This window comes from Geomonas sp. (assembly GCF_056994735.1).
The window spans coordinates 1-55,876 of sequence record NZ_JBXKJL010000518.1 but is presented as its reverse complement, the minus strand read 5'-3'; the positions used below and the strand labels follow the sequence as shown (position 1 = coordinate 55,876).

General features: G+C 64.0%; 64 protein-coding genes. 24 read left to right on the top strand and 40 right to left on the bottom strand.

Going from position 1 to position 55,876, the window contains the following annotated elements:
* Positions 1-98: 98 nt before the first annotated feature.
* The 11 genes from AC11W3_RS21980 to AC11W3_RS21930 all read right to left on the bottom strand — a co-directional run bounded on the left by AC11W3_RS21980 (position 99) and on the right by AC11W3_RS21930 (position 9,322).
* Positions 99-911 carry a site-specific integrase gene (locus tag AC11W3_RS21980; RefSeq protein WP_484093822.1) on the bottom strand — a complete coding sequence of 271 codons (813 nt, stop codon included), beginning with the start codon at positions 909-911 and terminating at the stop codon, positions 99-101.
* A gap of 557 nt (positions 912-1,468) precedes the next feature.
* The gene (locus AC11W3_RS21975; RefSeq protein ID WP_484093821.1) at positions 1,469-1,840 is read right to left on the bottom strand and encodes a hypothetical protein; all 372 of its coding nucleotides are present in this window, start codon (positions 1,838-1,840) and stop codon (positions 1,469-1,471) included.
* Complete coding sequence (locus AC11W3_RS21970; protein ID WP_484093820.1) at positions 1,837-2,910, bottom strand: PD-(D/E)XK nuclease family protein; 1,074 nt, start codon at positions 2,908-2,910, stop codon at positions 1,837-1,839. Before AC11W3_RS21970 ends, AC11W3_RS21975 begins: the two co-directional genes overlap by 4 nt.
* Positions 2,911-2,978: 68 nt before the next feature.
* Positions 2,979-3,380, bottom strand: a complete 402-nt coding sequence (locus AC11W3_RS21965) for a hypothetical protein (RefSeq protein ID WP_484093819.1) — start codon at positions 3,378-3,380, stop codon at positions 2,979-2,981.
* Between the two features lie 10 nt (positions 3,381-3,390).
* The gene (locus tag AC11W3_RS21960; protein ID WP_484093818.1) at positions 3,391-4,416 is read right to left on the bottom strand and encodes a hypothetical protein; all 1,026 of its coding nucleotides are present in this window, start codon (positions 4,414-4,416) and stop codon (positions 3,391-3,393) included.
* 66 nt (positions 4,417-4,482) lie between these two features.
* Positions 4,483-4,713, bottom strand: a complete 231-nt coding sequence (locus tag AC11W3_RS21955; protein WP_484093817.1) for a hypothetical protein — start codon at positions 4,711-4,713, stop codon at positions 4,483-4,485.
* Positions 4,714-4,997: 284 nt separating this feature from the next.
* A complete protein-coding gene (locus AC11W3_RS21950; protein ID WP_484093816.1) occupies positions 4,998-5,837 on the bottom strand; it encodes a hypothetical protein in 840 nt (279 codons plus the stop codon).
* 538 nt (positions 5,838-6,375) lie between these two features.
* On the bottom strand, positions 6,376-7,077 hold the full coding sequence (locus tag AC11W3_RS21945) for a hypothetical protein (RefSeq protein ID WP_484093815.1): 702 nt from the start codon (positions 7,075-7,077) through the stop codon (positions 6,376-6,378).
* A gap of 459 nt (positions 7,078-7,536) precedes the next feature.
* A complete protein-coding gene (locus AC11W3_RS21940; protein ID WP_484093814.1) occupies positions 7,537-7,944 on the bottom strand; it encodes a helix-turn-helix domain-containing protein in 408 nt (135 codons plus the stop codon).
* A gap of 508 nt (positions 7,945-8,452) precedes the next feature.
* On the bottom strand, positions 8,453-8,806 hold the full coding sequence (locus AC11W3_RS21935; protein WP_484093813.1) for a hypothetical protein: 354 nt from the start codon (positions 8,804-8,806) through the stop codon (positions 8,453-8,455).
* An 81-nt stretch (positions 8,807-8,887) separates the two neighbouring features.
* A complete protein-coding gene (locus AC11W3_RS21930) occupies positions 8,888-9,322 on the bottom strand; it encodes a hypothetical protein (RefSeq protein WP_484093812.1) in 435 nt (144 codons plus the stop codon).
* 105 nt (positions 9,323-9,427) lie between these two features.
* Here AC11W3_RS21930 and AC11W3_RS21925 point away from each other — a divergent pair, with 105 nt between their 5' ends.
* The 17 genes from AC11W3_RS21925 to AC11W3_RS21845 all read left to right on the top strand — a co-directional run bounded on the left by AC11W3_RS21925 (position 9,428) and on the right by AC11W3_RS21845 (position 22,942).
* Complete coding sequence (locus AC11W3_RS21925; RefSeq protein WP_484093811.1) at positions 9,428-10,024, top strand: GGDEF domain-containing protein; 597 nt, start codon at positions 9,428-9,430, stop codon at positions 10,022-10,024.
* A gap of 155 nt (positions 10,025-10,179) precedes the next feature.
* On the top strand, positions 10,180-11,466 hold the full coding sequence (locus tag AC11W3_RS21920; RefSeq protein WP_484093810.1) for a hypothetical protein: 1,287 nt from the start codon (positions 10,180-10,182) through the stop codon (positions 11,464-11,466).
* Between the two features lie 237 nt (positions 11,467-11,703).
* Positions 11,704-11,958 (top strand): hypothetical protein, encoded by a 255-nt coding sequence (locus AC11W3_RS21915; protein WP_484093809.1) that lies wholly within the window; start codon positions 11,704-11,706, stop codon positions 11,956-11,958.
* Between the two features lie 929 nt (positions 11,959-12,887).
* Positions 12,888-13,178, top strand: coding sequence for a hypothetical protein (locus AC11W3_RS21910; protein ID WP_484093808.1), 291 nt, complete (start codon positions 12,888-12,890; stop codon positions 13,176-13,178).
* Between the two features lie 72 nt (positions 13,179-13,250).
* A complete protein-coding gene (locus AC11W3_RS21905) occupies positions 13,251-13,769 on the top strand; it encodes a hypothetical protein (protein ID WP_484093807.1) in 519 nt (172 codons plus the stop codon).
* A gap of 14 nt (positions 13,770-13,783) precedes the next feature.
* Positions 13,784-14,233, top strand: coding sequence for a hypothetical protein (locus tag AC11W3_RS21900; protein WP_484093806.1), 450 nt, complete (start codon positions 13,784-13,786; stop codon positions 14,231-14,233).
* Positions 14,233-15,225 carry a hypothetical protein gene (locus tag AC11W3_RS21895; protein ID WP_484093805.1) on the top strand — a complete coding sequence of 331 codons (993 nt, stop codon included), beginning with the start codon at positions 14,233-14,235 and terminating at the stop codon, positions 15,223-15,225. The genes AC11W3_RS21900 and AC11W3_RS21895 overlap by 1 nt, the downstream gene beginning before the upstream one ends.
* A 337-nt stretch (positions 15,226-15,562) precedes the next feature.
* Complete coding sequence (locus AC11W3_RS21890) at positions 15,563-17,251, top strand: P-loop NTPase family protein (RefSeq protein ID WP_484093804.1); 1,689 nt, start codon at positions 15,563-15,565, stop codon at positions 17,249-17,251.
* A 145-nt stretch (positions 17,252-17,396) separates the two neighbouring features.
* The gene (locus tag AC11W3_RS21885) at positions 17,397-17,924 is read left to right on the top strand and encodes a hypothetical protein (RefSeq protein WP_484093803.1); all 528 of its coding nucleotides are present in this window, start codon (positions 17,397-17,399) and stop codon (positions 17,922-17,924) included.
* A 190-nt stretch (positions 17,925-18,114) separates the two neighbouring features.
* Entirely contained in the window at positions 18,115-18,873 is a 759-nt protein-coding gene (locus AC11W3_RS21880; RefSeq protein WP_484093802.1) for a hypothetical protein, read from the top strand.
* Positions 18,870-19,109, top strand: a complete 240-nt coding sequence (locus AC11W3_RS21875; RefSeq protein WP_484093801.1) for a hypothetical protein — start codon at positions 18,870-18,872, stop codon at positions 19,107-19,109. Before AC11W3_RS21880 ends, AC11W3_RS21875 begins: the two co-directional genes overlap by 4 nt.
* On the top strand, positions 19,106-19,636 hold the full coding sequence (locus tag AC11W3_RS21870; RefSeq protein WP_484093800.1) for a metal-dependent hydrolase: 531 nt from the start codon (positions 19,106-19,108) through the stop codon (positions 19,634-19,636). The genes AC11W3_RS21875 and AC11W3_RS21870 overlap by 4 nt, the downstream gene beginning before the upstream one ends.
* A 752-nt stretch (positions 19,637-20,388) precedes the next feature.
* The gene (locus tag AC11W3_RS21865) at positions 20,389-20,652 is read left to right on the top strand and encodes a hypothetical protein (protein WP_484093799.1); all 264 of its coding nucleotides are present in this window, start codon (positions 20,389-20,391) and stop codon (positions 20,650-20,652) included.
* A 234-nt stretch (positions 20,653-20,886) separates the two neighbouring features.
* On the top strand, positions 20,887-21,498 hold the full coding sequence (locus AC11W3_RS21860) for a ribbon-helix-helix domain-containing protein (protein WP_484093798.1): 612 nt from the start codon (positions 20,887-20,889) through the stop codon (positions 21,496-21,498).
* A 30-nt stretch (positions 21,499-21,528) separates the two neighbouring features.
* On the top strand, positions 21,529-21,768 hold the full coding sequence (locus AC11W3_RS21855) for a hypothetical protein (RefSeq protein ID WP_484093797.1): 240 nt from the start codon (positions 21,529-21,531) through the stop codon (positions 21,766-21,768).
* Between the two features lie 74 nt (positions 21,769-21,842).
* The gene (locus AC11W3_RS21850; protein ID WP_484093796.1) at positions 21,843-22,433 is read left to right on the top strand and encodes a hypothetical protein; all 591 of its coding nucleotides are present in this window, start codon (positions 21,843-21,845) and stop codon (positions 22,431-22,433) included.
* Positions 22,434-22,516: 83 nt separating this feature from the next.
* Positions 22,517-22,942, top strand: a complete 426-nt coding sequence (locus AC11W3_RS21845; protein ID WP_484093795.1) for a hypothetical protein — start codon at positions 22,517-22,519, stop codon at positions 22,940-22,942.
* A gap of 80 nt (positions 22,943-23,022) precedes the next feature.
* On the opposite strand, the gene AC11W3_RS21840 is transcribed toward AC11W3_RS21845, so the two are convergent.
* Together AC11W3_RS21840 and AC11W3_RS21835 are read right to left on the bottom strand one after the other, a co-directional pair.
* The gene (locus AC11W3_RS21840) at positions 23,023-23,748 is read right to left on the bottom strand and encodes a hypothetical protein (RefSeq protein ID WP_484093794.1); all 726 of its coding nucleotides are present in this window, start codon (positions 23,746-23,748) and stop codon (positions 23,023-23,025) included.
* A 27-nt stretch (positions 23,749-23,775) separates the two neighbouring features.
* Complete coding sequence (locus tag AC11W3_RS21835) at positions 23,776-24,555, bottom strand: GDSL-type esterase/lipase family protein (protein WP_484093793.1); 780 nt, start codon at positions 24,553-24,555, stop codon at positions 23,776-23,778.
* Positions 24,556-24,674: 119 nt separating this feature from the next.
* On the opposite strand from AC11W3_RS21835, the gene AC11W3_RS21830 reads away from it, so the two are divergent.
* Together AC11W3_RS21830 and AC11W3_RS21825 are read left to right on the top strand one after the other, a co-directional pair.
* Entirely contained in the window at positions 24,675-25,262 is a 588-nt protein-coding gene (locus tag AC11W3_RS21830) for a hypothetical protein (protein ID WP_484093792.1), read from the top strand.
* Positions 25,262-25,483 carry a helix-turn-helix transcriptional regulator gene (locus tag AC11W3_RS21825; protein ID WP_484093791.1) on the top strand — a complete coding sequence of 74 codons (222 nt, stop codon included), beginning with the start codon at positions 25,262-25,264 and terminating at the stop codon, positions 25,481-25,483. Before AC11W3_RS21830 ends, AC11W3_RS21825 begins: the two co-directional genes overlap by 1 nt.
* Before the next feature lie 52 nt (positions 25,484-25,535).
* Here the strand turns inward: AC11W3_RS21825 and AC11W3_RS21820 are convergent, their stop codons facing one another.
* The 19 genes from AC11W3_RS21820 to AC11W3_RS21730 form a co-directional block, all read right to left on the bottom strand.
* Positions 25,536-26,201: a hypothetical protein gene (locus AC11W3_RS21820; RefSeq protein ID WP_484093790.1), complete on the bottom strand. Its 666-nt coding sequence runs from the start codon at positions 26,199-26,201 to the stop codon at positions 25,536-25,538.
* The gene (locus tag AC11W3_RS21815; protein ID WP_484093789.1) at positions 26,201-26,521 is read right to left on the bottom strand and encodes a hypothetical protein; all 321 of its coding nucleotides are present in this window, start codon (positions 26,519-26,521) and stop codon (positions 26,201-26,203) included. Before AC11W3_RS21815 ends, AC11W3_RS21820 begins: the two co-directional genes overlap by 1 nt.
* A gap of 16 nt (positions 26,522-26,537) precedes the next feature.
* Positions 26,538-27,860, bottom strand: coding sequence for a hypothetical protein (locus tag AC11W3_RS21810; protein ID WP_484093788.1), 1,323 nt, complete (start codon positions 27,858-27,860; stop codon positions 26,538-26,540).
* Positions 27,857-31,726: a phage tail tape measure protein gene (locus AC11W3_RS21805; protein WP_484093787.1), complete on the bottom strand. Its 3,870-nt coding sequence runs from the start codon at positions 31,724-31,726 to the stop codon at positions 27,857-27,859. The genes AC11W3_RS21810 and AC11W3_RS21805 overlap by 4 nt, the downstream gene beginning before the upstream one ends.
* Before the next feature lie 538 nt (positions 31,727-32,264).
* Positions 32,265-32,489, bottom strand: coding sequence for a hypothetical protein (locus AC11W3_RS21800; protein WP_484093786.1), 225 nt, complete (start codon positions 32,487-32,489; stop codon positions 32,265-32,267).
* A gap of 327 nt (positions 32,490-32,816) precedes the next feature.
* Complete coding sequence (locus AC11W3_RS21795; protein WP_484093785.1) at positions 32,817-33,173, bottom strand: hypothetical protein; 357 nt, start codon at positions 33,171-33,173, stop codon at positions 32,817-32,819.
* 266 nt (positions 33,174-33,439) lie between these two features.
* Positions 33,440-33,874 (bottom strand): hypothetical protein, encoded by a 435-nt coding sequence (locus AC11W3_RS21790; RefSeq protein ID WP_484093784.1) that lies wholly within the window; start codon positions 33,872-33,874, stop codon positions 33,440-33,442.
* An 11-nt stretch (positions 33,875-33,885) separates the two neighbouring features.
* Positions 33,886-34,179 (bottom strand): hypothetical protein, encoded by a 294-nt coding sequence (locus AC11W3_RS21785; protein ID WP_484093783.1) that lies wholly within the window; start codon positions 34,177-34,179, stop codon positions 33,886-33,888.
* A complete protein-coding gene (locus tag AC11W3_RS21780) occupies positions 34,176-34,469 on the bottom strand; it encodes a hypothetical protein (RefSeq protein WP_484093782.1) in 294 nt (97 codons plus the stop codon). The genes AC11W3_RS21785 and AC11W3_RS21780 overlap by 4 nt, the downstream gene beginning before the upstream one ends.
* Positions 34,470-34,723: 254 nt before the next feature.
* Positions 34,724-35,503 carry a hypothetical protein gene (locus AC11W3_RS21775; RefSeq protein WP_484093781.1) on the bottom strand — a complete coding sequence of 260 codons (780 nt, stop codon included), beginning with the start codon at positions 35,501-35,503 and terminating at the stop codon, positions 34,724-34,726.
* Between the two features lie 8 nt (positions 35,504-35,511).
* Positions 35,512-35,862 (bottom strand): hypothetical protein, encoded by a 351-nt coding sequence (locus tag AC11W3_RS21770; protein WP_484093780.1) that lies wholly within the window; start codon positions 35,860-35,862, stop codon positions 35,512-35,514.
* Positions 35,850-36,788: a hypothetical protein gene (locus tag AC11W3_RS21765; RefSeq protein ID WP_484093779.1), complete on the bottom strand. Its 939-nt coding sequence runs from the start codon at positions 36,786-36,788 to the stop codon at positions 35,850-35,852. Before AC11W3_RS21765 ends, AC11W3_RS21770 begins: the two co-directional genes overlap by 13 nt.
* Positions 36,746-37,198 carry a hypothetical protein gene (locus AC11W3_RS21760; RefSeq protein ID WP_484093778.1) on the bottom strand — a complete coding sequence of 151 codons (453 nt, stop codon included), beginning with the start codon at positions 37,196-37,198 and terminating at the stop codon, positions 36,746-36,748. The genes AC11W3_RS21765 and AC11W3_RS21760 overlap by 43 nt, the downstream gene beginning before the upstream one ends.
* A gap of 2 nt (positions 37,199-37,200) precedes the next feature.
* Positions 37,201-37,398: a hypothetical protein gene (locus AC11W3_RS21755; protein WP_484093777.1), complete on the bottom strand. Its 198-nt coding sequence runs from the start codon at positions 37,396-37,398 to the stop codon at positions 37,201-37,203.
* A 16-nt stretch (positions 37,399-37,414) separates the two neighbouring features.
* Positions 37,415-41,287, bottom strand: a complete 3,873-nt coding sequence (locus AC11W3_RS21750; protein ID WP_484093776.1) for a hypothetical protein — start codon at positions 41,285-41,287, stop codon at positions 37,415-37,417.
* A gap of 56 nt (positions 41,288-41,343) precedes the next feature.
* Complete coding sequence (locus AC11W3_RS21745; RefSeq protein ID WP_484093775.1) at positions 41,344-42,033, bottom strand: hypothetical protein; 690 nt, start codon at positions 42,031-42,033, stop codon at positions 41,344-41,346.
* Positions 42,033-42,305 (bottom strand): hypothetical protein, encoded by a 273-nt coding sequence (locus tag AC11W3_RS21740; RefSeq protein WP_484093774.1) that lies wholly within the window; start codon positions 42,303-42,305, stop codon positions 42,033-42,035. The genes AC11W3_RS21745 and AC11W3_RS21740 overlap by 1 nt, the downstream gene beginning before the upstream one ends.
* Positions 42,302-42,982 carry a hypothetical protein gene (locus tag AC11W3_RS21735; protein WP_484093773.1) on the bottom strand — a complete coding sequence of 227 codons (681 nt, stop codon included), beginning with the start codon at positions 42,980-42,982 and terminating at the stop codon, positions 42,302-42,304. Before AC11W3_RS21735 ends, AC11W3_RS21740 begins: the two co-directional genes overlap by 4 nt.
* Before the next feature lie 158 nt (positions 42,983-43,140).
* Positions 43,141-44,907 (bottom strand): major capsid protein, encoded by a 1,767-nt coding sequence (locus AC11W3_RS21730; RefSeq protein ID WP_484093772.1) that lies wholly within the window; start codon positions 44,905-44,907, stop codon positions 43,141-43,143.
* A gap of 224 nt (positions 44,908-45,131) precedes the next feature.
* On the opposite strand from AC11W3_RS21730, the gene AC11W3_RS21725 reads away from it, so the two are divergent.
* On the top strand, positions 45,132-45,464 hold the full coding sequence (locus tag AC11W3_RS21725; protein ID WP_484093771.1) for a hypothetical protein: 333 nt from the start codon (positions 45,132-45,134) through the stop codon (positions 45,462-45,464).
* 549 nt (positions 45,465-46,013) lie between these two features.
* Positions 46,014-46,751, top strand: coding sequence for a hypothetical protein (locus AC11W3_RS21720; protein ID WP_484093770.1), 738 nt, complete (start codon positions 46,014-46,016; stop codon positions 46,749-46,751).
* A 16-nt stretch (positions 46,752-46,767) separates the two neighbouring features.
* Here AC11W3_RS21720 and AC11W3_RS21715 read toward each other — a convergent pair whose 3' ends face one another.
* The 5 genes from AC11W3_RS21715 to AC11W3_RS21695 form a co-directional block, all read right to left on the bottom strand.
* Entirely contained in the window at positions 46,768-47,040 is a 273-nt protein-coding gene (locus AC11W3_RS21715; RefSeq protein ID WP_484093769.1) for a hypothetical protein, read from the bottom strand.
* Positions 47,030-47,611 carry a hypothetical protein gene (locus AC11W3_RS21710; protein ID WP_484093768.1) on the bottom strand — a complete coding sequence of 194 codons (582 nt, stop codon included), beginning with the start codon at positions 47,609-47,611 and terminating at the stop codon, positions 47,030-47,032. The genes AC11W3_RS21715 and AC11W3_RS21710 overlap by 11 nt, the downstream gene beginning before the upstream one ends.
* Before the next feature lie 185 nt (positions 47,612-47,796).
* Positions 47,797-48,741, bottom strand: a complete 945-nt coding sequence (locus AC11W3_RS21705; protein WP_484093767.1) for an NAD-dependent epimerase/dehydratase family protein — start codon at positions 48,739-48,741, stop codon at positions 47,797-47,799.
* A gap of 30 nt (positions 48,742-48,771) precedes the next feature.
* On the bottom strand, positions 48,772-49,353 hold the full coding sequence (locus AC11W3_RS21700) for a methyltransferase domain-containing protein (protein WP_484093766.1): 582 nt from the start codon (positions 49,351-49,353) through the stop codon (positions 48,772-48,774).
* Positions 49,346-50,008 carry a glycosyltransferase family 2 protein gene (locus AC11W3_RS21695; RefSeq protein WP_484093765.1) on the bottom strand — a complete coding sequence of 221 codons (663 nt, stop codon included), beginning with the start codon at positions 50,006-50,008 and terminating at the stop codon, positions 49,346-49,348. The genes AC11W3_RS21700 and AC11W3_RS21695 overlap by 8 nt, the downstream gene beginning before the upstream one ends.
* 236 nt (positions 50,009-50,244) lie before the next feature.
* Between AC11W3_RS21695 and AC11W3_RS21690 the strand changes: the two genes are divergently transcribed.
* The 3 genes from AC11W3_RS21690 to AC11W3_RS21680 all read left to right on the top strand — a co-directional run bounded on the left by AC11W3_RS21690 (position 50,245) and on the right by AC11W3_RS21680 (position 52,554).
* A complete protein-coding gene (locus tag AC11W3_RS21690; protein WP_484093764.1) occupies positions 50,245-51,135 on the top strand; it encodes a glycosyltransferase in 891 nt (296 codons plus the stop codon).
* A gap of 4 nt (positions 51,136-51,139) precedes the next feature.
* On the top strand, positions 51,140-51,703 hold the full coding sequence (locus AC11W3_RS21685; RefSeq protein ID WP_484093763.1) for a class I SAM-dependent methyltransferase: 564 nt from the start codon (positions 51,140-51,142) through the stop codon (positions 51,701-51,703).
* Positions 51,704-51,795: 92 nt separating this feature from the next.
* Entirely contained in the window at positions 51,796-52,554 is a 759-nt protein-coding gene (locus AC11W3_RS21680) for a hypothetical protein (RefSeq protein WP_484093762.1), read from the top strand.
* 214 nt (positions 52,555-52,768) lie between these two features.
* Here AC11W3_RS21680 and AC11W3_RS21675 read toward each other — a convergent pair whose 3' ends face one another.
* The 3 genes from AC11W3_RS21675 to AC11W3_RS21665 all read right to left on the bottom strand — a co-directional run.
* Positions 52,769-54,709, bottom strand: a complete 1,941-nt coding sequence (locus tag AC11W3_RS21675; RefSeq protein WP_484093761.1) for a hypothetical protein — start codon at positions 54,707-54,709, stop codon at positions 52,769-52,771.
* Between the two features lie 16 nt (positions 54,710-54,725).
* Complete coding sequence (locus tag AC11W3_RS21670) at positions 54,726-55,670, bottom strand: phage minor head protein (RefSeq protein WP_484093855.1); 945 nt, start codon at positions 55,668-55,670, stop codon at positions 54,726-54,728.
* A gap of 1 nt (position 55,671) precedes the next feature.
* The coding region (locus AC11W3_RS21665; protein ID WP_484093760.1) for a hypothetical protein at positions 55,672-55,876 on the bottom strand (205 nt) is incomplete at its 5' end.

The following is a 55,876-nucleotide window of genomic DNA, read 5'->3' as shown; positions in this document are numbered from 1 at the left end:
GGCTAGACCACAAGGGTCCCGGAAGCATCATCCACCATGACACGCGGCCGGCTCCAGACTCCGGGGCCGGCCGCGCTGCGATGGAGGCGTCCGCCAGGCTACAGGGCGAGACGCCCCACGACGGAGGCCGTTGTGGGAGACCACCCCGCGCGGGTGATGACAGCCCGGATGGGCTCGCCACTCTCGACCCGCGCTTTCGCCCCCCCGAGACGGAGAGACCGCGGTGTGCACTCATCCAACCCGGCATCAGCGATGATCCGCTTCCACGTGCGGTGGACGCTCCTGACACTCAGTCGGTGATCGGGTGAGGAGCATCCGGAACGCCGGACTCCGGACCCCGCGATCGTCCCCAATCGGTCCACGGGCCGGAACAGTGCCCCGGTGCGGATACCGGCGAGGCGGAGTTGACGGATCCAGGCCCGGAGTGCGCAGGCCGGACACGCGACGCGATCACTGGCTGCCCGCTCCCGGCTGGCGTGGCTGATGTGCGGATCAGCGATACCGCTTATCCAGCGGCAGACCTGGCCTGGCTCGGCGTGGCAGTGGGGGCAGGCGACCATGAGGCCACCGTGGTCGTGGTGGATGGTGCGGCCCAGGATGGTCAAGGCGCTGTCGCCGCACGGGTCGGTGACGTCCTCCATGTCCAGGGCGATGACGTCCGGGACGGGGAGGAGGACATCCCAGAGGAGCAGGGCTAGGGCCCGGTTCCTGATGCCGATGGTGGTGTCCGGGCAGCCTTGGACCGCCGCGTGGAGCTCGATTCGCGTCAGACCGTTGACCTCGGCCCTGACGTGGTTAGACTCCCTGTCACGGAGCACGGCCCAGGCCGGTACCGAGTCCGGTACCGGATGTCCCATGATGCGGTGTCTTGCCCTGATCGCGACAATCCTGGACTTGATGGTGTCTGGCACGTATCCGTCTCTGAGTAGGGAGACGGCATGCATCGCTACCGTTTCGGGGGTTGCTGGCATGGCAGTTCTACCGGTGTGGGTGCACCAGGATTCGAACGCGCTCCATGCCGCTGCGTACAGCTTCGCGGTTGACTCCTTGTACTTCCCCGTGGGGGTGTGGCCTCCGAGGGTGAGCGCACGATCGAGCCGGGCAGCGTGGTCCACACCCACCTGTCCGGCTTCTTCGTCTTTGTCGACTTTCATGGTTTCTTCCCATGTATAGATCGAAAAGTCGGCATCGGGATCGATGACGACCTTGCTACGGTAGCTCACAGGAATTGACTACCGCCTCCCCGTTACGTGAACGCCCGTTGTCCCCAGGGACCTCACGGCACCGATACGCGGGGGTGAACCGGATACGCCAACGGCCCCCGGCATGCCGAGGGCTAGGAGATGACATCCACCGTCGATCGCGCACGGCCGGGTGCCAGGTCAACATCGATGCGATAGCAGACCACACCCGCGGCATCGGCCGCCCGATGCCGCGGGGTCCGGTACCGCGGGTGGAGTGGCAGCCGTCAGTCCCTACGGCGCCGGGGACGGGACATCACCACGCTTCCGGTGTGCCGGTAGGAGATCTGATGGCGTGCATGGCCGTCGGGGGCCGGCATCGGAGTCGCGTCGTAAGAGGTGAAGCACTGCCGACACACCACGGGTGCCACCGTGGCGTCTTTCTTGGGCCAGCAGGGGATGCTGATGAGTTGTCCCGGATGACAGGGGAGTTCTGACACGATCCGGAAGGGTGCCGCGTCGGAATCGATGAGGGCCTGGTGGCGGACGTAGAGGTTGGCGAATCGATAGATCACTACTCCGGGGATGAGATCACTGATTCGTGGTGTGCGGTTTGTCGGAATGGCGGTTCCGGCCGGGCGGGTGTGGGTGGTGGTCATTGTGCCTTCTTCCGTGATTTGCGTGGTTTACGTGGTTTATCTGCCGTGGTGAGTTTGATCGATAGCTGTCCCCGATGGGGACGCTGCGGAACCTCGTACCCGAGGGTGCGGAGTACCCGGAGGGCGGCCCAGGGATCATCCACGATCGTGTCTGGTGCCCGGTGATACTGGGCCGTCCCATACACGCCATACCTCGTTGATCCGAGGAGTTCGGCGATCTCCGCTTTCCGGCGCTTCGCAGGCCCCTCCACCGCGTTGAGCCTGATGTACTCCAAGAGGAGTTCCTCAACCTCGGCGTCATCGTGGTCATGGCGGATCCGGGTACTCGGCTGGGCGTCCGGCCCCCAACACCTACGGAGCCACGGGCACTCATCGCAGGCGAAGGAGTACCCAGGCCCTAGGAGCGCGGCGCCGGACGCGGTACGGCGCGGTGCGGCGTCCGGGTCTTTCTCCGCCCACTGGCGGAGTTCCTCGACCCGGTTGATGACTAGGGCCAGGTGGTGGTTCTCGAATCGGATGACGAACACCTCGTCATCACCCGAGGCCCTATCCAGGTAATGGATGATGATCCATTGGATCTTCTGTCCGGCCTGGCCTAGCGCGAGCGCGTAGGCAGCGACCTGCATCATGTGCTCCGGGAACGGCCCGGATCGCCGAACCTGCTGGAGTCGCCATTCCCCCACAGTCTTGAGATCCAGGACGGCGTCCGGGACGCTCACGTCGGCGGTCCCCGGGATGTCGAGGCCAGCAGCGTGGAGGACAGTGGGTACCTCTGACTGTCCGCCCGCGAATCGGTCGGAGACACGGGGATTCAACCCCCCGTGAATCCAGGTTCCGAGGTTCGCGGCCCGCCCCTCGGACGCCTCAGGCTGATCCGAGGGTGGCGTGATGGAGAGGGCGAAGGCCGCCCGGCGAGTACACCCAGAAAGTGCGGAGATCCCTAGGTGGTGGGGCTGACGGCTCCGAGAATCTGACTCGGCAGTGAACGCCTGGCCGACGGCGGCCTTCACGAGTCCGGCGACCTCAGCGGAGTCCGTGATACCGCTAAGGTCGATGGTGTGGTTTTGCACAGCATTTCTCCCGAATCACATAGTCTCGGTCCTGGTGGCGCGGCCAGAGAAGTCGCGCCACCACTCGTTCACCTGCCGTCGCTATAGCCGTCACCATGGCTAGAATTGAACCATCTGATGAAACTATCCGGATTTTCTCTGATTGCTTTCACCATGTCGAGGGCTAGACTCACTGCACCCTCGTGCAGAGTGTCGTCGATGGCTCCAAATTCATTGATGTCATCCTCAGCCGCGGCCTCAGCTCCGCTGACCACGAGATCGATTGCATACTTTTCGATACTCATTCCTGACTCTGCTTTAACAGGGAGCATGGCGGTGGTGTGGTCGTAGCCGCACACCTTCTTGTCATGCGACATGCCATCGGGACATGTCGCCATGAGAATGGTTTGACCCGCGTAGACCAGGCCATCGGCTGGAATAATGCGCTCTACGAAACACCGTTGATCACAAAACTTGCAGTACGGTCCCATGGCTATCTCCTTATCGGGTGCATTCGGTGGTGTGCGTGCCGGTCGCTGCGACGGTGGCCGCGTCGCAGCCACAGGGGAGGACGCCGGTTCCTGCGGGGGCGGTCAGGCCCGCCTGTGGCGCGTCGTTGGTGTCGTCTTCCGTGGCCTCGGCTGCCTTCGCCGCGTCCCGGCGGGTGACCTGTTCGACAAGGTCACCGATGATCTGCTCTACGGTGAACTCGGCACTTCCGTCGTGGTACGCGAAGCGCTTGAGTGGACGGGTAGTCCCGTCCTCGGGCTGCCGGTTGGCCCGGTTCCACGCCTCTCTGAGATCTTCGATGGTGGTCTCTGGAGTGATGAGGGGCCGGCCGGTTCCGGGCTCCGGGTACGAGATCCCGGTGAGGATCTCCTTGACGGAGCCGTCGGGGATTCGGTTTCCGGCTTCATCCGTGACGATGACGTCTTCGGGGATGGGGGCCGGCCGCGGTTCTTCATCTTCGGGGTCATCGGGGTCCATAGCCTCGATGATCCCGATGCCTAGGGTCGCTTCAGGACATCCCATGGCCACGGCTTTTGCCATGGCGCGCCAGTAGAGCATATTGGCGGCGTAGTTCACCCATGGCGATTTATCCTTCACGAGGCCGGCCGTTACGGCTGTGGCGATGGTCCATTCCGCCGTGAATGGCTTCCTGCCGTCACCGTATTCGAGGCGGACAACGGCCTTTTTGTCGGTGGTTTCGACGGGGACCAGGGTGTGTCCGGCTCGAACAGTGACAAGGGCCATCATGAGGCGTGCGCGCATGGCGCATGTGCCACGGCGGTCAAAGACGAGGTTGTCCATCGCCACCATGAGGGGGATGTCCAACGCTTTGGCGCGCCACATGAGGGCGAAGACTGCGGAGGGATCCCCGCGGAACTCGGGGGGGATTCCGACTCCTGCCCCCGCCATTAGCTTTGCGATCCGTTCCATGGTCTCGATGTCCCGGGGGACGTCGCAGGGGAGGAGTAGTTGGTTGGGGTGGATCAGTTCGTTGGATGTGGCTGTGATGTTTGCCATGGGTGCTCCAATGCGTGGGTGGTTCGCTCTGCGTCGCGAACCACCCAAGTGTACACCACGGGTTTTCTATTTACCAGGCGTGCGCTCAACCCGCTTGGTCTGCTCTGATATCCGCCACGCCACGTAATGCGTAGCTGGCCAGCCGGCCGCCACCATGAGGGTCAACCACAGGTTGCCCGTGACTCCGGCGGTGTACGACACCAGGAGCAGGGTTCCCAGGGCCTTCACGGCCATGGACACCGCTGCCGGCCGCTGGCGGATCTCCACCTGGGTCTCTGCGTCTGTGAGTGTCTCCACGGCTACCTCCTACCGACTCCGGGAGCGGCCCCGGGACCGGGCTCGCCGACGGGCGAGGATGACCCCGTCAACGAGCGTGCCCCCTAGCGCTAGAATGATCACCAACAGGCCGTAATCGGCCCCTGCGCGAACTCCACAGACCACCAGTACGATGGCAGTCGAGATGATCGCGAACGTGAAGATGAGCCCAACCCCGGTCCAGAACCGGGGCCAGGCTAGATCCTCCGGCTTGTGACTGCCGTCTCTCATCGGATGGGCGATCTGCGAGGTTGAGTAGGTCTGGCTCATTCCGTCTCCTTCTTGATGGGATCCCGGGTGAACCCGAGGTATCGGAGCCACCCCAGTTTGTGGGCGACCATGAGTGCCTGGATCTGTCGGGCGCGTTCCGCGGCCTCAGGGTCGCCAAGATCTGAGGCATCGAGATTGTTCCGGGCGGCTAGCCCGAGGAGCCACGGCATGACCCACGCCTCATGGAGGTCACGAAGCGCGCCGTCGAATTCAATGTGGTAGATGTTTCCTGAACCCATCCGCCGAGAAGTAGTGGGATCGGCGTCAATGGTGACCTGCTGGACGTTGACCTCGGCGTCGGTGTACTCACCAACTGAGAGGTTGCTCGCGTCTAGTGTTCCGTTGAGACCAGCAAGCCACGCTGTCATGTGCTGGCTTGGCATCCGATAGGTCTGGCCGTTATGCACCAGCGTAACCATATTGTCCAGAACGCGCTGCGGCGCGTCCTGATACGTCACGATCCGAACCGTGACGTACCACAGCGGGTTATCCGTGATAGCCACTAGACCCGGCAGCGTCCCCGCCGCTGCGCTATCAATCCACCCACACGGCTGACGACGTCGGGGGAGGGGAATCGCCCCGAGGGCTGCCACCCACCGGTCATAGACCGAACGGTCCGTGATTAGGAGATCTATGGTGCGGAAGCCCCTATTCACGGATATTTCGTATGGATCGCCAATGCTTGCGGCCAGACTGGCGAGCCAGGAGAACGCGTCTGCGGTGGAACTCTGCCGGGTGGGGGGATGGGTGAGGTCCCTCGCGTCGGCGTCATCCTTGGTGGTGGCGTCAACCGTGGCCGTGGCCGGCTCCGGGGCGGGTGTGGTGTCGTGTGTCATGGTGTTTACGGCATCCCGCGTGGGGCGCCTTTCTCCCTTCTCCACACGCAGTGTAGCAGCCAGGCGGTAAAAACGCCTTGCCAGGTTGCCGACTTATCGTGCGTCGCCTCAACCCCCACGCCCGGGACGACACCACACCACGGCCCCCGCGGCATCCCGAATCCGCGGTAGGTGGAACCATCCACTATCGGCTACCCATCGGCCCGGAGCCATGCCGACGATTCGGCCTCGGGAACTGGCAGAGCCGACATACACCGGGAATCTCGGGATCGGCCTGGTAGGAGTGCACCGACACCGGCGGCAACACCATCCGGGGCCGACGAGGTTTCGTCGCCACAGCCGGAGTGGACACCACCGATGGCGTCCGGCCTGAATCACCGTCAACGGAGGCATCGTCATCATCGAACCAGGGGCCCAACACATCGCTATGGTCAACTTCGTCGGGGTATCTGGTCAACCCATTGCCCCGAGGGGTGTCACCTCCACATACGCCGACGGCCGGAGGGATTGCCCCTCCGGCCGTCGGTGCGGGTGATGGTCAGATCTGGACCAGGGGGCCCTTGACCACGTGGCGTTCGGCGACGATGGCATGCGACACCTCGCCGCGCTGGCTGGTGAGTTGTCCAGCGTTGTACGCCATCATGCGGCACTCGGCGTCATAGCGACGGGTCTCGTCCTCAGGCGAGAGGATCTCATCATGGCCGTCAGCCCATCGAATGACAGCCTTGTATTCGGTGTCCACCACCATGGTGGAGGACTCACCGGCCCGGTCAAGAACTCCGGTCCGGTAGTAAGTCCACGTCTGGTCAAACTGGTCCAGGGCGAATGACCAGTGATCGGCAACGTAACGCCGATACTCGGCCCGGGTGCCGGCATCAGGCCAGTTCGGGTCAAGCTCGACGAGTTTGAGGAAGTCGGCGACGGCCTTGACCCTCCGCGACTCCGGGTACCGTAGCCACTGCGTGAACGGCGTCTTCGCGATCATGATCTCTAGGAGCTGCGCCAGACCCGTGATCTTCTGGATCAGGGCAACGTTCGTCGGACTCAGCTCATCCATGATCGCGTCGATGATCTCGATCTGAGTCGACCCGTCGAACTGGTGGATCGCATCGAGGAGGTCAGCGAAGGTGGGTGCGATGACATCGGGGTCACTGATGGCGTCATGCAGATCGGTGTTGTCCATGCCGTTGGCAGAGGGGTCGGACAGCTCCTGATAGTCCATCTGGTCGTTGAGATCCATGGTGGCTCCTTCGTGTGTGTTGACGTAATGACGATACCATCTGGTGTCTACTTCTGCCCCAGGGGTGGCATCCCCCGTTCGGTGCGGCAACTATCACACAAGGGCGATGCTACGGGGCCACCATAGCGGCGAGGATGCCGCACCCGGCACCGAACACACGGCCCGGACCGATCCGAGCCCGAGGTGGACCCACCAACCCCTGCCGCGCGCATCGCACCTTCCCACCGGTGCCGATGGGGACAGGTGCTCCAGTGGGACTGCCGACGAAACCGCGGCTCCGGCTCCTCCCCCGGGGCGACGGGACGGATCGTGTATCCGGCCGCCCCGCCGACGATCACCAGATCGCCGGACCCGTCCCGATCAACATCAATCGGGATCATGATCTGGGTGTCACCCGTCAACGGAACAAGAGTGATCATCGACCCGCACTCGCAGGTCATCTGACGGGCTGTGGTGTTCCTACGCTGCCGCTGCGCCATGGCGGGTCTCCCAGTCGGCGAGGGCGGTGGACATCTCCGAGGCGGACACTTGGTTCTCCATCGCGATCACGGAGATCCGGGTTCCGTGTTCGATCCGCCGGAGGGTCCGTGTCACGTGCCGCCGGATGTGGTTGGTGATCGTGGTCCGGGTGACCCCGAACCGGTTGGCGAGCGCGGCGACCGGTTCGCCGGTGAGCCACAGTCGGAAGATGTCCCGGCTCTCGGCTGTGGTGAGGTGTCCCTGACTGCGCCCGATGAACGGCGCGGCTGCGGTGAGGAGGGCCTCGGCGACTAGCGCCGGGTCGCGGCGCTGGGCGGCGGACAGGTTGGTGTAGGCGCGTTCGGCAGCGAGGCGTGCGCCGAGCGGTAGGGGACTCGGAGTCGTCATGGCTTTTCCTTTGGCTGGTCCTCATCGCAGCGTAGCCGTCACACCCATAAGTACGCAACTCTTGGTTTCGTCTTTTAGGGGTTCCCCCCTCCCCCGTGACGGCCGGGACCCCGGCGGGCCAGGAACGATCACGCCGGGGGGTAGGGGGGTAGTACTTCTTAAGTACTTCTTGAATGGGGTACTTCTCTTAGCGACGGCTCCTTAGGCCCTAAAGAGCCGTCGATGGTGCGACCTGCGGAAACACCCTCTTTTCCCTGGTCAGAACCGTTGACGGATTTACCATGCCCTGAAAATCCGTCGATGGTGCGACCTGCGGAAACGTTAAATGTCCAATTTGTATGCACCGCGCATGCCTGTGGATAACTCGTCACTCTGCCGTCGGTGTCGGCACCGGGCGTTCCGCGAGGTTTGCCCGATCATCTATGATTAGGACGACGCGGGAGACTTGGCTGGTCCTTGCGCGCCAACGGCCCCCGGCTGGCGAACCGGGGGCCGTTGGCATGATGGGCTATGCGGCGTTGTCTCTCCGCTTCTTCGGCCGCCCCGTAGGACGGGCACGCTGGGCCACTCCGTGGATATCGATCCTCCCGGTTTGAAGCCCCCAGGTCTCGATCACGGCCGGATCCCACCACGTTCCCATTAGCGGTGGGGGAAGCGCGTCGGAGCGCGGCATGTCGCCCTCTCCGGCCGCCTCATAGGCCCTCCGGCGCGTGTTCAGGACCTTGACTCTGTCGTAGGACATACCAAGCCTGCGTGCGATATCGCTCATGGTCATGAGGTTTGCCCTTTCCAGGACGCGCTTGACGGCGCCCGGATCTTGGGAAATCAAGTCGATCATTTCTTCGGTGATCTCGTGGTTCATGGTGACCTTCCTGGTGGTTATGGCCCGTCCAGACGCGGTAATACGTCCGGACGGACCAGGGGCGATGTCTGGCCCGGTTCGTTAGAACAGGGTCAACTCGTCTTCCACGACGACGACTGGGAGGGGCTTCGGCGTGGTCAACTCGACGTGCGTAGCGTGCAGCCGTTTGGCGATGTCCAAGAACATCGCGTCACGCTCGGCCTTCTCCTTCGGGCTCATGATGCCCTCGACCAGGTCGCGGCATGCCTCCACGATTGCCCGGTTTCCTGGACTATTGTGCATTCCCCTGCCCGCCCAACCGTGGCGGTCGCGGAGATCGATGACATCGACGAGACGGGTACGGAGCGCCTCGCGGCACTTCTTGCAGACCTGGGGTCCGTCGCTAGCCCTGGCTTTCCGGGATTCGATGATGCGGCCGGATCCCGATCCGCACCGTGGCCGTCCACCCACGACGAGGTGGAGACGGGCTCCGCGACGCCGGGTGACGTATCCGAGTTCGACGTCCCAGATCTCCATGACCCGCCTCCTTAGGTGTTGTATGCCTAGAGCCTAGCCGCTAGCATGGAAATACGCAACCTCGGGTTGTGTCTTTAGGACCAGCCAAGATTCCGAAAGGAAATCATGTTCACTGACATCGACACCGTCCCGATCACGGACCTCAGGGCCTACGCCACGGCACTACGTGGGGACATCCAGAACCGTGACCGGACCATCGCCGACATGGCAGACCAGATCGCGGCCCTGGAAGCAGCGCTAGCCTGCCGAGACATCGACGAACTGACCGGACTCCACAACCTCCGGTGGCTCCGGGAGTGGTGGGACTCCCTCACCGTCCCGTCCGCCACGGTTGGAGCCGTGGTGTTCATCGATCTTGACGGACTCAAGCCCATCAATGACACCTACGGGCACCGGACCGGTGACCGAGTGTTGACGCACGTTGCCGCAATCCTGCTCGCAAGCGGTGTCTACGCCGTCCGCTACGGCGGTGACGAGTTCCTTGTGTTCATTCCAGCCGGCTGGGACCCAAGTGTGACCATGATGGGCATCACCGACCGGATCACGGCAGATCCCGTGCCGACCAGGGAGGGATCAATCACGGCGTCCGTGTCGTACGGGATCTGTCCCGTCACGGACACGGATCTGCACCGGATGATCGGCCTCGCCGATGCCGCGATGTACGCGGCCAAACGGCGTAGGAGCGGCCACCGGACCCGGTAGTTACCCGGAACGGCCCGACCTGGTCACGCTGACGGGTCGGGCCGTTCGCTGTCTCAGCCACCCCATAAAGACACACCCTGAGGTTGCGCATTTATGGTGTGCGCGGTAGGCTACGCGAGACGCACACATACCGCGACCGCGAAGGACACCTCGCCATGAACGCCAACCTCACCCGCCTCTGGGACGAGTACGGGACCATCGCGATCCCGGCCGCCCTGGCCATCGCCCTAGTCCTCATCTCCGCCACCACCTGGCACACCACCCGCAACCGCAACCGCACCACCAAGAGCTCTGACCCCCTCAGCACCCTCGTCACCCTCATGGCCCTCGGCCTGACCGCCGAGGGCATGTACTGGGTCCTCACCACCAAGTTGGCAATGCCCCTCCCCTGGTGGCTGGCTATCTTTGTGTGCGGCGTGGCCGAGGGACTCATGGTCAACTTCTTCCGGCTGGCCCGAGACTTCCAGGAGCGCCACGGCCGCCCCGGTCCCTTCGGCACCGCATTCTGGATCGTCGCCGTGGCCGAGGGTGCCGTGGTCGCCCTAGCCTCACCGAGCATCGTCGAAATCGCGCTCCGAATCCTCCTGCCCCTCGGGGTAGCCCTCCTCCACTGGATCAAACTCGTTGCCGAAGGCAGCACCGCGCACCGGGGCCGACTCGTCTGGACCCCCCTCAACCTGCTAATCCGGCTCGGGGCCTGGCGTCCCGGTACGACCACCCTCGATGAGGCCGAGGTCGCCCGAGTCGAAGACAAGCTCACCCGAGCGGCCTACATGCTGGCGTCATCGGGCAAGCTTTTTAGGGCCCATCGGGCCCGTCGGGTGCGCCGAATGATGCTCAGGGCTAGCACCGAGACCGCTGACGAAGTAATCCGGCGCCTGGAGCTGGCCTACGGGATCGAGACCCGGATTGCCGCGGTCACCAAGGGCGGATCTCAGGCTGTCCAGGAAGCCAGCGGCACGGACGCCATGGAGACCACGCCCACTCCCCTGGTCCTTCCCTCCACCACGATCAACGGGCACCGGGCCAACGGGCACCCCATCATCGACGCCACCACCACGCCGATCCTCTCCACCACCTCGGAGCCGGCCCCCTCGACCGACCTGGAGGTCGTCGAAGGTGGCAATGATCCGGCCCTGCCGGTGGCTGTCCGTGACACCTACATTGTGGTCACGTACTGGAATCAACTCGTCGACCTGATGCGACAGGGAAGACTTCGTCGTTCGGCGGTTGAGAGAACCTGTCTCAACCCGAGTGTGCACCGGAAGGTGATGGCACGGCAGGCACTTCGGATCATCGATATCGTCACATGCGCTCACGCGATGGACTCGGCCATCCCCGTAGCGGATCGAGTCCGTACCGCGATCGAACGGATCGAGAAGGACAACCAGGAGCAGAAGGCGCGCGAGAAGGCCCTAGCTTCCTCTGACAGCGACTCCTGACAGACCCACCACGGACGGCCCCCGGCGCACTCGCCGGGGGCCGCGGTGTGTCCGGGCCCGTTGTCGGCCCCTAGCGGGCCCGTGGCGCCCCGGTGAGGACTCGCGCGCACCTGCACCACCAAATCGCCCCTGAGGCCGGCAGAGGGCCGCTAAGGACCGGCAACGGGCCATTCACCATCCGGGAAACTAGAACGCTACAGGTTGACGTCCTGTAGCGCTATGGATAGGATTGCCGGCATGACACACACCGAGGACTACACCGCCTCCGTCAATGAGATCGCCACCGCAACTGGAGTCGACCGGGATAGACTCGCCCGATTTGGCGCTCTATTCATGAAGAACATTCACGAACCGTCGGCTGAGCGAGACGCCGCCATCGATGACCTGTACTCCCACCTCTTCGGCGGATCCTCCGACCAGGTCAAGAATCTCGTCAACCGATTCATGGCACAGGTGGAAGAGATCGGCACCATCCGACGGGACGATCGCTAGGCCGCACGAGGAGGATCCGATGAGCCCGGCTCCGGAAGACTCCACTGACCCCAACTAGTGACGCGCACCACAGATTCACCACACAGAACGGACGCCCCCGTACACCACGGGGGCGTCCGTGCGTCCGGGTTCCGTACACCCCCCGAGCCACATCCGTACGCCCCGTACGACACCTGTACGTCCCACCCCGTACGGCCCCGTACGGCCCCGTACGGCCCGTACATCCCCCCGCGTACGGCGATCACCGTACAGGGCCCCCGTACGCCCCGTACGGCCGCACGCGCTACCCATACCGTACGGCGCCATCCTGTACGGGCCCGTTCCGTACGGCACACGGCGCTCCCGTACGACCCGCCCGTACGGACACTTCCGTACGCCCCGGCGGGCCGTACGCCGCACACCTCCGTACGGTCCGCCCGTACGCCAGGACCCAGTACGGTCCAGGGCCAGATCGCACGCCCCGTACACCCATGCGCCCGTGCGACCCCGTACGCCGTACGTGGCACGCACCGTACGGATCCTTCGCCCGTACGGCGCCAGCCCGTACGCCCGTACGCACCGCGGCCCGTACACCTCCGTATGGCGTACGGGCCGCACGCACCGTACGGGAATCGCCGTACGAACCGTACGGGCGTACACCTCGGCCCGTGCGGTACCCGGTGCGAGCGCATCGCCGTACGGGCCGTACAGAGGTGTACGGGGTGGCGTACGCCCGTACGGCCCGTACGGACCGGCATGAGGCGCACGGCCCCGTACGAGGCGTACAGGCCGGCGCCGTACGGGCCGTACACCCGTACGGGCCGGTGGGATGTGGATTACCGCACGACATCCCATCCGTGGACCATCAAGACCATTAATGCACCCCCGCCGGTTTGCGATTTAGGCAAGAGTCGGTATACTGGCAACAGACCTTTTGGAAAGGGACAGCCATGGACCGGCCGGACACCCGTAAGCCACTCGACATCAACGAGTGGATCACGGTTGTTACGCCCCACGGGGCAGAGATCACTCTCTACCGAAACGCCGAGGCGTACCGGGTCACAGCGCTCGACTGCTACACCCGACGCCTCCGGCCTCCGGCAACGTTCCTCACCGAGCAGCCGGCCCGTGACCAGGCCAGGGTGTGGGTCCTGGAACTCCTCCAGAACAGCATGACCTTCACTGTCCGGACAAACGTCGGAGGGGCCGTTAGCGAATATCCGGGACAAATCCGGAAGTAACGACAGGTCGGTCCCGTAGGCATGCGAGGCCTACGGGACCGGAACTCCCGAGAGACAGAAGGAGGTGTGGTCATGGTAGCGGAGACGTCACCGATGGAAACCGGATCAGGCCAGGCCACCCAAACAACTACCGACAGTGATTCTCCAATCTCCAATGGAGAATCAGAAAGTGCCTCCGAGGCCACCCAGAGCCCGGAAACCGGGCCTGAATCCTCCAATCTCCAATCACAGCTACTCACCGTCCGTAACTGGCTATGGCGGCAGTGGACCGCCGGACGGATCTATTGGATCCCCCCGGCCCTACTGACCGAACCCCCACCGGCCGTCTCAGACCTCGCCAACTACGCCCGACACGGGACCTGGACCACCGGAGACGGATTCGTCCGCCGAGTGGGCGTCGCATGGCACCTGACGGTGAGCCTGCCAGTGACCGCGGCCTGCCGCTACACCGAATGGATCCTTCAGAGACCAGGCCGATTTCTGCCGATATTCGCCCTCTGGAAGCTGCTGATCCTCACCGGTGGTGGCCCCTGGACCTCCACCCACCTCATCCGCCCCCTGCTAGGCCTCCTGGCCTGGATCATGTTTTAGGAGAAGAAGAAGTCATGAAAATGAGAGTGATGAAGCAGAAGGGAACCACCGTCCTCGCCTGGATCTCACTCGCCATGGCCCTGATTGGTGGAACCATCGCCGTGGAAACGCTGATCGGCCGATGCATCCAGTTCGTTCTGGGTGCTCTGCCCTGGACGTGGATTCCCTCGGTCCTGCTGGCCGTGGCCATCATCGGCCTAGCCATTGATCTATTCATCGACATGATCCCAAACCAGACCGCGATCTGGTCAGCACTGACGATCCCCTCCATCGCCGCGAGCGTGGACGGAAAGCTCGGAGTGACCATCTCACGCTGGTGCGGAGAGCTCCTGTCGGTCATAAACGACAGCCTGTCGGAATGGGTGACGAACTCGGCCACCGGCCTAGCGGTGGCCTGCATCGGTGGCGCGCTCATCATGGCGAAGCGCGTCGTCAAGAAAAATCGAGCGCAAGGGATCGTCTGATGTTTGATCTCGCTGCCCTGTGGCTGATCATCTGGTTGATCAAAAATGCGGCCGTTGACGTGTCATGTGCACTGAAGGGTATGCCCAACCCCCGCTATGAGGCGAAGGCCAATGCGGCCCGTGCGGCCGGCCAGCCCCTATCCGAGCAACACCGCTACGGCCTCGCCGAGTGGTGGAGAGACCTCCTCGCCGACGGGTTGCGGGCCCAAACCCAGTGGAGGCGCGACCGCGCCACCAAGCACACCAAGCGGAACCTGCCACCCACCACCACCACCAACATCGATGAGGCTCCGGCCAAACCCACCACCGATGACGGTGGCGAGGTGGAACGCGTGAGCGTCATCCACCGGGGCCCAACCGTTGTCAACGATCACTCCGGGAAATGGAGCTGGTCATGTCGGCGGCCTGGCTGCCCCGGGAAGGGCTTCGACTACGCCACCGAAGCGGAGGCCTTGGAAGCCGCGAAGCAGCACCGGTGCCCTGGCAGCACGTTCCCCCGCGAGGGCGTGCAGATCAACACGGATCCGCCAGCCGAACCCGAGGCGACCAAGTCGACCACCGCACCCGAGGCGACCAAGCCGACCACCGAACCGACGGCCCCGGTCACCACGACCACCGAACCGACGGCCCGCATCATCCCGTTTCCCAGTGACGCCACCACGACCGACCCCGACAAGGAGCACAACATGTCCACCACGATCAACACCGAAATTGTTGGACTCACGCAGTCGATCGCGTACGCCGAAGATCTCGCCAAAGCCGCTGGCGAGCATGCCGCATCGGGCAATGAAGGCTACATCGGGCACCTGACCAATGCCGGTGTCGGTGGCGAGTGCCTCCGCACCGCACACGAGATGCAGGAGGCGTTCGCCAACGCCCATGACATCGCGCTGCGCCACGCCGAGGAGCTGCGGAAGCAACTCAGCATCCAGGAGGCATACGCCTCCAACCCCGACGCCGGAGACAAGCAGTTCCAGCTGGCCGGCAACTGACCACTCCATGGGGGCCCCCACCCGGGGCCCCCACCTCCCTACCGCGAGGAGGCCCACGGTGACCACCACCGACACCACCACCCAGCCAGCCGAGACCACCAAACCCGGCCTCCGGCGGCAAGTAGCCCCATGGGCCGCGATGAGCGCACTCGCCCTTGCCGCGGGCACCGCACGAGTCGCGATGACCGCGACCGACGCTGACGCTGAGATCGCTATCGCCATCGCCGTAGCCTCCTTCGTCCTGGCCGTGGTTCTGGCCGTCCAGGCCCGCCGTCGGTTCGCCGACAGGCATCTACGGCGCCGGATGGTCGCCGCCTGCTACCTGGGCGCGACCTGGATGACATCGGTGACCGCCGCGGGATTCTCGGCCGAGGCCCTGTCAGTACTGGGTCTCGTCGGATCCGGCCTGAGCCTGCTGTGGTGGCGGCAGTACCGACTCGGCCCGGGGACCTACGCGGAGTTGACCGAGCCCGCCGAGGAGGATCCCTACATCGCCCGGTGGGCCGTTAATCTCGGCGCCACGGGTAAGGCCTTGGCTGGCTCGACTCTGACCCAGCCTCGACGCATCAAGGCCGGATACCGGTACACCCTGAACCTAGTACCGGGCAGTCAGACAGTGGATGCCGTCCGAAGCATGGTCAAGACGCTCCGGGGTGGACTCCGGCTGATGCCCCACCAAGACATCATCGTCGAGACCCATCCAGACGAACCCGAGCCGGCGGCGTTGCTGACAGTAGTTGTCCGTCCCCCCATCCGCGAGTCCCAGATCTGGCCGGGACCACAGTTCGCGCTCAACGCGGATACCGGTGCCGTGGACCTCGGACCCTTCAGCGACGGCGAGGGAATCGCCCGGTTCGCTGTCTACCAGCGTGACGGGATCTTCGGCGGCTATCTGCAGGGTGCCCCGGGATCAGGTAAGTCCCGGATGTTCGAGATCATCGCCCTGAGCTGCGCGGCATCGGTGAGTCACCCAACCATCGTCTGGTATGGCGACGGGCAGCGTGGCGACTCCTCCCCAATGCTGGTGAAGCACGCGGACTATGCCGCAACCACCCCCGAGGGGGTGTACAACATGCTGCTGGCCGCAGCACGCGTGATGATCATCAACGGTGTTGAGAATAGGAAAGCAGAGGTAAACGGCTTCCACCCCACTCCGGAGCGCCCCGGCCTACTCGTCTTCATCGACGAGATCCACAAACTGACCAGCGCGGCCGAGAATCCGCTACTGGCCCGCCCCATCCAGATCCTGATGAGCGTCATCGCCCGCGAGGGTCGTAAGGTCGGCGTGGGCCTAGTCTGCGCGGACCAATCGCCGACACTGGACGCATTCGGTGGCGCCGGGAACGAAGCCGACACCCTCCGGGCCTGCCTGCTGGCCGGAAACGGTGTGATCCTCCGCTCGGAGACTCGTAATGCCAAGATGGTATTCAACGTCGATATCTCTCCCCGGGCCTTCCCACGGCTTCCCGGATACGCATACCTCGCCCGACCCGATATCGACGCCCGATCCGCCCCGTTCCGTGGCTACTGCCTCGATGACGACATGTACAAAACCGCACCGGAACAGATCACCTGGCGGAGTCTGCCCCAGCGGCAGGCCAACGTCGCCGGGCCCTGCTACGCCCAGCGCCACGAGGTGGCAGCCGCCCAGATCGCCGCTGACGCCGAATTCCTGACCCTCGCTGACCGTGGCGAGATCAACTTCAGTGACCTCGACGCCCTCCTGGGGCTGGAGCCGCAGACACCCGGCACGACCACCATGCCCGCGGTCACGGCAACCTCGGACATCCACCCACCGGTGCACCACGTTGACCGCTTCTGGATCCCGGAGCCGATCAACTCCGCCGGACTCGCACCCGGCCAACAGAAAGTCCTCGACGCCATCGTTGACGGACACATCAGCCCCCGTGCGATCCGTCGCGCGACGCAGTACAGCGACAGCCAGATCTACAACCTGCTGGGAGACCTCCAGCGCCTCGGCCTGATCCGGCAGACCGGCCGTGGCCAGTACGCCGCAGCCGCCTAACCCAACCAAGCACCAGGAGGAGCCACCGATGCCCGACAACCACCAACCCGATGACGACACCACACCAATCCGCCGTATCCTCCGGCTCCTCCCAGGCTGGGTCACCGACCCGAGCACCCTGGCCGGAGCCGGCTTGGTCGCCGCGATGCTCGCGGCGTTGTCCGGCACGCTCCTGGTCCTCATTCTGGTGTGGAAACTCCTCGGAGCCGTCCTTTCCGGGATCGGCCACGCCGCAGCGGTGGCCGTAGACCTGAGCCAGGACAGCCCCCTCATCAAGGTCAGCGCCGATCCGATCCACACCTACATCACGGACCACGCTGGAGCACTCCCGGCCAGCGCTGACGACTTGCAGATGCTCTGGATCGTCACCGGCGCCACGCTGTTCTTCCTGGGCACCTTCGGGTCCTGGGCCGGCCGCGCCGGGTTCCTCGTCCACGGGGCCCTCACCGGCTTCATGGTCTGGTCCTCGACTCCGGCTACCGGCCGGTATCTGGCCGTGGGCGTCACCGTGCTCATCTGGTGTGTCCTGTCCTGCTCCGTCTTTGCCTTCGCGTTCAGGCCGCGGGGGCCGCACACCATCGTGATCCCCCAGCCGATCGCGGGTAGCACGGGCAATGGGGAGGAGGACGAGGAGGATCCGATTGATCGGCACTTCCATCAGATACTCGCCTGAGTGAATGTGAGGGCCCCCGGGGGCGTCCCCGGGGGCCCTCACCGTATCCAGGAGATCGGAGCGCGTCCGTGCGCGATCCGTCATAGACGACAACTGCGCCATAAGGCCGATAGGTGTATCGATGACACGCGTGATCCGCCATGATGGCGTATAGTCGAATGAGGTCAACACACACGAAAGGGATCAACTCATGCCCCAGCTCGGCCACATTTACGACCTCAACGAAGAGGGCGGGATCTGGTACATCACCATCGACGGACAGCCATTCCGGAACCAGATCTTCACTGATCACGCCACCGCCACCGCCGAACTCCGGCGTCTGACAACGATGAACAACCTCTGGACCGGGATATTCAAGGTCGAAACCGCGATCGCCGAGGCGTTCGCCGACCGCCCACTCCCCTACGGCGCGACCCTCCGCAACATGAACGAGGGGACCGACCAGCCCCCGCTCTGGATACTCTCAGAGCCCTACCGCAACGAGCCCGAGCGGATGGTCAGCCCCGACCCGACCGGGCACATCCAGCCCAACGTCTACGACAGACCCATGTACATCGAGGCCTGCGGGATCGCCGGGATCGACCCCGACGATGACGACGACATCACCGACGAACACAGCGACTCCGACGGCGGGTACTACATCCCCGACACCGTCACCCACGCCGACGCCCTCCGGATTCGCCTGGGGTACCGCCGGTATCTCGGCACCGCTGTTGAGCGCACAGCAGACGTCCGAAGGCGCCTCGCCAAACTGGAGGAGGCTGGGCTACGCCACGGCCCCCTGAGCCGTGAGCAGTACCTCGCCGCATGCGAAATCATGGATGCACAGGTCCTGTCCGACTGCATGGTTGGCACCATCGCCGGGGACAGGACCGACGAGACTCTTCCCACCGACCCCATCGCGCTGCACCTCGCCTGCCGCCGGTACGACGCCGGGCGGGCGGAATGACCACCACACCTGACAAAGGATGGCACCTGGTCACCGTGCACACCGTGGGACCGATCGTCACGATCGCTGATCTCATGCGGGTCACGGGGCTATCCCGGTGGACCGTCCGGGACATGCTGACCCTCTACGAGGTCCGAGCGCTACCCCGATATGACCCACGGGACGTTCTGAAGTTTCAGCGGCATCACATCCTCGCCGCGATCATGGAGATGCCCGGAAAGGGGGGTAAGCGATGATGACGCGCACGCACGCCATGACCGCGGTCACGGTCTGGCTCGCCGGAGACATCCTCACGCGAGCATCCGACTCCGGCCACCCCTACGCCGTGACCCTGGCCGGCGCTGCCATCGCCTGGGGCGCCGCGGTCATGCCGGACATCGACACACCTGATAGCCGGCTCGGACGCCGGCTGCCACGCCTCTCATCCGCCATCAGCGCGGTATGTGGCGGTCACCGTGGCGCTACCCACTGGGCGGTCACCGCTCTAGGGGCTGGTGTCGTGACCGGGCTCCTCGCCTGGTACCTCGATCCCTCGCTGTGGTGGGTGGGTCTCGCGGTGGCCACCGGGTGGGGCGTCCACCTGGCTGGTGACTGCTGCACCTACCGGGGTGTGCCGCTCTGGGGGCCGGTGTCACGTGCTCCGGTCCGTCTGCCCTACGGATGGCGGATAGCGTCCGCAGGGTGTGGTGAGCACCGGGTCTATGTGGTCGCTCGGGTGCTGGCCGTGGTGTTGTGGGTCCTGTCGTCCGCGTACGCTATCTGATCTCGATCATCACCCCACCGTGGCGCTATAGGTTGCATGCCTGTAGCGCCACATGTATGATTGGACACGACGCAGACATGACGCAGGAAGGATAAAGCTATGCAGATCACAGTTCCGCCAGGAGGAAGACGCTGTCGACGCTGCAACGGAACGGGCGAGTTCTCCCGTGTTCATGGCGTGTGCTTCAACTGCCAGGGAGCAGGATTCACCACCTCAGCTAACAGGGCCGGATCCAGCCCGGTTAGCCATGACCGCCGTATCGCCACCATCGACGCGATCCGGGCCTACGCGGCAAATCTCGATGGATTCCCCAACGGATCAATCGAAGCTGAAACGTCATGGGCACGTGCCCACCTTGAAAGCCACGCTCCTGATCGATTTGAGCGCCTCGTCTCGTCTGTCGAAGCTGGACGCGTCAAGGAGGTTGTCGGCGCTCTACGCGAGTACCACCGTCAGTGTGGTCACTAGATCGTGGCGCTATAGGTTGCATGCCTATAGCGCCACATGTATGATTGGACACGACGCAGACGCAACATAGGAGGTCGGAACCATGGACACGCCGCGATACAAGATCCAAGCATTCGACACCGAGAGCAATGAATTGCGGAGGGCCCTCACCTGGAACGTAGTGAGGGCCCTTGTCGCCGGTCGATGCGATCCATCCAGCCTACGCGCTGACCACCGATTCCACACCGGTTGCCGCCCAGTTGCAAAAACGGCCACCATCCTGATCTAACCACTCGGAGTAGTCGATGGATAGATTCAGGAGCTCCACCGGGCCGTCGGGCCGCCACCGGGCCACCACCGGGCCGCCGGGCCGCCACCGGGCCACCGCCGGCCGCCGGGCCGCCGCGGGACGGACTACCGCCGGCCGCCGGCCACCGCCGGCCGCCGGGCCGCCGCGGATCAGTCGCCAGTCCGCCGGTCACGTCCATTCTCTTGCTTGGCACGCCAGTACCGGAGCCCGAAGTGCACCGGTAGCCAGGCCGCTAGTCCGCCGATGGCTACGGCAGTGATCTCCGGTGGAACGTAGGTGACGATCAGATCCGTCCAGGGGACTGTCCCCGGGTCGTCATCCCAGCTGGCATAGACCTCGGCCGCGAGGGCTACTCCAGTGAGGGTGAGGAAGCCTGCGGTCCAGCGTCCACCTTTGATCATCGTAGATTCCCTTTCACTCGTTCGTGGTATCACTGCTTTTCCGTTATACAGAAGTGCTAGGATCGGGGTACGCGACAGTCTAGGAGGACAAGATGCACCACGTCAGATCATCCCCAGAAGTCATCAACGAAACCGAGTACAGGGCCGTCTTTGATACAGGTGACGGAACCGTCGTCATCGTGGCAGATAGTGACGGCACGACTCTTGCCGAATCCAACGGCGTCGGAGTCACAGAGTTCGGAGAGGCCGATGTCGCTATCGCGGCACTCGGCTACCGCACTACCAGCACCGGGTGGTGGGAGGCCTCCGGCAGCACATTCGTTGGCGAGTACAACAGATATGTCATACCGGCACCGGCCAAGGGTCGTCCCCCGGTCGGACCGATAGTGCCCGTGAGGATGCCTCATGATCTGTTGAACCGCATCGACGCCCACGCCACGCAGGCCGGCATGACGCGCTCGGCGGCTATCCGTCTAGCGTGTGATGTGACGTATCGGCAGCCGGACGTCTGCCTGTGCACCCTGGAGGTTGCCACTACGCGGGACGTCCTCCTGTCCATCTGCCGTACCGCGACTGGCGGTGAGATGCCGATCAGCGAGTCCGGGCGACTCGGACTGGAGATTACCGGTGGACCCGTCGCGATCGGGAACATCAAGGCGGAACTTGACCGCCGTGGAATCGAATCAATCCTGGAACGGTCCTGATCAAACGTCGAACCTGATGAAGGGGGCACAATGGTAACCATCTTTAAGGTGCAGATCGAGTTCAAGAGCAACGATGGGCAGACCTGGTATGCGTTAGAGTTTCCAGAGCGTGTCGAAGCCGAAGGGGAAACGGCTAAAGACGTCGCCGAGTGGACGGCGTCACACCAGAATCAGTCAGACGACGACTCCTGCGAATGGCGCGTCATGGTCTGGGAGGGTGATGACACGTGCGCCGATCCTGTCCATATCCTCCACGGATCCGGAAGATGATTTTGTGATGTCGAAAATTCTGGTATCATCAGAGAGAACGCACTAGCCGCATAACACACGACCATTGGAGCATCATGCCCACCATCACCATCACCATCTCCCTTATGGAAGATGCGATCACTCAACTTGATTTACTGCACAACACTGAGTCAGATGACCCACGTTCACCGGCGGAACGCGGTTTTACCATCTCCCGTCTAATCGATGACAGGATCGCCGAAGACAGGATAAGGCGAAGCCTGGCGGATCTCGCTGGCCGGCTGCCATCGCCCTATGACTTTCGGGACTTCTTCAAGGCCTTAGCCATTTACCCCAATGCGATTCTGATCCGAAACCGTGATCCGGAGGAGCAAAATCCAAACCCCTTTACCTGCTGCGAAGAAGATCGTAGCCCCATTCTCGTGGAGGAACCTAGCGAAGACGATCTCGGTAACGCCATCCTCGATGCGCACACTCTGATGGTGTGTGGCGGTGAACTATTCCATGTGCCGTGGCTTTATGACAAGCCACAATCACGCGATCCACAGGTACTCCAATGGATCAAAGATAATGTCGATAACGCCGACGGCTATGACTGGAGATCCATCGCAATGACCTGGGCCCTCCGCCAGGACGCAATGATCTTCGACGCCATGGTCATGATGCTCCGAGATGGACTCTACTGATGGGCGAAGAATCAAAGATGCCGCGCCGTGGTCGCCCCGCACTCGATGACCTTATGCGGGTCACGATCAGCATCCCAGCGACCTTGCACCAAGAACTACAGGCCGCCTCTACTCAGCTAGGAATCACCATGGCTGCGCTGATGCGCTCGGCCATGGTGGCCCGAATCGAATACCTACGGGAGCACTGTGGAATCAACACGACACCACCCACACCCATGACCACGCCGCCACCCGTGATCCCCACAATCGGGCGGATCGTGCACTACCGGAGTGCGGAGAAATCACGGTACCCCGCACCACGACCCGCGATCATCACCGACACCAGCGTGACAGCGGATGAGCGCAGGATCGAGGACGGCGCTATTCCCACCCTCGACTCCACCACCCACGTACACCTCTGGGTGTTCGACGCCGGACCAGGGACCGGCGGATTCTCCGCACTCAACGTCCCGCAGGGTGAACCCGGCGATCACGCGCCGGATGAGATCTGGTACTGGCCACCCAGGTAGCCAACCGACCCTCGCAGAGGCAATCACACCTCCACACCACGGCCCCCGGCGAGTGCGCCGGGGGCCGCGGTGTGTCCGGGTTACTTCCCGTCCAGCGAGCCGAGGACTGCCCGGATCCTGTCTTCCACACCAGCCAGGACACGCTCAGAGACGTCCCGGATGATGATCTCTCGATCTTCGTCCGACAGGGCCAGTTGCCCCGGGGGCCGACTGGCAGCGGCGAGGATCCGACCCAACGGGGAGCCGGCCGGTGGCACGTCAGCGGAGGCACCAGTCTCGCCAACGAGGAAGCCCCGGAGACGCTGAAGGTCCCCGAAATGGTCGCCGATGGTCCGGGGCGCATGCCCAGTCTGGGCGATGAGCCGGTCAGTCTGTTCCATATCGATCTCCGTTCCTTGTATTCCCGGTAGTGACCAGGGTGATGTCGAGTCCGCCCGCGAGTCCGCGACCACGGATAGGTGCAGATGGTTGGTGTGGGGGTCGTCGCCGTAGTAGGTGCGCCAGACCCACGGATCCGGGCCACCGGGACCGGACATGATCAGTTGGTTGGCGATGACGTAGCTGATCCGGTCATCCCTCCCTGCGGCCAGAGCATCGGTTAGCCGGTCGATGTCGCAGCCGGCGGCGGGGTCATGGGTGACGTCGAGGGCCCGCACGATCCCCCACCCGTCGGGGTTGTGATCGGACTGTACGGCCTGGTGCGCCTCATCCCCGATCGTCCCGTCACTGGCCCGGGAGCGCCCCGGATACAACCGGTCGATCTGATCCCGCAGGGTTAGCAGTGATCGGGCCACTCTCCAAGCCATGACTTCTCCTCCGCTTCGAACGTGTGTCTACTCGCATAGGGCATCGGCCGCGACGGGCACCGGTAGCGGATCCTCCCCCGCACGAATCACCCCATCACCAACTAGCGCACCAAGGCAGCGATACCACACCCACGCTGCCCGCAGATACCCCTCGTCTGTCGGGTGAATCCCGTCGCCTAGCAGCCGGTTCGGGATCGCGCGTGACCAGTGCACGATCGTGACCTGGCCGTAGGCCGCGACGGCGTCATGGAGACCGCGGTTGAATCGCTGCATGGAGATGCTGGCTATGTCCCGGTCGGTGCCGTACCGCACCGGGACCAGGTCGGCGATCAGGATCTCGACCGTCGGGTCCGTCGCGACGATGGTCTGGACGAGGAGTGCCATGCGCTGGAGCATGACTTCCCCGGACGCCCCTTGAAGAGCGTCGTTGATTCCGGCGTGGACCAGGACAACGTCCGGGTCCTGGGTGCGGATCCATCCGGCTACCTGGCCGGTTAGCTGGTCGATCCGCCACCCAGAGTGCCCCTCGTGGTGGCGGTTGGGCTGCTGGCCGGATTCCTGGCTCCCGACCCATTCAGCCGGCCAGTGCTCTACGTCGGTGAGGTACCGGGCGAGGTGCCACCGGTACCCGTCACCGGTACTGGAGCCTTCTCCGGCGGTGACGGAGTCCCCGAGCGGCATGATTCGGATTTGGGATAGCCCGGAGATGTCTCCGGAGGTGTCTCCGCTGTTGGCGAGGGAGGTCCCTCCCACGGCGATGATGGCGACGCTAGCTGCGACGTAGGCGAGTGTTCTCGATGACCACATGATCCGATCATGACACCAGGTGTGGGTAAATCCCATCTTCGGGGCTGGCCATTTTCCCCGGCGGCAGCGCTAGCGCTGTATGCTAGTGGTGTCGACATCATCGAACAGGAGAAGCCACTATGGCTATGACGCAGGTAGGCACCTGGGAACTAGTGGATCCCGCGAGCACAACACCGGAAGGGACCATCCAGGCGGCAATGTTGATGAGTGAGGATCTCTTCAACATTGCTCTAGATTCCGGCGCCATTCACCACATGGGCAAGGCCCTCTATGACTTCGTCAATGAGCAGCTTCCCGCGCACATTGAACTACGCGACAACGCAAACCCCGCGTTCTTCACCGATGGAACCGCCAGCAAGCAGTCCGTGATGGCTGACATTCATGACGCCATTGCAGAAGCGGATCTGTCTTTCAACATCGAGTTGATTGTCCGGCGGTGGGACCCGGAAGACTGTTGGTATGAACTTCATGTCACGGATCAAAGTATCATCGACTTCCTGACCGATCCCGTTGGAGACCTGAGTGGCAACGGGTATAGAACACGGCAGGAAGACGGGATCGTATTGTTCCGGGGAGACGCCATCCAATACCTTCGGAACAATAGATCACCTGACGATGATATGTACATCGAAGTGAAAGTCAGGGGAGGATATGTCATGTGGATCGCCGGTATCGGCCGGCCCCTCACGCAGAGGCCAATGTACTGATGGTGAATCACGTCGCGGAAATTCTGACCATCGCTGATGCGGCTGAGTATCTCGGTATCAAGTCATCGACGCTCCGCGCCTACATGACCCGCGGCAAGCCGACGTGCGATCCTTTCCCCGCGCCGGATGGCACCAACGGTGTCCGTGGGCACTGGTGGCTCCGGGAGACGGTCGAAGACTGGGCAGCCCGCCGCGATGCGCGGCTAGGTCGCACCACGTAGCGCCTAGGTGGCTGAGGCCCCCACCCTATTCCCGGTGGGGGCCTCAGCCATGTCACGGCACTGCTGGAGCGGCAACGATCGCACTAGCCAGGAACGGGCATTCCCACACCTCGAAAACAAATGGCATAGTTGCGGCACCTGACATGTCATAGGCGGTTCCACCGACGCAGTTCGTCACGACAAGGAGACTGATCGACGTTTCGGCGGCTGCTGTGATGAAGATGAAGTCGGGCTGATAGGTCACACCCTCACCCGTAGCGCGTTGTTGTTTCCGGGGCCCGGTGTAAATCGCGATGCCATCCGAGGCGCGGGTGATGTTGCACAAAAACTCTGGATTTGCCGCCGCCCCGGAAGATAGCTTTATGGTCGCCCGGACGCGGTATGGCGTGCTGGCCTTAACAGTGAATGATCCGCTGGTGTACGCGGTTTTGACTCCCGTCGCTCCGGTCAGCACGTTCCCGGCCGTGCGCATTGCGATGTGCATGGGATGTTCTACTGCCGTCTGCCAGGCCGCCCCACCGGGGGCGGAGGAGTTGTAGGCCGTGGTCTTTACACCGTAGGTACTTCCTGTGATCGTGGAGAGTTGCCCGTTGACGGGTACGGTGATACCGGAGTTTCGGGCGGACTCTGATGCCCACGGGTGGGTGACCTTGTCTCTGACTCCGTTACCCCACGTCGCGGTAATGATCGTCCCAGCAACAACGGTGTCATACGACATTAGGGGGTCCTCTCCGTCCGGAAGATCCGATTTCCGGCGGAGTCGGCGGAGCTGGGAATCGGATCATGATCTAGATTGATGGTGGTCGCGCGATAGCAGATCCCGGACAGTCCGAGGGCGACGCTAACCGCCGCCTGGACGGTCTCCCCGAGCAGGAAGGCATCTCGGCGGTCGGTGGCGTGTCCGGCGCCGACGCTACATTCCAGGGCCGTGGGATCGGTGGTGCCCACCATGACCGCCCACCGGTAGCCAGGCGGATAGGTGGGATGCTCAGTGGTGTTTATCGGATGCACCACAAGAGTTACTGTCTGTATGTTCATGGATCGCCCTTTCCTATCAGAAGAACCAGCGCGCACCGTTGGGATCATCCTCGTCCGCCCCCCACAAGCCAACATCCCACCGGGACAGGGCATAGGGCCGGTACATCCCCGCGGGAGCGTAGGTGTACTTGACGGTGACATCCCCATCACTAATGTCCCAGCTGATGCCCATGACGAAGCACTCTCGACTGATCGTGTGGGCGTACGCGGATGGCGGCCGGATCACCACCGAGTGGAGATCCAACATCTGAGAGTCGAGGATTTCGTGGAGGACTCCGGGGACGCAGAATGGCTTGGCAGTCAATGTCTCCACGGAGATCTCAGGTGGCGTCCGGACCGTCGCCCACTGCGCCAGAGTCAGGACGTCCGAGTCAAACTCGCAGAGGAGTTTGTCAGCCCAGCTGGAATCGTCAGCATAGGGACCGTAAAGGGCGATGGAGGCTTCATCGCGGTGTAGCTGCTGGGTCCCGCCAATGCGGGTGTACGCCGCAATGTTGATCAGATTGTCCAGGGTGAAGGGTGAGGTGCTGACCTCCGTTCCGGGCACCTCGGTTCCCCCGCCGTCGCCCCACGTGATCTGTGGGGTGATCGACCGGGGCCGCTCACCGAGGGCGTACCGCCCGCGGCCTATGAGCGTCCCTGCCGCGTCAACGTGGATGGTGCCACCCTCACTCGCTACGGTGTCCGTGAGCTCCTCCTCGGGCTTGGCAGACAGGTCGGTTGCCTGGAGGGTCACCATGCCCTCATCGAGATCAGTGCTGCCGATGTAGCCGGCCGCCATGAGGATCCGGGATACCCGGGCCCCGAATCTCTCCCCTGCTCCGACGGGTGTGACCGCGGCGAGTGCGGGCAGGGTGCAGATATCACGCCACGGATCGCAGCAGTCGATCGTGACGATCGCGTCTCCGGTGCGTGGCCCGTACATCTGGAATCCCTCGATCCATGCGGGGGTGATCCGCCCGTAGAAGAGGGGATAGGTGGTTCCACCGTGGGTGAGGGTGGCCCGGATGTGCCGGCCTGGAATCAGTTGGGTGATCCCGCCGGGGGCGTAGGGGCCAGCGAGGTTGGAGGGCGAGAACCGGCCGTCAACGTTGTTGAGGACCACGGTGCACGTGCCGGTCCTCCATGTCATCCAGTCGTCGGCGAAGGACCGGGACGTTTTGATGGACCGGACGTAGTCAGAGACGTCTGTCCAGATCTCGTCGGGCCCCCAGGTGCTGGTGTCCCAGCGGGCCACGTCCCAGATGGCGTAGTCAGTAGAGGTGGTGGCAAGGGCGATCTCAACGGTGAGATGGAGATCAGGGTTGGGGCAGACGAGACTGCCGAGGGCGAGGCTCATCGCCTCCACCTCGTTCCGTTGGCGCTCTCGTAGGTGCGGATCGCGTCCATGACGAGAGTGGCTGACTGCCGCGGGTCGAGGGATTGGACGGTGAGGTTGATGGTGGTGGTTGTGGGCTGGCCGGCTTCGGCTTCTGGTCGTGTCATGGTGGGCATTCTGAGGGTGGGCGGAGTGGGGATGAGGGTGGAGAGGGCGAGTTCAGCGGCCTGGTCAGCCATGGCGCGGAGATCGGGGATGGCGCTATTGATGCCTTCCGATAGCATGGTGATGATCTTAGTTCCGGCGATGGTGGGATCACCACTCCCGGACAGGGGACCGGTCTTCGCCGGGCTAAATGGGAAGAAGTCTCGGATACTCTTGGCGGCGGAGGAGACCGTTGACCGGAGTTCCCCGAGCCGACTCGTGAAGCCGTTGATCAATCCGCTAATGATATTCGATCCGGCGTTGTAGAGGAGGTTCCCCAGATTCCCGATGGCGTTGAGGATCGAGCCGGGCAGATTCCGCACGGTATCGATTATCGAACTGATCCGAGAACGGACAGCATCAACCAGTGACTGGAAGTAGCCACTGACGTTGTTGACAAAATTCGTGAATCCGGCCGCTCCTTGCTCAACTCCGGCAACGGCGTTCCGCACCGCGTTGACGATACCATTGAAGATCGATACAGCCATATTCCATAGCCACGTGAATCCGGCGACAATGGCATCAACGACCATTTGGACCACGGCGCCCATCGTGGTAAAGATGGCACCAATCAAGGCACCGATCATCTGGATGCCCGACCACAGCCACAGGAATGCACCGACAATGGCGTTGACAACAGATTGAGCGATACCACCCAGCCAGGAGAAAGCCGCTCCAATCGCCGAAAACACCATCTGGACTCCTGACCACAGCCATAGGAACGCCCCGACAATGGCGTTGATGATCCCCTGAGCGATGCCACCCAGCCAGGAGAAAACCGCGCCGATCGCAGAGACCACCGGCTGAATGACTCCCCATAGCCAGGTGAAAGCCGCTCCGAACGCGTCAAGGACAGGCTTGACCACGGCAGTCCACACTACGCTGATACCCGCACCGATCGCGGAGAATACGGCTTGCAGGATTCCCCAAAGCACCTGTGCCCCGGCCGCTAGGATTTCGAATCCTAGCCTGAAAAGATCAAAGACGATCGAGATGACACCGCTCCAGATCGTCATGAGCAGATTGCCGATCGCAGAGAAGATCGGCCCGAAGACGTTTCCAAACCAGGTGACGATCGCGATGATCCCATTGACAGCCGGCATAATTCCGTTCTGCCATACCCAGAGAAAAGCATCCGCGATCGTCCGGACCACAGACACAATCGCGGATATCACCGTCCGGATCGCGCCCCACACCCAAACAAAGGCATCGATGATAGTTCGGACCACAGACACAATCGCGGATACCACCATCTGGATCGCGCCCCATAGCCAGGTGAAGGCAGCGGCGATCCCATTTCCGGCGGGAACGATCCCGTTCTGCCACACCCAGATGAGAGCCTCGGCAATCGTTGCGATGACCGTCGCGATCGCCATGATTACAGGCTGAATGACCCCCCATAGCCAGGTGATCACTCCGACGAATCCCTGAATGATCGTCCCGATCGCGGAGAACACCACGCTGATCACTGACCACAACACCCGCACAACCGCAATGATCGCCGTGAATACTACACTAAGCACCGACCATAGAACCTTGACCACACCAATGACGATCGAGATCGCCGCTCCGATAACCGCACCCAGAATCGTCCATACGGGCTGGAGCCGCATCACCACATCAATGATCGTCGTCCAGGCCGACACGAGGATCCGGAATAGTGGAATCGCCACCTGCACGATCACCCACGTGATCACCCGCGCCACTCCGGACAGCACAGCCATGACACCACTGAAGATCGTGGTTGCGACACCACCAAGCCACGTGATGACGCTCGCGGCAGTCCGCATGACCGTATCGCCGTTGCCAGCCCACCACGACCGGACGGCCAGCGCCACCCGGCTGAACACTCCCACGATCTGTGCGAGCACCGGTTGGAGGGTGCCTGTCCAGAATCCGGCGATCACCCCACCCGCCTGCTGAAGGGTAGCGCCGATCCCCTGCAGCGCAGGCCGGATCGCACTCTGCCACACCCGTTGGAACGCCGCGCCGATCGCAGCGAGAACGGGCTGTGCCTGCCGCCATAGCCCGGCGATCGCCCCACCGGCAGCAACGGCCCGATCCGATAGCCAGGCCATGGCCTTCTGGGCGACACCACCGAGCCAGGTGAACGCGGCCCCTACCGCCGCCATGGCCTGCTGAACGAGACCACGGAACGTCGCACTCCTTTGGTAGGCAATGGTCAACGCGGTGGCGAGGGCGATGATTCCGGCGACGGCCCAGGCGATAGGGCCACCCATCCCAGCCAGGGATGGGACTAGGCGGACGAGGAGGGCCCCAAATTTCCGGACCACCATGATCCCGCTACCAATCATCGCGATCATGCGACCCGTGATCGCAAGGAATGGGCCGATGGACGCGACCACCAGAGCGACCACCGACGCGATGCGGAGGAACGTCGGGGACGTCGTCGATAGGTTCGTGACGACGTCCTTGACCTTCTTCACGATACGGGTCATAACCGCGAGGAGCCCCGCATCGCCAATCGCGATCATCAAACTCTCGGCGGCGGACTTCAGCTCCTCCATCGACCCTTTGAGGCCCTCCATTTGGGTCTTCGCGACCCGCTGTGCGGTGCCCCCCGCATTCTTCAGCTCCGCATCAAGACCCGCGATCGCCCCAGATCCCTGGCTGAGGAGGGCCAGCATGTCTGGGCCAGCATCCAACCCGAAGATCGTCATCATGTCGGAGGTGTCAGCACCCGCCCGCTCCAGCTGGCGGAAGATGTCGGTGAGTGACCGCATCTTGCCGCCGGAGTCTGTGACTGAGACGCCTAGCTCGGTGAGTTTCGCGGCGACGGCACCCGTCGGCCGGAGGAGCCTGGCAATCGACGTGGAGAGCGCCCGGCCAGCCATGGTCCCTTTGATGCCCGCGTTGCCGAGGATACCGACCGCAGCCGCGGTCTCGGTGAAGGAGAGACCGGCGCTCCGCGCGGTTGGCCCAACGTACTTGAATGACTCACCTAGGGTGCTCATGGTCGTTGCCGTTGACAGAGACGTCCTGGTGAGGATGTCGTTGACCGCCGTGAGGTCAGTCGCAGCGAGACCGAATCCATTCAGTACGCTCGACGCGATTCCGGCGGCTTCCGCGAGGCCGATGGAGCCCGCGGCAGCCATGTCCAGGACACCGGGAAGTGCACCCATGATCTGCTGGGTGTCGAAACCGGCCGTGGCCAACTCGTTCATCGCGAACGCCGCATCGGTCGCGGAGAACTTCGTCTTCGCCCCTAGCTCGATGGCTAGGTCCCGGAGGCCGGTGAACGCGGGACCCGTCGATTCCGTGACGGCTTTGACCCGATTCATCGCAGATTCGAAGTCACTAGCGGTTCGGATGGTCGTTGCCCCTGCCGCGGCAACCGGGAGGCTGATCATCATCGACAGTTGGTCGCCGACGGTAGCCATCTGCCGGCCGGCCGACGCGAATGAAGCTGCCATGGCCTGTCCGGCCCGGCTAGACGCCTGTGCGACGCCATCGAAGGCCGCGCCGGCCGACGGGCCAAGCCGCTGGAACTCGCGGTTCGCGGCGCTGACCCCGCTCCGGACCCCCGCTGAGATCTGGTTTGAGATCTGGTCCATGTTGACCGTGACACCGCGAAGGGCCGCGTTCAGATCCTTCTGGAAGGACGCCGCGAAGCGGGCGAAGTCCGCGACGACCTCAACCGATGCCTGCCCAGATTTCGCCATAGCCTGATCATGTTCTGGTGCGCGGCCACGAGGAAAGATCTAGGTATTGTCATCCCGTGGATATGACAACTCCCCTGGTCGACCTCGGCGCGGCACAGATCAGTCGTGACACCAGTGGCATGGTCACCATCGACGATCCCGGGTCCCCACTCCTCGTCCGCGTCCGAACTGACACCAGCACCGAACCGGCGAGGATCACCGAGCTAACCGTGGTCGCCCGGCACCCGACGGGGAGGATCAGCGCGGCCGGCCTAGCCCGGCTACCACTCCTCCAGATACGGCACGTCGCGGTCGCGACGGGAACCCATCCGAACGATGTGCTATGGCATGCTCGGGCGACTCCGAAACCGGTGGGGTGCCGGTCATGGCCACCGGCCCACTGGGATGAGGTCCTTGACGTCTATGACTGGGCCGTCGCTACCGGCCGACGTGGCGGCGGATCACAAGCCATAGCGGATATGTGGCATATCGCCAGAAACCCCACGGCCTACCGTTGGATCAAACGGGCCATGGAGGCTACCGGTAGGCCACTCCGGGATCATCCCGTAGCGCCACGCTGACGCATCATCGCCTCGAATCCCGAGCCCTTGTCGCCCTGTGCGGCCTGGCGCTCCGCGATGCTTAGCCCCGGTGGTGGCGCCATGACCTCTCTATCGATCTTAGCGCGTTGCTTCTTGTCGGCATCCCGCGTGAATATCCGGTACGCTGCGAAAACGAATCCACCAAGACTCACCGTGGTAGCGTCAACACCACTGATAGCCATTTCGCCAATGACATCCGGCACACCTATCGCGGACTGGACAAGTCGAACCGCCGCCCACCACGGAACACCCGACGCCACCCCGATAGCACTCCGGGCCGCGGTGAGGCAATCCTGATGGCTGATCGTCCCAGTGAGAAGCCCGGAACTCACTGCCTCCGTGCTATCTGCATCAAGAAGTCCCGGGACCACACCAAACAGGTCCCCATCGACAATGGGGATGACCCACCGAATCGCGGGAAGCGGAGCGATGCGGCAGGTCATCCCCTGCAGAGTCACAGTGACTGGCCAGATCTTGAGTGCTGCGACTCCGTTGCCCTTCACGGTGCTCTACTCGGCCTCGATATCCAATGCCGCGCCACCGGCTACGACTGCCGCGCCAGAGGATCGGCGCTGAGCGCGGCGCTCGGCGCGGTTCCCCTGCTGCTGGTTCGCCACGCGGAGTGCGTCCATGGCCGCACTGATCAGTGGGATCGTGTCGGACAGAGCAACACTCCCCTTGATCATGTCTTCGACGAGTCTCTCTCTATCGTCTGGATTGACCAGGATGGTCAGCACCGCGGCGAAGGCCATGTTCGTGAGGCGGAGAGCCCGTTCCCCACTGATCGTGCTGGCACCACCAGCCGTAGCCGTGTTGAACATCTCCATCAGCTGCTGCATACCGAGGACTTGGTCTGTGGTCATCATGCGGACCTCGACCTCACGGCCCATGAACGACACGAAAGCGTTAGCTAGGGCCTCCTGCTCGTCCCCGGTGGCAGGGGTTGCGGCTTCCACCTCTGCGTGCGTGGTGGGTGTGGCAGGGGTTTCGGTGCTCTGGGCTGCCCCGGACAGTAACGCGTCGGGATCGACGCCCTTCTCCCGTAGCGCGTCCCGGAGGATGTCCATTTCGCTATCCATCGTTCCCTCTACTCAGACCCTATTATCGGAGGCCACGTAGGCCCCCTCCTGATCTATTCGGAGACTACCGTACGTGTGAACCGAAATCCGTTCCGCGTAGCGACACGGTCAGCGGCATTGGCCAGCCACGGATTAGCGGGAATCTTCGATCCGGGATGGTTCACTGATCTCACGATGACGGTTTTCCCGCCCATCGTGAACATCAGCGCCTTCTTCTTCCTAGCTCGGATCTTGTGTGGAGGGGTGGTCGCTCCGTCATGGACGGCTGCCGCGTACTTCGCCCGGTTGGTGACGACCCCATTCACTCTCGTCTTCAGGGTCGCTACGCCCATCCCGTGCTGGCCACGGAGGAACCCGGTGCGGACGGGGGCATCAACCGTCGCCTGGTTCACGATCTGCCTACACATGTCCGTGACCAAGATGAGTCCGAATCCGGCGGCGGTTGCCATGGCACCGGGCCGGTCCACGGTCCCCTTGATCTTCTTCACCCGAATAGTGATCATTGTGGTTCGACGTCCGGGAACTCAACCTCCAGGAACCCGATCTCAATCAGACCGGCGATCCGATCCGTGATCGGGATCCGTAGGTGCTGACCAGCGAATACCGCGTCGTGAGACACCATCACGACCACCGGTAGGAGCCCGTCCGGCCCGACGCACTCCCTGAGGATCTCCAGCCGATCGCCAGCCGGGAACGACGAGGACACCGGCACCGATGTCGGCACCGGTGGTGGGGATGGCGGTACGGTCCGGCCGGCACCGGACGTTGGCGGACGGCGCGGTTTCGTGGTCATAGTGTCGAGCTCCCTTGGCAGTCGCAGGCTGAACCGCTGATGGTGACTAGGTAGGCGACACCGACACAACCGCCCTCGGTGGTCAGCGGCCGCCCCTCCTCCTGGAGGACTAGCGCGTCGTACTCGTGGCTGGCCGCGTAGCAGCACACGGCGCGCCGGATCGCGGCCCCATCGTCGTAGATCCCGAGTGTCGTGTCCGTCCATTCATCGCAGGTGGGAAGGGCCTCGGGCTCCGCCGTCGGGGCGCACCGTACGGCCCCCAGCTCGAACTGGAGTGCCCACCGGGTCACACCGCATGGTGTTGCCTGGTCATCGGAGGCTGGGAACGTGTTCTGGCCGGATGGGTAGGCACGGACCCACCTCACCCACATGAGACCTGAGCAGCATTCATCATCAACTTGGGAGATCAACAGTTCGACTCGGTCCCCGGGCCGGAGGCACACGACCCGCGGTGCCGCTGGCGGGTTGGGGATCTTCTCAGCCTCAATGGTGAGACAGGCGACGAGGTCCGCGGCAACCGGGGCGATCAGCGGATCAGTCGTGGTCATGACAGGACCCTCGGGGGTACCGCGTCGGGGCTCCATATGATCGATGCCATGGGTCGGCTACGGGGATTCTCCATGGCAATGATCATGTCAACTTCGGGGATCCCTGTCCGGGCCTGCCCCGGCTCCGTGGACAGCTCCTCCACTACGGCCTCGACACCCTGTCGACTCAGCGACCGGAGCCGGCGAGGGAGCGCGCACGCACCACTCCCGACACAGGCTTTCGCCCACTCGCAGGCGAGGCGCTCCGTCGCCTTCTGGACATGGGCGGGAATCGCTACCCCCTTCTTGTACTCGACCTGAAGGGACGGCGGGTCCTGGGTCGAGTAGTTGGTGCAGGTGGGCCAGCACACCCCATCGGTTCGGACGAGGATGTGACCGTTCATCACCTGGTAGGAAGCCGCCGGGAGAACTACGCCACCTATCGTGACCTCGGTGATCCCGGCGGTACTGGTAGGTCCCTCCAGATCCAGTTCGCATCCGGAGCAGCAGCCGGCATCATCATCCTGCCCGGTGCAGCCGTTGTACCACTGGCCCTGGTGGATGTAGGCCGCCCCGTAGTCAGGATGGTCAACCGGATAGGTCTGGTACTCCCGGAGCAGGGCCGGCCTCACGCAGGGCTGCACGACCACGTCACACTGCCCATAGCGTCGAGCCGTCGCCATCCACATGAATCCGATGGCGAGCGCGGATGCGGTCTCCCGGACCTCGGGCGTGTAGGCGTCCCAGCAGGAGCCGCACCCGCACTTGACGATTTCCCAACCGCAGGGTTCGGACATGGCCCCTCCTAAAGATCAATGACGGTGACGGGACCGTACAATGCCGTACGGTAGGCCGTCCCGACACCAGCGTCCACCCGCCACCACCGGCTGTAGGGCTCGGTCAGGGCGGCGGCGGGAATGTACGCTCTGGCCACGATCTGGCTTGCCGTCTGGGACGTGATCACCATCTGCGCCGGATTCGTGGTGCTGAGGATCAGCGACGTCGAGGCGTTGTCGGCTGTGCACCGGTCCGGCTTCAAGACCAGACGTAGGACTGTGACCAGCGTCAGATCGTCGGTGGCCACGGTCCGCGTGATCGTGACCGTGACCGTCTCGGCGTTGCCCTGGCTCAGGGTGATCGGGACTAGGGCAGGCATGACCCCTCCACGGTGGCAGTACCTGACAGGGTGTGGTGGACGGCGCTACCGGTGATGGTGGCGACGGTGGCGGTTCCGCACAGGGCCGGCAGAGGAGTGAGCACCATGACCGGGGATCCGACCGTGGTGGTGGCCATGGGCCGGGCGGGAAGGACCGTGGTGCCTAGGGACATGGCCGGTGCTCCCACTGCCGCGGACGCTGCCACGGTCACGGGGCTGATGGTGGTGCCCAGGGACATGGCCGGTACTCCCACTGCCGCGGACGCTACCGCGGTCGCGGGAGTGACGGGTGTGATGTTGACGTTGTCCCACTCGGCGTAGTCATTGGTCCCGCCGTCGCGGGCACAGTCGATGAGGACGCCGACGGCATCCGTGGAGACCCAAGCTGGAGCGGGCGTCAGGGTCCGGCGGGTTGCCCATGATATCCCGTCCGGACTCGTGTCCCAGTCGACCGCTCCAGCGTTATGGCGAATCCTAAGCCACCGGTGGGTGCCGGGGACATAGGTTAGGTATACGGCGCTCGGATCGGAGAACGCGACCCGCGAGGTGAGGGCCAGGAGACCGCTCGCGGAGTCGTACAGGATCGATAGATACGTCCCTGATGTCGCGGACAGCACAGCCAGCTGACACCACGCCGAGGTCGCGCCCGACGCGACCGGGACGGTGACCAGTTCCGCGTACACTTGGCTGCTGGCGATCGTCCAGGTGTCGCCCCCACCCGGCGAGACGGACTGGAAACCGGCGTACTGCGGGACCCCGGCGAGGTGGGAGCAGGGGACCCGGGCCCGCCCGGAGGCGAGGGACACACCGCCGTAGTTGGCGTTCCATCGGGCGTCGGCCGCCTCGAAACGATCCTGGAAGGTGCTGGTGCTGATGGCGACCATCAGGGTGTCCAGTCCACCGCGAACATGCCACTCAAGGGCCATTGGATCGTGAAGGCCCCTGCGACGGTGGAGTAATCCGCCCCGAAGTTGATCAAACAGATGGCGTTGTTGCCGGCCAGGGCATCGGCGTAGAACAGGGCACATCGCGCGTTGCTGATGGTGGAGGCCGCCCAGGTGGTGTCATCAAGATCAAATGTCATGGTGCCGGACGCGCCGGCCAGTGTGGGCCCGGTGATCGTGGTCCCCCCGGCCGCGTAGCCGGCACCGGTGACCTCGTTCGCCGCGAACACGCCGAGACCGTAGCCCGCACCAGCGGCATCAAAATTCGGGGTGATGGAGTTGGTGAACATCGCGACGCGGTTGGTGAGCAGGGACAGGTCCACGGCGGTTTGCGGGGCGCCGAGCGCATCGATGAACGTAGAGACAAACAGCCCGGAGGCAGTGACGGGCATGGCTAGCTCCTGGTGGTGGCGGTGACGGTGGCCGCTCTGATCGTGACGTCCTGGTGGTCGGCGTACTCGGTGGTGGTGTTGCCTAGGTCATCGGTGACGGCTTGGTAGCGTCGCCCCCGCTGGTCGCGTCCTTCGGTGACGCGGGATGGGCGGGATCCGATGATCCCCAGTGTTCTGATCTTGTCACTGAACTCGCTCATATCAACCCACTCCCATCTAGAATGACGTCAATGGAACATACTTCCACGTGTTGGTCGCAACACACACATATAGGTATGATGCGTCATACAGGATCTGACCAGCGGTCCCCGGAGCGCTCCCCGAAGCCGGCGTTCCTGAAGTAATCGACGTCGCGGTCCCATACGCCGCATGCTGAGCGGCGGTCAGATGGTAGTACTGACTCGTCGTTCCACCCTGCGGAGACAGCAGATCGTTGTGGACTTTGGCCATACTGGCCTGTCCGAAAATATACGATGACGCATTGAGAAGCGATCCGGGAGAAGCGCCATTCCGCAGGTAGTTGATCCGACCAACGAGAATGCAGAACGCGCTAACAATCGGGGGTGGAGTACGGACCAGAGACGCCTCAACCTGGGCAAGAGTGGTGTACGTTCCAACGTCGGCGAGCGTGACGTGCAGATCTCCCGTAGCGACGTTTCGATAGACGTTATTTACGGTGTAGCGTCCGGCTGCGAGTTCAACCAGTCCACTGGTTGGATCATCGTAGTAGAGATTCACTGCTTCCGTTATCGTGGTGCTCGTCCAGTTACCCGCTGAGTGATACCACAGATATGTCGTGGCCGATCCACTATTGACTGCTGGCAGGGATAGGCGGTTGATACCGAACCATGCCGTACCGGAGTCAACATAGATCGTCCGTGGTGTTGATGTCACCGAGAGCGTCAGTCCGGCCTCGCGGACGAATGGCGCGATTCTGATGGAACGGTCGACGGTTCGGGCTGGTGCCCCACGGGCGATCCCACCATAGGACAGGGTGTACCGGATGGATCCCGAGCTCATGGCGACGATGGCGACCGGTACTGCGCTGGACATGTTGATCGTGTCTCGCGTCAGGGTTGCCGCGTAGATGGGTGATCCAGAGTTCCAGTCGACATAGATGAAATTGATATCGTCATCCGTGACGGCAAGCGCTGAAGCCGCAGGGACGGTAAAGCGGTACAGTTTCCCGTCTCCACCCCATGCGCTATCTGATCGTATGAGGACATCGCAGGTAGCCACGGATATGGCTGATCCCGTGGCGTCGGTGATGGCAGGATCCGTGAGCGGGCCGTCTGTGACGGTGATATTTCCCGCGTAGATCAGATATGATCCAAGGTCAACGTTGGTGCCAGATGTGATAGCGGTATTGACAGTGGCGAGTTGCGCGCTAGTCAGGTGGTAATACTCTCCCACCGCACCACCCTGGAGCCCGGAAAGATCGGCATGGTTGGAGACGGCAGCCTGGTTGAATGTCGTCGTAACGACGTTCTGGATTGCCGTTGCGGTACTGGCGTTTTTCTGGATGATGATCCTGCCGCATAGGACATAAAACGCGGCCACCATTTCGGGGACGGTGGGGAGTGTGGAGGCCTCGGCCTGGGCGAGGGTGTAGTCACCAGTCCCGAGGACGATGTCGATTTCGCTGCTGACAAGGCTCCGGAAAATCCAGCACACGGCGTAGCGGTTTGCCGTCAGTGTGACAAGGTTGGTGCCATTGTCATACTGCGTATTGTTATATTGTGTGATGGATGTTTTTGTCCATGTCCCACCGGAGTGATACCACAGCTCCATGGTGGCTCCACCGACGCCATTGGTGATCGCACTGGTGGTGATCCTTCGACATCCGAACCAGGAAGCCCCACTTCCCACGGTCACCACGCGGGTCGCGGACTCAGAGAGAGCTAGCCCGGTTTCCCGCTCGATCCCGCCGCGCCCCCGGGTCTTCAGGACCCGATCCTGGTTGCGGACAGCGGCACCTTTCGCGAGGTAGCCGTACATCAGCTGATACTCGATGGTCCCAGTGTCCATGCCGATCCGGGCCACGGGCAGGATCGTGGACATGTTGATCACGTAGCGGTCGGTGGTGGCCGCGTAGATCGGTGATCCACTATTCCAGATCACATAGATATAGTTGACCGTATTGTCCGTGACGGCCAGGCTCGACGTTGCGGGGACCGTCATGCGGTATAGCCGCTCGTCGCCGCCCCACGCGACATCCGAGCGAATCAGCACTTCGCAGGATGTGATCGCGACGGCGGACCCGGCGGCATCAGTGATCACAGGGTCCGTGACCACGCCTTCAGTGAAGGGCCCGTTGTTGGCGTAGAGAGAGTGCGCGCCGAGGTCCACGGTGCTGGTGGCCCCGGTGTAGGGGACCAGCCCGGTGGGTGTTGATCCGATCGTCGCCAGCTGGGCGGCGGTCAGGTGGTAGTACTCGCCGGCTGTTCCGCCCTGGATGCCGTCGAGGTCGTTGTGGTCGAGGACGGGCGAGGTCTCGAATTTTTCCGATTCGCGGTTATCAATCCTGTATGCGGTACTCGCACCCTTTTGAACGATGATCCGCCCGCACAGGTAGTAGAACTCGTCGATCCAATGCGGCGCCGCCGGGACCGCTGACTCGATAGCGGCGGGGGCTAGGTAGTCCCCCTCCCCCAGCATGATGATGATCTCAGGCCCGGCGAATGATCGGTAAATCCAGTTAACGCCATAATGGTTATTCGTCAGGGTTACGAGATTCGTCCCGTTGTCCCACTGCGTATTATTGTATTGCGTTATTGATGTTTTTGTCCACACGCCTCCGGTATGGTGGAGCAGGTACGACGTCACACCAATACCACCCGTCGAGATCGCGGGAAGCGTCAGGTATTTCAACACAAACCAGGCCGTACCAGCCGCAACGTTCACAATACGGGTAGCGGACTCCGTCAGCGTCAAGCCCGACTCGGCAACACCGCCAACCGGATCCGTGACCCGCACTTCCCGTAGCAGCCACCGAATCGCCGCTGACCGGCCCATGTAGCCAAACGACATCTGCGCGTATACCGCACCGCTCTCCACCAGGAGCCGCGCGACCGGAAGGGTGTTGGACAGATTCAAGATTGATCTGTCCGTGGTCATGGCATAGATCGGCGATCCGGCGTTCCACGTGACGTATAGGTGGTTCACGGTGTTGTCGGTGATCGGCAGCGTTGCCGCTGGCACCGTGGCCCGATACAGCCACCCATCGGCACCGTAGGTCGCGTCCGAGCGGATCAGGCAGTCCACGCTCGTGACCGACACCTGGAGGCCCCCGAGGTCAGTGACGCTTGGATCGGCTAGGGTCCCCTCGTTGACGTTGACGTTCTCCACCCGGAGCGATCTGGCTCCGAGGTCCACGTCTGCCGTGGCACCGGTGTATGGCACCAATGTCGCGAGATCGGCCTCATCAGCCTTGGTGGCTACGACACCGGCCAGGGCGGTCAGATCGGCCTCATCGGCCTTCGTCGCGACGACACCGGCCAGGGCGGTCAGATCGGCCTCATCGGCCTTGGTGGCCACGACACCGGCCAGGGCGGTCAGATCGGCCTCGTCAGCCTTGGTGGCGACCACGGCAGCGAGCGCGGTTATGTCCGTGTCATCGGCCTTGGCGGCTAGGGCTGCGCTGATCGTTGGATCGGCCAGGATCTCCGCACCGGTGACGTCTCCGATCTGGCCGACGACGGAGGACACCCCGTACACCGGGAGCGGGTAGACAGGGACGGACGGATCGACGGAGGTGGGGACGTCCGCGATGTCAAGGGAGGCCAGGTTGTGGGGTAGCTGGAGGATCCAGGTGCGTGTGGTGTGGTCCTGGATGCGCTCGTGGACGTCGTAGTGCCAGCCTTCGGGGATGAGGTCAGGGTCATCGGTGGCGATCAGTGTCACGGAGAATGATCCGGCCGCGTCCAGGTCCACGCGGGTCTGCCGCAGCTTTATGATCTTGTCGTATGCAGGGTCCCTGAGGGTCCCGACGGATGGGGTAAAGATCAGCGATCCCTCGGCCGGTACCCCATCGTCCGTGAGGTACGTGCCGGTGACCGTGACCAGTGTGACATCGATGGGGAGCACCATACGTACCTCCTCGTGGTCCGGGCCGGCCCGGAGACCTAGGGCCGGCCCGGATCCGGTCAGGTGGGAATGACCAGGGTCTGGCAGCCACAGACCGGAGTCGGGGGTGCCAGGTTGACCGGCATCAGCAGGTCATGTGCCGTTGTCGACAGGGCCGTGAACAGGGGGGATGGTGCACCCGCACTGGTCAACTGGATGTCGTAGGGGCCAACACCCCACTGGTTCCCGTCGCGGGTCATGGCCTCGACGGTGAAGTTAACGGCGTCATTCTCGATCGTCGGCTTTCCGACCGTCCCCTGGTATAGCCAGGGGAGGAGGTAGTACCCCCACCGGCGTCCGGTTGTGCACCCGCCACCGGCGGTCGCCATCCACAGTTCGATGGCGACGTTGGCCAGGCCGTAGGACGCGCTATCGGTGGTGAAGCCGATGGATGAGGGAGTTGGTGTCGCGTCATCCACGACCAGCGGAGCCCCGGTCAGAAGGTTGATCAATTCCGGGTCGACCTGGCAGAACTCGATCGTTGCTTTGATCCCGTTCAGCAACTTGGGCGACATGTAGTAATAGCACCGTGATCCGTCGGCGAGGGTCGGTGAGATCTCCTGCCCGTCCGTCTCGTCGGCTTCCAGCTCCATGGAGATGAAGCCCTTGGACACCACGGTTGAGCAACTACCGGCGACTAGAGCACCACATGAATCCAGTTTCGTGGCCCGGATGACCAGGCCCTGGAGGTAGCTCACGCACGTTGCCATTACGCCTCCTTTCGTCTTCCCGCGCCACGGCGGGTTGTCGGTCGGGCCGGGGGGCCGGCCGGTTCGATGCTGGCTGGCTCCGCGGTCATGGTCGGGGCCGGCCGTTTCCCGGCCGCGATGAGGTACGCCGAGAGGAACTGCTCGGCGGTGTCCTCATCGACGACGAACCCGCCGTGGCCGGTCGTGATGTCCTGGCCCGGGGGCGTGATGTCCAGGAGCGCGTCGAGGAGCTCACGGGTGTCCAGGCCAGGAACGTCCTTAATAATGATCATGTTGGGACGCCCCAGTTGTAGATAGCCGATGCGGCTACGCAGTCGTAGGACACCGCGTACTCGCGCTCGGCGATCAGATGATATTGATCCGTGGCTTGGTCGAGGAGTTGCCGCGGTGGAGACACAAAGACGTCCGGGGCGCGCCAGACCGTGACGTTCCCTGACACGTAGATCGTCCCGTCGTCCGGGTAGCCCCCACCGAACACCCAGATCGTGCCCATCCGGGTGCGGAATAGCGGACCGTCCTGCACGAGGAGATCCGCATCCATCGCGTGGGCCGCGATCCGGGGCGATGCGTGGAGGTAGCCCACGTTCCCGTACTGGGCGTCAGCGGGGGCCGTGGTGTCGCTCCCGTACAGCCACTGCTCCAGTTCGCCGACAACGTCCGTCAACGTCGCCCCGGGGGCAACGAGTGGTGTTGCCCCCGCGGCGAGGATCGTTGCCATGCCAGCCTCGGCCACGGACTGCTCTCCGTTGGCCAACCGGCGGCGGACCTTCGTTTCAAGGTCCGCCGTGGTTTTTCCGGCGCTACCGCAGGCCAGCGAGGCGTAGACCACGAACGAGTCACGGGTGATCGGTGTCTCATCCGGGTCGTACGTCTTGCTGGCTAGCCGCTCATCGGTGTGACACAGGGTCGCGTAGGACCTGGCGTACCCACACGACACCGGCTCGTACACGATCCCTCCGGCCAGCCCGTGAGTGGGCAGGTCGAGAGGGCCGTTCGCCGCTTGCAGGAGCCCGTACCGGAGACCACGTGGTTCCGGCGCCGGAACTACCTGCGGTGGAGCGATCACCATGGTCGCTCACCTCCCTTCAGGTCGACCGCGGTCGACTGTCAGGAGTGGGTGCAGACGCACAGGCAGCCGGGGTCAACCGAGGTGGTGTAGAGGCGGGACAGGGGGCACATCTGCAGGGCCGCCCAGCCATCCTCGACAAACATCGCTGTGTACTCGTTGGTGGTGAGCTTGGTGGAGTCGTACACCGTGTCGAGGCTGACCACGGGCTGAACAGCCTTGACCCAGGTACCGGCCGGGTAGATCAGGAAGTCAACGGTGAGGGGAAGGGCTGTCAGCGCGGAGGCGCCACCGGGGCCGGCCCCGAGTCCAGAGAAGGCGTCCTGCCAGTCATAGACGAACCGGGGGACGGCTTTTCTGATCGCGAACCACTCGGCGATCTGTGCGTCTGTCACTCCCACCATGTCGACTCCGGTCCGGCGGCTGCCGGCCGCGCGGAGCTGGACGAGGACCCACATTGGGAGTACCACTTCGAGGGTGCCGTTGAAGGCCATGCGGTTTCGGTACTTCGCGTCCGCGATGGCGAGGTCGACCGATCCGAGGAGACTGGAGATCGCATCGTCACACGTCGCGTCTGCGGGGATGACCGTGGACGCGCCGGACGCGGTGACGATCGCGGCAATGAACCCCTGGTTGATCTTGTGTGGCAGGGCGGTCATGGCTTGCTGCGCGAACCACTGCACCACCTCCGGGTACCCCCGACGCTGCAACAGGGACCCGGTGAGGCAGAAGTAGTCGACCCCGAGGCGGACGTCCGAGAACCCGGGGCACGGGATGTCGTAGCAGTACTTGCTTGGGGACTCCGCGATCACCTGCGCCTCGGTGAGGTGGGTGGTGCCAGAGTTCCCGATCCCCGACCACACGGTGGCGAAGTTGGGGCCGCCGCCGGTCGGGATCTGCCAGCCGCCACGATCGGTCTGCAACTCCGGGACGTCCAGGAGGCCGTCCAGGGTCGACAGCTCGCAGAGGGTGTCATAGAGGGGTGCGGACGGCGCGCACCATCCGGCGGCAGCGGTGATCGGCTGGCCGGCCTTCACGGCCTGGGCGAATGACGCGGCGAGGGAACCACCGGGAAGTCGGCGTTCCGACGCGGCGAACTGGGCAACCGGGTAGCCGTCGGTCCCCTCCTGGACGCGGAGTTCCCTCGGGAACTGGCGGCGGAACTCCACGCCACCATGACGGCTGAACTGCCGCATCTCGAATCGGGCTGTCCCGTCCTCGGCGAGGATCGCCGTGTTGACGTTGATGCCAGGCCGGCTGATCGTGGATCCCGCGTCGCGGACTCGGGGGTATCGGTCGACCTGGTAGGCCAGGGCCCGGACGGCGTCGGGGAATCCGTCCAGCTGCTGGCCGGTGGAGAAGCGTCCGGGGACGTCTGCTGCCGCGTGCATGGTGACGGAGACGTTGGGGGTGGTGTCGGGGATGTCGGGGGTTCCGGTGCGGCGGGCTGCGATGTCGCGGACGGTGGGGTTCCGGGTCTTCGCCGCTGCGGTCACGGTGGCGTCGGTGTCCTCGGTGTCGTCTTCGGTGGTGCTGGTGGTGGTGTCGACCGCGGCCGGTGCCGGGGTGGGTGTGGTGGTGGTGTCGACCTCGGCTGCGAGTTCCGCCATGCTGGCGCGGAGGGCTAGGGTTTCGGTGACGGTACGGGCGAGGTCTCGGCAGGCCGTGAGAGCGTCGATGACGTCGGCGGTGGGGGTGACACCGGTGAAGGTTCCGGCGTGCTCGCGGATGCTGGCCAGGGTGGTGGTCAGTTCCTCGTCGGTCGCGGTGGAAAGATCCTCGGGGACCGGGAACGGGAATGCGTACATGATTGTCTGCCTTCGCATGGTGCGGAGGGACGCCCGGCCGGACCGTGGCGGCACCGGTGCGTCGCGATGAGGTGTCTCGGACCCGGCCGGACCGTGGCGGCACCGGGGAGTTGACCTCTGTCGGGAAGATACCACGATCTTGGTAGTTGGTCACTACGCTCCGTGGTTTGTCGCATGCGGCAGACTGAAGTTGTGTTTTTTGATCGAGTGACTATGATGTGGGCATGGCACATCACACCCCGAACCGACGCAGCCTCACCGACGAGGAGACCGCCGCCCTCGATGAGGTCATGACTGAGTACAACGCGATCCGTGAGCGGGCGCGGGCTGATCTCATCGCGGCCCGGAACCGCTACCAGGAGATGATCGTTAATGGTGCAGATTGGCGCGATGAGCGGATCGTTACCATCATCGACGCAGCCGGACCCGAGGGCAGAGGAACTCTCGCGCGGGTCATTGAGCACCTGGAGATGAACCGGTCATACCTGATGGGCCGGCTCCGGAAGGCGCGGCAGCGGCTCAACGACAAAGGCGCCACCCCCCGGATCGGGGGATGACGCCTCCGGTCAACACACACCCTCCGACGCAGAGGAGGGGTTGGAGCGCCGCGAAACACTCACCGTTAGGAGTGTACCGGCCTAAGCTGGCTATAGGGTAGAGGTCAAAAATCAAGCCCGCCCCCGGGTGGATGGGGACGGGCTGGAATGGGACCGGGTAGATCCGCTGAACACGCCCATGGATCATACCATATCCCATTCCATGATCACGAAAGGTTGATCATGGCTACAACTGACATCGAAATCGGCATATCGGTCGAATCACTCTCTGACCACTTCCTGATGTCACCGAACGCCCTCCACAGGGGAGAGGGCGAGTACGCGGGACTCACCCTCCACGAACGCGGCATGCTCGCCGCGCTCCTCACCTTCCGGACCGGCGGCAGCCACCAGTGGGTCACCTCCCGAGCCGGTATCAACGAACTCGCCCCAGAACTGGGGCGAGACAAAGTTTCGTCGATCTTGAAGGGGCTCCGCGAGAAGCGATACCTCTACACCCGTAGGTGCAACGTCGGAGCTGGCCGCTTCCGGTGGGAGTGGAGGGTGTTCATGCGGGCCCGCCCCGAAGGATTCGACCCCTTCACCCACACCATCGACGGCTCCATAGGACATGGTCAAGCCGTCAACGGCTCTGGCCAGGGAAAAGAGGGTGTTTCCGCAGGTCGCACCATCGACGGCTCCATAGGGCCTAACCAGCCGTCGCTAAGAGAAGTAACCCCTCCAAGAAGTACTTCAAGAAGTACCCCCCCTACCCCCCGCACTTCACCACCGGCCCCACCCGTCGAACCCCCGACCGCCACGGGAGGGGAAGGGAACACCGACGAAGACAAGGCGATCAAAGCTGCGATAGCACACCAGCCAGGCTGGAAACCCATCGCCGTCCGAGCCGCACTCCGCCAGGCAATCCAGTCCGGCCGGCCGGCCGACGTCGCCTACCGGGTCATCATCGACCTGGCCCGCGGCGACACCTACGGCCCCACCACCAGCGGCCCACAGCGCCTCCTCGCTAACGGCCCCTGGTGGACCCCCGGCGCCATTTTCGTGCCAGCCCCACCGAAGGACACCACCGCCATATGCGAGCGCCACACGTGGCAACCTACGGGCCCTAGTGGCATATGCCCGAGCTGCGCAGGAGAACGCCACGAGCAGGAAGCCGCACACGCCAGACTCCTAGCCCAACAGGCCACCCCCCGTGACTTCTCCGCCCCGGAGCGCGCCCGTGACCTGTTCGCGGGCATTCCAGCCCTCCAACGGGCACGGGCCCGGACAGCGAAGGCCACAGTATGACCGGTGATGGCGGGTCCTACCGGAGAGTCACCCGGTCCGTCGCCGGAGGCGCTTCCCCCGGTAGGACGGTCCGCGCGATGGTCCGCGCTACCGCCTCCTGGAACTCCACGACCAGGAGGCCGGAGTCGACATCCGAATCGGAGGCCAGAGCCACGAGAACCTTCCCGACCGACGTGCCGAGGAGCCGCGCAACCGCACCATCCCGCCCTAGGGCCATGGCGGACGCTAGCGGCCCCTCCTCCTGCGTGATCGACAACACGACGTCACCCACGGTGATCTCAATCGACACCCGCATGGTCCCCTACTCCCTTCAGCCTGGCGAACTCCGCTTCGGCCTCCGCGACAAGGGACCGCATCGCCGTCGGCGTAGTCGCCTCCCGGTACCGCTGCCAGAGCCGCAGATTCTCCTCCGACCCAACACCACGGGACACCGTCGACCCCCGGCGCATACGCTCCTGCGGAGGATGCCACAGGTGCCACAGGGGATCGAAACCCATCATCGGAGCGCCGGCCAGCCGGTGAAGCGCCAACGACCAGGACAGGTCCTCCTGCCCGTATCCGGCGAACCTAGGATCGATGGGGATCTGAGTGAACACGTCACCGTGGAGGACAACGACACCACCACCCGCCGACCCAACGTAGGTCTCCTCCAGCAGACCCACCATCGTCTTTGGCACCGGCCCGGAGGGCAGCGAGAGACGGCCAGACGTGACCAACTCGGTGGCTTCCCGGGTCAACCGCCGCACGATCCGAAACGGCATCGCCCACCGCGTCACCGGCACCCACCCTGGCCCCGTTGCCCCCACCGCCTCGACCGCGCTACTGATCCCCACCGGTATGACGTCCGCGTCCGCGACCACGACCACGTCATCGGGGTAGGGGCGGACGCTAGCGGCACGCACCGCGCACCCTTTCCGCCAGGGCCCCGGTGGGCCCACGCCCACCCGGACACTCCATGTGGGGTGATTTTCGAACCACCACTGCGTGACGTGGTTGAAGGCCGTTTCCCGGTGCGGGCAGCCAGAACGCCACGGGATCACTACGATCACGCCCACGGCAACGCCCTACGGATCCCCTCGTTGATGTCGACTGTCGGCCGGTAGACCGTCAGCATCCTGGTGGGGTCACCCACCCGGGCCATGACACCGGTTGGCTGGTCCTTGAGGTAGGTCACCTCGTTCAGGACCGAGACCCTGGCGATCCGGGCCATGCGTACCGCGAGATCACCCATTTCAATGCCAACTCCGGAGCAGATATTCACCGGCCCCTCAACGTCCTGCTCAACGATGGCGAGGGAACAGCCCACGACATCATCGACATGGACCCAATCCCGGTACTGGCCGGGCGGACCCCACACGGACAGGTCGGCGGTGAGTACCCGGCGGAGGATCGCGGGGAACGGATAGCACGGGTCCTGGTCGCCACCGTAGCCGGAGAACGGGCGGACGACATGGACGCGGAGGCCGGAGAGCCGAGCGGCCTCGGCCAGGCGTTCACCGGTCAGTTTCGCCCACCCGTAGCGGGCATCGGGTTGCCCCAACGTCCGGTCATCGATCATGGTTTCTTCGAGGTGCACCCAGGGCCGATAGGGGCTGTAATCGCTCCCGAGGATGCGGGAAGCGGCATCGGCGGTCTGGAGGTGAACGGGGTACGCGGCCGATGAGGAGTAGTACAGGACGTGTCGCTGCTGCGTCCGGACGGCCCAGTCAAACATCTGGGCGTCGAGCTCCAGATTCCGGGCGAGGAGCCGCGGTTCACCATCGATCGCTGCCCGGCCACCGACGTGGTAGGCACAGTGCGCCACCAGGTCATAGACGGTGTCCTCGCGCTGGAACACGTCTCGACAGTCAGTGCCAGTTTTCAGGTCGCAGCCTTCTACGGTCCAGCCGCGCTGTTCCAGTTTGGCCCGGATGTGCCTGCCAATGAATCCGGCGTCACCGGTGACCAGTGCCCTCAACGGATACACCCCCATACCACAAATCGATACCATAGTGACAATTCGACATCTCGCGCTCCCGTCTCACCGGACGGCTAGCACGATCTGCGTCGCGGCCACGGTCCAATGGTGCACGACCCGCCACCCACCAGCGGTGACCATCTCCGCGAATCCGGCGACGTCCCAAGCCCACACGTGGTGCTCGTAGTGCCGCTCGGGTGTCTCCTCACACGGCACCGAACAGACTAGGGCCCGACCGTGGCATGCCGCGCGCGCCACTAGCCTGTGAGGGTCGCGGAGGTGCTCTAGGAGCTCGGTCGCGACCACGACCTCACCCCACTCAACCGGGTCGGTGGTGATGTCGGCGAATCGGACATCGACGCCACGACGCCGTGACGCGCTGACGTTGGTCTGCTGGAGGTCATAGCCCCAGCAGGTGAGTCCGGCCCCGAGGAGGGAGAGAAGACCGCCGTCCCCGGCCCCGAGGTCAACGACCGTGGTCGCGCCGATCATCTGTGTGGCCTCGACCACGGCTGCTGCTGAGGAGAGGAGCCGCGCCCGGTGGGTTGGTTGCTCCAGGTGTGGGGCGTGCTCCCGGCCGGCGTACCAGCGGCGGGTGGTGCACTCGGGGATGCTGCCAGGCTCGTGGAGGCGATATTCAGCCACGGAGTGACCTCACTTTCTCTGCGTCGGTGGCAAGGTGCTCCTCGGCGTACTGACCATAGGCCGTCCGGTCGGCGTCGATCACATCGAGGGCATTGACTCTCTCATATCCGGCATCCATTGCCGCCTTGTCAACATATGGATGCATATGCTCAACGATGACCTCAGGGAGGTACCGCAGGCACCCGGCAGCCTGGCCGAGGTCCAGCCAGAAGTTGTCGATCCATAGGTGCCGTAGCACCGGAGGGCACATCCACCCGAGCTCCCGTACGATGCTGGCGCTCATCGCGCATTGGGTGGGGAGGGCCTCGTGCTGAAGGAGGTCATCCCCGTACACGATCCCTGCACCCATCTCCCGGAGCGCGGCCAGGTACGCGGTGTCCCATCCGGGTGTGCGTGGTCGGTGATCGTCGCCCATGAAGCCGATGGCTTCGGCGCCGGGGTCATCCGTGTTGTCCGCTAGCGCGGTGGCTGCCTCGTTGAGCGCGGCGGACATGCAGCCGCCGGATACCGCCGTCACCGTGACCCGGGGGTCAGAGACCGCGGCAACTACGTCCCGGTATCGGTCGAGGTCCGGATCATCGGAATCAACGGCGATGAGGAGCCGGGTATCCCGGCTGTGGGTGGTGCCGAGGAATGCCCCGGCGAGATCGGTCACGGAGTGCGGACGTCCCCGTGATGGGACGATGACGATGAGACTCACGGTCGTACCTCTGTCAGGGTTGCTGGCGGTAGGGATCGTGGCCTGCCGCACTTAGGGTTCCATTCTGGGGCCTGGCCCGCGGCCGGCGGCCGGCGGCTGACCCGCGGTGGCCGGCGGCACCGCGGTGGCGTGTGTTGATCTACCGAGGCTAGAGGGAGAGGTATCCTGCCGTGGTGGGAAAGAGCGTGGCGTTGATATCCCGTGACAACGGGGTAGGGCTCACCAATGACATGAGGCTCCTTGACGGCTTACTCACTAATGCCGGATACGTGGTGTCATGGGTTGATTGGCAGCAGAATATCATGGAGCGCCATGACATCGCGATCTTCCTTGAGTTGTGGAATCCCCGACTCACGCACTACGCCACCCACACCGTAGGGGTGTTCAATCTGGAGTGGTTCCAGCGGCAGTGGACCATCGGACTCCACTCCTGCACCCAGGTATGGGCAAAGTCCGCTGAAGCACAACACCTGTTCACCCGGCACTGGGGGGTCAAGCGGAGCTTCCACACCGGGTTCATGTCCCGTGATCTACACGCCCCCGGAGTCATGAAGAAGCCCGTCGCGGTGCACCTGCGCGGTAAGTCATCGCTCAAGGGCACCGGTGCCGTGCTGGAGGCCTGGGCAACCAATCTGGATCTTCCCCCACTGACAGTCATCTCCCGGGATCACCTTGATGTGCCCGCGGGTGTGCGACTCCTCCACCACCTGAGCGATGATCAGCTGGTGGAGGAACTCAACCGGGCCCAGATCCACGTGTGCCCATCGGAGACGGAGGGATGGGGGCACTACATCGCCGAGGGCATGTCCACCGGTGCCGTGGTGGTCACCACCAATGCCTCACCGATGTCAGAGCACGTCACGCCGGACGTCGGCATGCTCATCGATCCAGTCGCGAAGTGCCAGCACGGACTCGCGACGGCGTGGTGCGTCGACGCTCCGGGGATCGCGAGGGCCGTCCGCGCGGTAGCCGCCATGACCCCGGGGCAGCGGGCGGACATGGGTGCTCGTGCGCGCGCGCGGTTCCAGGCCCGTAACGCGGAGTTCCAATCCATGGCACTTCGCCTTCTATCGGAATTGTGAGTAAATGGATCTTCACGGGATCATTCGGACGGAACTCACCGCGCTCGCCGGCCGGGAAAACCGCGCACTGGACATCATCGAAACCGGAACCATCCGGGGCGCAGAGGACCGGTACCGCACCGGTGATGGCTGGTCAACGGTCGCGTTCGCGGAGCACGTCCGGGACAACGCCGGTTCATTCACGAGCATCGACCTGGACGTGTCGATAGCGCGGGCTGTCCTCGCCGGCCACATCGACCACCTTGACCGGTATGTGACCTTCATCGAAGGCCACTCCATCCAGGCATTGGCGCAGGCCGCAGCGAGCGGACGGCGACCAGACGTGGTCATGCTAGACTCCGACAACGATGCACAGTTGATCTTCCATGAGTATCTGGTCGCATCGGTGATGCTCAACCGACCGGGGCTCCTCATCGTCGATGACGTCGAGCTCGAATCAGAGTTGATCGTCAAGGGGCACCAGATCGTGCCGTGGCTTGACCGTGAGGGTGTGCCCTACGAGATCGTGCAGCGGGACGCGATGGGGTACACGACCGGTGTCCTGATCGCACGCTTCGGATGTCCCTGATGCAGATCGTGATCGTTCCCGGGTGGCGGAGGGCCGGTTTTCTGGAGGCGTGCCTACGCCGGATGCACGCATGCGACCGGCCAGACCTACTGGTGTGGATCACTCTCGACCGGGGGTACGACAAGGCATCCATGGCGGTAGCGCAGCGGTGGGCGTCAGCCTGGTCTGGCCGGTGCGATGTCCTCATCGACAGCCACCCGTACCCGGGTAACTCCCACAACCTGCTGTGCTGCTACAAACACGCCCTGGACCACCGGCCGGCCCCGGAGTTGATTCACCTGGTAGAGGAAGACGTTTTCATCGCCGACGGCTACTTTGACTTCCACGACCAGGTCCATGCCCTGGCGCCGGAGGCCTTCGCGGTGTCGGCGTGCCAGGCGCAGATGTTCATCGAGTGTGGGCCAGTTCCCGAACCACATCCAGGGCGGGTGTCGCTAGCCCCCCGCTATCAGTCGCTGGGGGTCTCATTCCGCCCCGACCGGTTGGAGGCGATCCGCCGTCACCTGGTCCCCGGGTACTTCGCCAATCCGATGGGGTACTGCCGGGTGGCGTTCCCGCATAGCCGGCTGCCCGCGGCCAATGCGGAGCAGGACGGGCTACTGGATCGGATCGTTGAGGCCAGCGGTACGGGTGTCGCGTACCCGTGGACTCCACGCGCCTATCACGCCGGGTTCATCGGCTACCACCGCAATGGGCTACGGCTACCGGGCAGCCCGGAGGAGCAAGCCGACCGGCTCCTCATCATGACCGCCGAGGAACTGAACGCGGCAGCGTACTCCTACCCCGATCATGTGACCGTTGATCTTAACGTGGCCGCGGGACCCGTCACGGAGATCGTCGCCTGGCCATAGATGAGGGGCCCCACCCGCAACCCGGATGGGGCCCCTCATCGGTCAGGCTTTCTCGTAGCTCCCACCAGCGATCCGGGCGGCAGCCAGCTTCGCCGCGATCAGCGACGTCTTCGTCGCTACCGTGTTCCCGTTCGCGTCGAGGACGTTCCATGTTGGGGTGGGGTCTGATGTTGCCGCCGTTTGGTTGGCCACGACCCGGTTACCGCAGCACACCTCACATCACCTCGTTCAGTTCGGACCGGAGCCGCGCTACGGCACCGGCGTTGATCGCATCATCGACTTCGGCGAAGAGCACCGAGACGACGTCATCATCCACGGCATCAGCCGTGGTGCTGGCCACCGCGGCTGCCGGGTCCTCCGGCCGGCCCTCGACCTCTTCCATGGCGGTGGCCGGCTCAGCCGACGCCATGGCGAGGTGGGATGCGAGACGGGAGGAGAGACGCCCGGCGAGGAGATCCGCCAACCGCTCATAGTCGATGCTCATCCCACCGGGAGCCTCATCCGGAGTCGGTCGTACCACACCAGCGGCGGTTAGCGCCGCAACCTGGCCGGCCGCGACCCGGAACCGGGGTAGCGGGAATCCGGGCTCCTCCCGGGCCAGCGCGAGGATCTCTACGAGTTCCGTGCGGCCCCCGGCCGGCCGCCAGTCCCCTGACACCTTCTGTCGGGACAACGCGGCGAGATCTTCCACGTTGGCCTCGGAGTTCGCGACACCTGCCACCCACACCGCGTTAAGGCGGGTATCTTCCCCAGCCCGAACCCATGCCACGGTGGCTAGCTGGTCGTGGTGGGCAATCGCACCGCCGAGGGACAGTTTCAGACAGGCGTGGTCGTCGTTGCGGCCCCCACACTGCCGACAGGTGCAGCTGAACCGCCCGCCGCCAGTGGTGATCCGACCTACCGTCGCGGGGAAGCCATCCGGCTGGTAGCGGTGGAACATGCCGTAGCCGTCGGTGTCGACAGGGGCCGTGGTGCACACCCCCGGCATGCCGACGTGACAGGTGTCATGGGTCGCGATGTGGCCGAACACCCGCCCATCGTCGGTGACCGTGATGGGTGTGATCCGGTCAAGCTGCGGATCCGCGAACAGGACTGGATCGTAGGTGGTGAGGGTCCCGGCAGCGGCTGTCAGCGTGGCCATGAGCGCGGCGGACTCCGATGCCCACGGGGCAATGATCGTGTCGTCGTCGAACTCCTCCGCCATCCGGGCATAGAGCCCTTCAACCACGGTCTTCATCGCGTCCTGGTCCGCCTGGGGGATGACGGTCCCACCCATGGAGCCCTGGAGGACCCCGGCGACGGTGAAGACCGCGCGGGGGACGATCTGCCGCGTACCCTCGACCACATCGACGATGGGGAACCCGTAGGCTCCCTTGGTCTCCGGGTCCGCCTCGTCATCCTGGTAGAGGAACGCTTCGGCGTAGGCACCCCAGTCAGGGTCGCCACCGCCGATCCCGGAGTCGTCCGCGATCCGCTTCTCAGCGGCCGGCCCGTCCCAGGCCAGATCCCGTTCGGCCAGGGGGAGATCGGACCAGCCAGTGTCCCGGATGGCTGCGGTGATGGTGGCCTCTTCGGTGAGGAGTTCGAAGGGCCGACACTCGGCGAATGCTGGTATCCCCACCAGCGTGGCGGCAGCGATCTCGTATGCGGTGAAGAGAAGCTCCAGTTCCTGGTCTTCGCCCTCCTCGCCCCAGAACAGGGCGTCAAGTTGCTCTTCCGTGAGGGGTTCATCGGATCCGACGAGGGCGATTGCGGCTTCGCAGGCCCCGGCATCGACGGAGGGGCCAATAACCTGCTGGCTGAGGAGGTACTTCACCTCGGCGACGTCTTCGGCTAGGCGCGGCATGTCGCCGGGGCTGACGTCATCGAACAATCTGCCGGCCCCCCACGCGGCCCGGAGGTCATCGGCGAATTTGGACTTCTTGACGCACTTCGCGTCGATCCATCCGGCCTCGATTGCCTCGGCGACCGTACCGTATTCGATCTTCTCCAGTGATCCGACGATCACGGAGTTGTCGTGTCCTCCAGTGTCCGGCCGCTGCCATTTCAGCGGCAACGGGAGTTCGCGGGATGACACCCCGGACGACAGGAAGCGCCTGCCGTCCCCCGTGGAGACGTCGAGGGGGGCAAGCATGCCCCTCCATCCGGTACCCATACCTAGCCCCTAACCATCAGTAGTTCTTCATCGGACGGTGAGTGAGGTCAACGTTTTCGCCGGGCGCCAGGAGGATCGTGGTGCACCGGCACTGGACCACTTCCTTCGCCGGGCCCAACGGATCCCCCGGAAACCGCAGTTGCGCCTCGCCGACGATGAATGGCTGCCCGAGCGACACACGCTGACCATCAGCATTCGCGTGAGTCACCCTGGTCCGGGCATCGATCGTCGCCACCCACATCTGCTCAAACGGGGTACCCAACTCCTCGGCCACCGCCGCGAACGCATCCTGCCGGCCAGCATTCAGCGCGCCCATCGTTTCCGTGCGAGCGACCACGGTCGCCCGGTTCGCCCACCGCGCCGTGCGGGTGGACGACAGAACCTCATCGACCCGATCCGCGATCTCCACCGCGCTCTCACCTAAACTCGCCCCCACCGCGACCTGCCGCGCCACCAGATCAAACGTGGAATCCAGGGTCCGCACCATCCGGTTGGATACCGTCGCGAGGTGTTCGACCACGGCCGGCCGGAAGTCGAACCGGTACCCCTCGCCGAGGAGGGACCGATAGGCGCGTCCGATCGCGTCCCGGATCGGACCGCGGACCACCCGGTCAACGGCGGCAGCCCACTGCGGGGACGTCGCGAACAAGGCCGCCGGATCGGGGACCGCCGTGTGGAGGACGGCCCGGGATGCCAGGACCAGCCACCCGGACAACTCGGCCCAGAAGGCGTCACGAATCGCGGCCTCCACCACGGCCATCTCCAGGGCCGCATCCATCCGGGATACCAGCCATGGGTCTGTCCCCTCGCCGTCCCACACCGGTTCCGCCCCTGTGATGGGCCGCGCTCCGTGCTCCTGCGCGAACCATGCCGCATCGTCGGGGCCGTCCGGGTAGAACACGTCCCCGGCCGCGTTGACCATCGCCCCGGGTACCGTCCTGGCGTATTCCAGCGACCACATGTCATCCACGGTGCGCCACCTGGAGCCGTTGCATGGCCGATGGTGTTGTGAAGAGCGTTTCGACGTCAGCGGGGTCATAGGCGATCCCTCGGGCCAGGAGGTCACGGCAGTGCTCCTCCACCATCGAGAGGAACAGTGCGTCATCGATGCCGAAGGCCGAACCGATACCGGTGAACTCGTCCCGCCACGCACCGGTGAGGGACATC

Coding starts and splice junctions, on each gene's coding strand:
- AC11W3_RS21975 (WP_484093821.1), bottom strand. CDS start 1,840: ATGACCACCACCCACACCCGCCCGGCCGGAACCGCCATTCCGACAAAC.
- AC11W3_RS21965 (WP_484093819.1), bottom strand. CDS start 3,380: ATGGGACCGTACTGCAAGTTTTGTGATCAACGGTGTTTCGTAGAGCGC.
- AC11W3_RS21960 (WP_484093818.1), bottom strand. CDS start 4,416: ATGGCAAACATCACAGCCACATCCAACGAACTGATCCACCCCAACCAA.
- AC11W3_RS21950 (WP_484093816.1), bottom strand. CDS start 5,837: ATGACACACGACACCACACCCGCCCCGGAGCCGGCCACGGCCACGGTT.
- AC11W3_RS21945 (WP_484093815.1), bottom strand. CDS start 7,077: ATGGATCTCAACGACCAGATGGACTATCAGGAGCTGTCCGACCCCTCT.
- AC11W3_RS21940 (WP_484093814.1), bottom strand. CDS start 7,944: ATGACGACTCCGAGTCCCCTACCGCTCGGCGCACGCCTCGCTGCCGAA.
- AC11W3_RS21935 (WP_484093813.1), bottom strand. CDS start 8,806: ATGAACCACGAGATCACCGAAGAAATGATCGACTTGATTTCCCAAGAT.
- AC11W3_RS21930 (WP_484093812.1), bottom strand. CDS start 9,322: ATGGAGATCTGGGACGTCGAACTCGGATACGTCACCCGGCGTCGCGGA.
- AC11W3_RS21925 (WP_484093811.1), top strand. CDS start 9,428: ATGTTCACTGACATCGACACCGTCCCGATCACGGACCTCAGGGCCTAC.
- AC11W3_RS21920 (WP_484093810.1), top strand. CDS start 10,180: ATGAACGCCAACCTCACCCGCCTCTGGGACGAGTACGGGACCATCGCG.
- AC11W3_RS21915 (WP_484093809.1), top strand. CDS start 11,704: ATGACACACACCGAGGACTACACCGCCTCCGTCAATGAGATCGCCACC.
- AC11W3_RS21910 (WP_484093808.1), top strand. CDS start 12,888: ATGGACCGGCCGGACACCCGTAAGCCACTCGACATCAACGAGTGGATC.
- AC11W3_RS21905 (WP_484093807.1), top strand. CDS start 13,251: ATGGTAGCGGAGACGTCACCGATGGAAACCGGATCAGGCCAGGCCACC.
- AC11W3_RS21900 (WP_484093806.1), top strand. CDS start 13,784: ATGAAAATGAGAGTGATGAAGCAGAAGGGAACCACCGTCCTCGCCTGG.
- AC11W3_RS21895 (WP_484093805.1), top strand. CDS start 14,233: ATGTTTGATCTCGCTGCCCTGTGGCTGATCATCTGGTTGATCAAAAAT.
- AC11W3_RS21890 (WP_484093804.1), top strand. CDS start 15,563: ATGACATCGGTGACCGCCGCGGGATTCTCGGCCGAGGCCCTGTCAGTA.
- AC11W3_RS21885 (WP_484093803.1), top strand. CDS start 17,397: ATGCTCGCGGCGTTGTCCGGCACGCTCCTGGTCCTCATTCTGGTGTGG.
- AC11W3_RS21880 (WP_484093802.1), top strand. CDS start 18,115: ATGCCCCAGCTCGGCCACATTTACGACCTCAACGAAGAGGGCGGGATC.
- AC11W3_RS21875 (WP_484093801.1), top strand. CDS start 18,870: ATGACCACCACACCTGACAAAGGATGGCACCTGGTCACCGTGCACACC.
- AC11W3_RS21870 (WP_484093800.1), top strand. CDS start 19,106: ATGATGACGCGCACGCACGCCATGACCGCGGTCACGGTCTGGCTCGCC.
- AC11W3_RS21865 (WP_484093799.1), top strand. CDS start 20,389: ATGGATAGATTCAGGAGCTCCACCGGGCCGTCGGGCCGCCACCGGGCC.
- AC11W3_RS21860 (WP_484093798.1), top strand. CDS start 20,887: ATGCACCACGTCAGATCATCCCCAGAAGTCATCAACGAAACCGAGTAC.
- AC11W3_RS21855 (WP_484093797.1), top strand. CDS start 21,529: ATGGTAACCATCTTTAAGGTGCAGATCGAGTTCAAGAGCAACGATGGG.
- AC11W3_RS21850 (WP_484093796.1), top strand. CDS start 21,843: ATGCCCACCATCACCATCACCATCTCCCTTATGGAAGATGCGATCACT.
- AC11W3_RS21840 (WP_484093794.1), bottom strand. CDS start 23,748: ATGGCTTGGAGAGTGGCCCGATCACTGCTAACCCTGCGGGATCAGATC.
- AC11W3_RS21835 (WP_484093793.1), bottom strand. CDS start 24,555: ATGTGGTCATCGAGAACACTCGCCTACGTCGCAGCTAGCGTCGCCATC.
- AC11W3_RS21830 (WP_484093792.1), top strand. CDS start 24,675: ATGGCTATGACGCAGGTAGGCACCTGGGAACTAGTGGATCCCGCGAGC.
- AC11W3_RS21825 (WP_484093791.1), top strand. CDS start 25,262: ATGGTGAATCACGTCGCGGAAATTCTGACCATCGCTGATGCGGCTGAG.
- AC11W3_RS21820 (WP_484093790.1), bottom strand. CDS start 26,201: ATGTCGTATGACACCGTTGTTGCTGGGACGATCATTACCGCGACGTGG.
- AC11W3_RS21815 (WP_484093789.1), bottom strand. CDS start 26,521: ATGAACATACAGACAGTAACTCTTGTGGTGCATCCGATAAACACCACT.
- AC11W3_RS21810 (WP_484093788.1), bottom strand. CDS start 27,860: ATGAGCCTCGCCCTCGGCAGTCTCGTCTGCCCCAACCCTGATCTCCAT.
- AC11W3_RS21805 (WP_484093787.1), bottom strand. CDS start 31,726: ATGGCGAAATCTGGGCAGGCATCGGTTGAGGTCGTCGCGGACTTCGCC.
- AC11W3_RS21800 (WP_484093786.1), bottom strand. CDS start 32,489: ATGGCTATCAGTGGTGTTGACGCTACCACGGTGAGTCTTGGTGGATTC.
- AC11W3_RS21795 (WP_484093785.1), bottom strand. CDS start 33,173: ATGATGACCACAGACCAAGTCCTCGGTATGCAGCAGCTGATGGAGATG.
- AC11W3_RS21785 (WP_484093783.1), bottom strand. CDS start 34,179: ATGACCACGAAACCGCGCCGTCCGCCAACGTCCGGTGCCGGCCGGACC.
- AC11W3_RS21775 (WP_484093781.1), bottom strand. CDS start 35,503: ATGTCCGAACCCTGCGGTTGGGAAATCGTCAAGTGCGGGTGCGGCTCC.
- AC11W3_RS21770 (WP_484093780.1), bottom strand. CDS start 35,862: ATGCCTGCCCTAGTCCCGATCACCCTGAGCCAGGGCAACGCCGAGACG.
- AC11W3_RS21765 (WP_484093779.1), bottom strand. CDS start 36,788: ATGGCCCTTGAGTGGCATGTTCGCGGTGGACTGGACACCCTGATGGTC.
- AC11W3_RS21760 (WP_484093778.1), bottom strand. CDS start 37,198: ATGCCCGTCACTGCCTCCGGGCTGTTTGTCTCTACGTTCATCGATGCG.
- AC11W3_RS21755 (WP_484093777.1), bottom strand. CDS start 37,398: ATGAGCGAGTTCAGTGACAAGATCAGAACACTGGGGATCATCGGATCC.
- AC11W3_RS21750 (WP_484093776.1), bottom strand. CDS start 41,287: ATGGTGCTCCCCATCGATGTCACACTGGTCACGGTCACCGGCACGTAC.
- AC11W3_RS21745 (WP_484093775.1), bottom strand. CDS start 42,033: ATGGCAACGTGCGTGAGCTACCTCCAGGGCCTGGTCATCCGGGCCACG.
- AC11W3_RS21740 (WP_484093774.1), bottom strand. CDS start 42,305: ATGATCATTATTAAGGACGTTCCTGGCCTGGACACCCGTGAGCTCCTC.
- AC11W3_RS21730 (WP_484093772.1), bottom strand. CDS start 44,907: ATGTACGCATTCCCGTTCCCGGTCCCCGAGGATCTTTCCACCGCGACC.
- AC11W3_RS21725 (WP_484093771.1), top strand. CDS start 45,132: ATGGCACATCACACCCCGAACCGACGCAGCCTCACCGACGAGGAGACC.
- AC11W3_RS21720 (WP_484093770.1), top strand. CDS start 46,014: ATGCGGGCCCGCCCCGAAGGATTCGACCCCTTCACCCACACCATCGAC.
- AC11W3_RS21705 (WP_484093767.1), bottom strand. CDS start 48,741: ATGGTATCGATTTGTGGTATGGGGGTGTATCCGTTGAGGGCACTGGTC.
- AC11W3_RS21685 (WP_484093763.1), top strand. CDS start 51,140: ATGGATCTTCACGGGATCATTCGGACGGAACTCACCGCGCTCGCCGGC.
- AC11W3_RS21675 (WP_484093761.1), bottom strand. CDS start 54,709: ATGGGTACCGGATGGAGGGGCATGCTTGCCCCCCTCGACGTCTCCACG.
- AC11W3_RS21670 (WP_484093855.1), bottom strand. CDS start 55,670: ATGTGGTCGCTGGAATACGCCAGGACGGTACCCGGGGCGATGGTCAAC.